The sequence below is a fragment of the Caballeronia calidae genome, assembly GCF_900044055.2.
Classification (GTDB): Bacteria; Pseudomonadota; Gammaproteobacteria; order Burkholderiales; family Burkholderiaceae; genus Caballeronia; species Caballeronia calidae.
This window is the reverse complement of the sequence record NZ_FCOX02000012.1, coordinates 1-57671: the sequence shown is the minus strand read 5'-3', so window position 1 is coordinate 57671 and position 57671 is coordinate 1. Positions and strand designations below refer to the sequence as shown.

General features: G+C 63.5%; 46 protein-coding genes and 1 pseudogene (1 of these 47 running past the window's edge). 19 read left to right on the top strand and 28 right to left on the bottom strand.

Going from position 1 to position 57671, the window contains the following annotated elements; genetic code table 11:
- The 6 genes from AWB78_RS13640 to AWB78_RS13615 all read left to right on the top strand — a co-directional run.
- Positions 1 to 82 carry the end of a GGDEF domain-containing protein gene (locus AWB78_RS13640; protein ID WP_062605123.1) on the top strand. The gene continues 860 nt to the left of window position 1, outside the view, so 82 of the gene's 942 nt are visible here — the last part of the coding sequence; its start codon lies off the left edge, out of view; its stop codon occupies positions 80 to 82.
- Positions 83 to 304: 222 nt separating this feature from the next.
- Entirely contained in the window at positions 305 to 1153 is an 849-nt protein-coding gene (hpnD, locus tag AWB78_RS13635) for a presqualene diphosphate synthase HpnD (RefSeq protein WP_062605122.1), read from the top strand.
- On the top strand, positions 1153 to 2427 hold the full coding sequence (gene hpnE, locus AWB78_RS13630) for a hydroxysqualene dehydroxylase HpnE (RefSeq protein ID WP_062605121.1): 1275 nt from the start codon (positions 1153 to 1155) through the stop codon (positions 2425 to 2427). Before hpnD ends, hpnE begins: the two co-directional genes overlap by 1 nt.
- Positions 2427 to 4406 (top strand): squalene--hopene cyclase, encoded by a 1980-nt coding sequence (gene shc / locus AWB78_RS13625; protein WP_062605120.1) that lies wholly within the window; start codon positions 2427 to 2429, stop codon positions 4404 to 4406. The genes hpnE and shc overlap by 1 nt, the downstream gene beginning before the upstream one ends.
- A gap of 26 nt (positions 4407 to 4432) precedes the next feature.
- Entirely contained in the window at positions 4433 to 5089 is a 657-nt protein-coding gene (locus AWB78_RS13620) for a phosphorylase (RefSeq protein WP_062605219.1), read from the top strand.
- 127 nt (positions 5090 to 5216) lie between these two features.
- On the top strand, positions 5217 to 5690 hold the full coding sequence (locus AWB78_RS13615) for an acyl-CoA thioesterase (protein ID WP_062605119.1): 474 nt from the start codon (positions 5217 to 5219) through the stop codon (positions 5688 to 5690).
- 43 nt (positions 5691 to 5733) lie between these two features.
- On the opposite strand, the gene AWB78_RS13610 is transcribed toward AWB78_RS13615, so the two are convergent.
- Both AWB78_RS13610 and hpnN read right to left on the bottom strand, forming a co-directional pair.
- Positions 5734 to 6708, bottom strand: coding sequence for an MlaA family lipoprotein (locus AWB78_RS13610; protein ID WP_232477702.1), 975 nt, complete (start codon positions 6706 to 6708; stop codon positions 5734 to 5736).
- A 17-nt stretch (positions 6709 to 6725) separates the two neighbouring features.
- A complete protein-coding gene (hpnN, locus tag AWB78_RS13605; protein WP_062605117.1) occupies positions 6726 to 9386 on the bottom strand; it encodes a hopanoid transporter HpnN in 2661 nt (886 codons plus the stop codon).
- A gap of 262 nt (positions 9387 to 9648) precedes the next feature.
- Between hpnN and AWB78_RS13600 the strand changes: the two genes are divergently transcribed.
- Complete coding sequence (locus tag AWB78_RS13600) at positions 9649 to 10266, top strand: MlaC/ttg2D family ABC transporter substrate-binding protein (RefSeq protein WP_062605116.1); 618 nt, start codon at positions 9649 to 9651, stop codon at positions 10264 to 10266.
- Between the two features lie 29 nt (positions 10267 to 10295).
- Here AWB78_RS13600 and AWB78_RS13595 read toward each other — a convergent pair whose 3' ends face one another.
- Complete coding sequence (locus AWB78_RS13595) at positions 10296 to 10934, bottom strand: response regulator (RefSeq protein ID WP_062605115.1); 639 nt, start codon at positions 10932 to 10934, stop codon at positions 10296 to 10298.
- Positions 10924 to 12351: a cache domain-containing protein gene (locus AWB78_RS13590; RefSeq protein WP_062605114.1), complete on the bottom strand. Its 1428-nt coding sequence runs from the start codon at positions 12349 to 12351 to the stop codon at positions 10924 to 10926. Before AWB78_RS13590 ends, AWB78_RS13595 begins: the two co-directional genes overlap by 11 nt.
- 170 nt (positions 12352 to 12521) lie before the next feature.
- On the opposite strand from AWB78_RS13590, the gene AWB78_RS13585 reads away from it, so the two are divergent.
- Positions 12522 to 14606, top strand: coding sequence for a carbon starvation CstA family protein (locus AWB78_RS13585; protein ID WP_062605113.1), 2085 nt, complete (start codon positions 12522 to 12524; stop codon positions 14604 to 14606).
- A gap of 11 nt (positions 14607 to 14617) precedes the next feature.
- Entirely contained in the window at positions 14618 to 14812 is a 195-nt protein-coding gene (locus AWB78_RS13580; RefSeq protein WP_008354281.1) for a YbdD/YjiX family protein, read from the top strand.
- A gap of 186 nt (positions 14813 to 14998) precedes the next feature.
- Here AWB78_RS13580 and hpnH read toward each other — a convergent pair whose 3' ends face one another.
- Both hpnH and ispH read right to left on the bottom strand, forming a co-directional pair.
- Entirely contained in the window at positions 14999 to 16153 is a 1155-nt protein-coding gene (gene hpnH, locus AWB78_RS13575) for an adenosyl-hopene transferase HpnH (RefSeq protein ID WP_062605112.1), read from the bottom strand.
- A 13-nt stretch (positions 16154 to 16166) separates the two neighbouring features.
- On the bottom strand, positions 16167 to 17129 hold the full coding sequence (ispH, locus tag AWB78_RS13570; protein WP_062605111.1) for a 4-hydroxy-3-methylbut-2-enyl diphosphate reductase: 963 nt from the start codon (positions 17127 to 17129) through the stop codon (positions 16167 to 16169).
- Positions 17130 to 17552: 423 nt separating this feature from the next.
- On the opposite strand from ispH, the gene AWB78_RS13565 reads away from it, so the two are divergent.
- Complete coding sequence (locus AWB78_RS13565) at positions 17553 to 18755, top strand: glycosyltransferase (protein WP_062605218.1); 1203 nt, start codon at positions 17553 to 17555, stop codon at positions 18753 to 18755.
- Positions 18756 to 18785: 30 nt separating this feature from the next.
- On the opposite strand, the gene AWB78_RS13560 is transcribed toward AWB78_RS13565, so the two are convergent.
- The 3 genes from AWB78_RS13560 to hpnA all read right to left on the bottom strand — a co-directional run bounded on the left by AWB78_RS13560 (position 18786) and on the right by hpnA (position 23065).
- Positions 18786 to 19328 carry a hypothetical protein gene (locus AWB78_RS13560; RefSeq protein ID WP_062605110.1) on the bottom strand — a complete coding sequence of 181 codons (543 nt, stop codon included), beginning with the start codon at positions 19326 to 19328 and terminating at the stop codon, positions 18786 to 18788.
- 234 nt (positions 19329 to 19562) lie between these two features.
- Entirely contained in the window at positions 19563 to 21809 is a 2247-nt protein-coding gene (locus tag AWB78_RS13555) for an NADP-dependent isocitrate dehydrogenase (protein ID WP_062605109.1), read from the bottom strand.
- Between the two features lie 245 nt (positions 21810 to 22054).
- A complete protein-coding gene (gene hpnA, locus AWB78_RS13550) occupies positions 22055 to 23065 on the bottom strand; it encodes a hopanoid-associated sugar epimerase (protein ID WP_062605108.1) in 1011 nt (336 codons plus the stop codon).
- Between the two features lie 172 nt (positions 23066 to 23237).
- Between hpnA and AWB78_RS13545 the strand changes: the two genes are divergently transcribed.
- Genes AWB78_RS13545 through AWB78_RS13525 form a run of 5 tightly spaced genes read left to right on the top strand, consistent with a single transcriptional unit; the run spans position 23238 to position 29345 of the window.
- A complete protein-coding gene (locus tag AWB78_RS13545; protein WP_062605107.1) occupies positions 23238 to 26384 on the top strand; it encodes a response regulator in 3147 nt (1048 codons plus the stop codon).
- A 17-nt stretch (positions 26385 to 26401) separates the two neighbouring features.
- Complete coding sequence (locus tag AWB78_RS13540) at positions 26402 to 27238, top strand: CheR family methyltransferase (RefSeq protein ID WP_062605106.1); 837 nt, start codon at positions 26402 to 26404, stop codon at positions 27236 to 27238.
- A gap of 2 nt (positions 27239 to 27240) precedes the next feature.
- A complete protein-coding gene (locus tag AWB78_RS13535; protein WP_062605105.1) occupies positions 27241 to 27837 on the top strand; it encodes a chemotaxis protein CheB in 597 nt (198 codons plus the stop codon).
- 22 nt (positions 27838 to 27859) lie between these two features.
- The gene (locus tag AWB78_RS13530; RefSeq protein WP_062605104.1) at positions 27860 to 28999 is read left to right on the top strand and encodes a hybrid sensor histidine kinase/response regulator; all 1140 of its coding nucleotides are present in this window, start codon (positions 27860 to 27862) and stop codon (positions 28997 to 28999) included.
- 49 nt (positions 29000 to 29048) lie between these two features.
- Positions 29049 to 29345 carry an acylphosphatase gene (locus AWB78_RS13525; protein ID WP_062605103.1) on the top strand — a complete coding sequence of 99 codons (297 nt, stop codon included), beginning with the start codon at positions 29049 to 29051 and terminating at the stop codon, positions 29343 to 29345.
- Between the two features lie 12 nt (positions 29346 to 29357).
- On the opposite strand, the gene egtD is transcribed toward AWB78_RS13525, so the two are convergent.
- Complete coding sequence (egtD, locus tag AWB78_RS13520) at positions 29358 to 30326, bottom strand: L-histidine N(alpha)-methyltransferase (protein ID WP_062605102.1); 969 nt, start codon at positions 30324 to 30326, stop codon at positions 29358 to 29360.
- Between the two features lie 371 nt (positions 30327 to 30697).
- Here egtD and rarD point away from each other — a divergent pair, with 371 nt between their 5' ends.
- Positions 30698 to 31675 (top strand): EamA family transporter RarD, encoded by a 978-nt coding sequence (gene rarD / locus AWB78_RS13515; RefSeq protein WP_062605101.1) that lies wholly within the window; start codon positions 30698 to 30700, stop codon positions 31673 to 31675.
- On the opposite strand, the gene AWB78_RS13510 is transcribed toward rarD, so the two are convergent.
- Together AWB78_RS13510 and AWB78_RS13505 are read right to left on the bottom strand one after the other, a co-directional pair.
- Entirely contained in the window at positions 31676 to 32179 is a 504-nt protein-coding gene (locus AWB78_RS13510; RefSeq protein ID WP_062605100.1) for an Mpo1 family 2-hydroxy fatty acid dioxygenase, read from the bottom strand.
- Positions 32180 to 32373: 194 nt separating this feature from the next.
- A complete protein-coding gene (locus AWB78_RS13505; protein ID WP_232477701.1) occupies positions 32374 to 33012 on the bottom strand; it encodes a hypothetical protein in 639 nt (212 codons plus the stop codon).
- 252 nt (positions 33013 to 33264) lie between these two features.
- Between AWB78_RS13505 and AWB78_RS13500 the strand changes: the two genes are divergently transcribed.
- Together AWB78_RS13500 and AWB78_RS13495 are read left to right on the top strand one after the other, a co-directional pair.
- Positions 33265 to 33582 carry a hypothetical protein gene (locus AWB78_RS13500; protein WP_062605098.1) on the top strand — a complete coding sequence of 106 codons (318 nt, stop codon included), beginning with the start codon at positions 33265 to 33267 and terminating at the stop codon, positions 33580 to 33582.
- Between the two features lie 103 nt (positions 33583 to 33685).
- Entirely contained in the window at positions 33686 to 34054 is a 369-nt protein-coding gene (locus AWB78_RS13495; RefSeq protein ID WP_062605097.1) for a hypothetical protein, read from the top strand.
- A gap of 130 nt (positions 34055 to 34184) precedes the next feature.
- Here AWB78_RS13495 and AWB78_RS13490 read toward each other — a convergent pair whose 3' ends face one another.
- The 15 genes and pseudogenes from AWB78_RS13490 to AWB78_RS13420 all read right to left on the bottom strand — a co-directional run bounded on the left by AWB78_RS13490 (position 34185) and on the right by AWB78_RS13420 (position 51902).
- Complete coding sequence (locus AWB78_RS13490; RefSeq protein WP_062605096.1) at positions 34185 to 34769, bottom strand: lytic transglycosylase domain-containing protein; 585 nt, start codon at positions 34767 to 34769, stop codon at positions 34185 to 34187.
- A 105-nt stretch (positions 34770 to 34874) separates the two neighbouring features.
- A complete protein-coding gene (locus AWB78_RS13485; RefSeq protein WP_062605095.1) occupies positions 34875 to 36284 on the bottom strand; it encodes a DHA2 family efflux MFS transporter permease subunit in 1410 nt (469 codons plus the stop codon).
- A 249-nt stretch (positions 36285 to 36533) separates the two neighbouring features.
- The gene (gene speB, locus AWB78_RS13480; RefSeq protein ID WP_062605094.1) at positions 36534 to 37475 is read right to left on the bottom strand and encodes an agmatinase; all 942 of its coding nucleotides are present in this window, start codon (positions 37473 to 37475) and stop codon (positions 36534 to 36536) included.
- Between the two features lie 379 nt (positions 37476 to 37854).
- Positions 37855 to 38958: an extracellular catalytic domain type 1 short-chain-length polyhydroxyalkanoate depolymerase gene (locus tag AWB78_RS13475; RefSeq protein WP_062605093.1), complete on the bottom strand. Its 1104-nt coding sequence runs from the start codon at positions 38956 to 38958 to the stop codon at positions 37855 to 37857.
- A gap of 33 nt (positions 38959 to 38991) precedes the next feature.
- Positions 38992 to 39408 carry a ribbon-helix-helix domain-containing protein gene (locus AWB78_RS13470; RefSeq protein ID WP_062605092.1) on the bottom strand — a complete coding sequence of 139 codons (417 nt, stop codon included), beginning with the start codon at positions 39406 to 39408 and terminating at the stop codon, positions 38992 to 38994.
- Between the two features lie 211 nt (positions 39409 to 39619).
- Entirely contained in the window at positions 39620 to 40324 is a 705-nt protein-coding gene (locus AWB78_RS13465) for a hypothetical protein (RefSeq protein ID WP_062605091.1), read from the bottom strand.
- Positions 40325 to 40522: 198 nt separating this feature from the next.
- Positions 40523 to 41758, bottom strand: a complete 1236-nt coding sequence (locus AWB78_RS13460; protein WP_062605090.1) for an MFS transporter — start codon at positions 41756 to 41758, stop codon at positions 40523 to 40525.
- Positions 41748 to 43013: an ATP-grasp domain-containing protein gene (locus tag AWB78_RS13455; RefSeq protein WP_062605089.1), complete on the bottom strand. Its 1266-nt coding sequence runs from the start codon at positions 43011 to 43013 to the stop codon at positions 41748 to 41750. Before AWB78_RS13455 ends, AWB78_RS13460 begins: the two co-directional genes overlap by 11 nt.
- Positions 43014 to 43187: 174 nt before the next feature.
- A complete protein-coding gene (locus AWB78_RS13450; protein ID WP_062605088.1) occupies positions 43188 to 44543 on the bottom strand; it encodes an ATP-grasp domain-containing protein in 1356 nt (451 codons plus the stop codon).
- The gene (locus AWB78_RS13445) at positions 44540 to 45883 is read right to left on the bottom strand and encodes an ATP-grasp domain-containing protein (protein WP_062605087.1); all 1344 of its coding nucleotides are present in this window, start codon (positions 45881 to 45883) and stop codon (positions 44540 to 44542) included. Before AWB78_RS13445 ends, AWB78_RS13450 begins: the two co-directional genes overlap by 4 nt.
- Before the next feature lie 12 nt (positions 45884 to 45895).
- Positions 45896 to 46651 (bottom strand): iron-containing redox enzyme family protein, encoded by a 756-nt coding sequence (locus AWB78_RS13440; RefSeq protein ID WP_062605086.1) that lies wholly within the window; start codon positions 46649 to 46651, stop codon positions 45896 to 45898.
- Between the two features lie 24 nt (positions 46652 to 46675).
- Positions 46676 to 46981, bottom strand: a complete 306-nt coding sequence (locus AWB78_RS43435) for a 2Fe-2S iron-sulfur cluster-binding protein (protein ID WP_074173439.1) — start codon at positions 46979 to 46981, stop codon at positions 46676 to 46678.
- 1606 nt (positions 46982 to 48587) lie between these two features.
- Positions 48588 to 50120 (bottom strand): annotated as a pseudogene (locus AWB78_RS13435) (hybrid sensor histidine kinase/response regulator); the annotation flags it as partial.
- Positions 50121 to 50477: 357 nt separating this feature from the next.
- Entirely contained in the window at positions 50478 to 50651 is a 174-nt protein-coding gene (locus tag AWB78_RS13430; RefSeq protein WP_198399266.1) for a hypothetical protein, read from the bottom strand.
- Between the two features lie 336 nt (positions 50652 to 50987).
- Entirely contained in the window at positions 50988 to 51902 is a 915-nt protein-coding gene (locus tag AWB78_RS13420) for an alpha/beta fold hydrolase (RefSeq protein ID WP_232477699.1), read from the bottom strand.
- Positions 51903 to 52059: 157 nt separating this feature from the next.
- On the opposite strand from AWB78_RS13420, the gene AWB78_RS13415 reads away from it, so the two are divergent.
- Positions 52060 to 52719 (top strand): GAF domain-containing protein, encoded by a 660-nt coding sequence (locus AWB78_RS13415; RefSeq protein WP_062605082.1) that lies wholly within the window; start codon positions 52060 to 52062, stop codon positions 52717 to 52719.
- A gap of 131 nt (positions 52720 to 52850) precedes the next feature.
- Here the strand turns inward: AWB78_RS13415 and AWB78_RS13410 are convergent, their stop codons facing one another.
- On the bottom strand, positions 52851 to 57512 hold the full coding sequence (locus AWB78_RS13410) for a non-ribosomal peptide synthetase (RefSeq protein ID WP_332460101.1): 4662 nt from the start codon (positions 57510 to 57512) through the stop codon (positions 52851 to 52853).
- Positions 57513 to 57671 lie beyond the last annotated feature (159 nt).

Genomic DNA, 57671 nt, shown 5'->3' with positions numbered 1-57671 from the left:
CGAGGCGCTCATCAACGAGGCCGATGCGGCGCTTTATACGGCCAAGCGCGAAGGGCGCAACCGGGCGGTGGGCTTCGCCTGACGGTCTTTTCGGGCGGCCCGGGCCGCGCCCCGCACCGGCGCAATTGCGCAAAGTATTGATATACTCTTTGCCGCTTCCGGCGCAGTCGCAGCCGGCTCGCGCCGGCTTTTCCCCTCGATCATTCCTACACAGCGCCAAGGTGGTTCCGCGCGCATCGGGCTGCATCGAGACCGGCGCCTGATCTCTTAATTTGCCCGTGGGGGCGCCACAGCGGAGTTCGTCTTGGCCGTTTCCAACATCATCGCCGACGATCCTGCTCCCGACGCCGCGAAAACGTCGTCGGGAAGCTCGTTCTATCTCGCGATGCGCATCCTTCCCGCCGCGCAGCGCGACGCGATGTACCAGATTTACGCGTTCTGCCGCGCGGTCGACGATATCGCCGACGAAGGCACGCTGCCGCGCCGTGAGCGCGCGCTCGCGCTCGACCAGTGGCGCGAGGACATCGACGCGTGCTACGCCGGCACGCCGAAGAAATCGCTCGAGGCGCTCGCGCGACACATCCAGACCTTCCGCCTTTCCCGCGACGACTTCCAGGCCGTGATCGACGGCATGGCGATGGACGCCGCCGGCGATATCGTCGCGCCCGACGAAGCCACGCTCGACCTTTACTGCGATCGCGTGGCGAGCGCCGTCGGACGGCTATCGGTGAGGATTTTCGGGATGCACGAGGACGCCGGACGGCGGCTCGCGCACCACCTCGGGCGCGCGCTGCAACTGACCAACATCCTGCGCGATATCGACGAAGACGCGGAAATCGGCCGGGTGTATCTGCCGCGCGAACTGCTCGCGCGCGAAGGCATTTCCACCAGCGATCCGGCCAGCATCGTCGCCGATGCGCGTCTGCCGCGCGTGTGCGCCGTGCTCGCCGAGCGCGCGAAGGGCCACTACGCCCAGTCCGGCGCGATCATGGCCGCGTCGCCGCGCGCTCAGGTGCGCGCGCCGCGCATCATGTCGGCGGCGTATTGCACCGTGCTCGACGCCAATCTCAAACGCGGCTTCGACCTGCCGCGCACGCGCGTACGCACGCCGCGTTCGCGCCTGCTGTGGATCGTGGCGCGCAATCTGATCTGATGTCCCGGCGGGTCTTCGTCGTCGGAGCGGGCATGGCCGGCCTCGCCGCCGCGGTGGAAGCGCAACGGCGCGGCGCGCGCGTCGTGCTGCACGAGGCGGCGCCTCACGCGGGCGGCCGCTGCCGCGCTTACTTCGATGCCAGACTCGGCGCTACGCTCGACAACGGCAATCATCTGCTGCTGTCGGGCAATCAATCGGCGACGGCCTATCTGCGCACGATCGGCGCGGCGGGCACGCTGATCGGTCCGACACTGCCCGAGTATCCCTTCTTCGATCTCGCGACCGCCGATACATGGACGATCCGCATGTCGTCCGGACGCCTGCCGCGCTGGATCTTTGACGCCGCCGCGCGCGTGCCCGGCACGCAGCCCGCCGATTACCTGCCGTTCCTGCCGCTCTTCTTCGCGAAGCCGGGCCGCACGGTGGAGGAATCGGTGCAGCGGAAGGATCGCGTGTGGAATGTGCTCGTGCGCCCGCTGTTGCGCGCGATGCTCAACGCCGATCCCGCCGAGGCGAGCGCGGCGCTCGCCGCCGGCCTGCTGCGCGAGACCGTGGCGCAGGGCGGTCAGGCGTGCCGTCCGCTCGTCGCGAAAAGCGGGCTGTCGCATGCGTTCGTCGAGCCGGCGCTGCGGCTTCTGCAGTACGGCGGCGCGGAAATCCGGCTCGGCTCGCGCGTCGCGGGCATCGGGGTTTCGGGCACGGATTCGAACGAGCGTGTAAGCTCGCTGGCTTTCGAGGGCGCGGAGCCGGTCGCGCTCGCACCGGGCGATGGCGTCGTACTCGCCGTGCCGCCCGATGCGGCCCGCGGTCTGGTGCCGGACCTGAGCGCGCCGGAGGAATGGCGCGCGATCATGACGGTGCATTTCGCCGTGGACGCGCCGGGCGCACTTGCCCCGCTGACGTGGCTCGTCAACGGCATGTCGGACCGGATTTTCGCGGTCGATGGGCGCTTGTCCGTCACGCTCGCGAATGCCGGCGCCTGGCTCGCGACGCCGCATGAGGAACTCGCGGCGCTGGTGTGGCAGGAAGCGGCGAAGGCCGTGCGCCTGCCCGCCATGCCGATGCCGCCCTGGCAAGTCGTCGCGGAGCCTCGCGCGACGTTTGCCGCCGTGCCCGCGCAGGAAGGCTTGCGGGCCGCCACGCGCACGCGCTGGCACAATCTCACGCTCGCGGGCGACTGGACGGCGACCGGTCTGCCCGCGACGATCGAAGGCGCGATCCGCTCAGGCCATAAGGCCGCGGACGTGCTGTTGAACCCATCGATGGAACGCTGATGAACGATTTATCCCTGTCGGCCGTGGGCGCGCAGGTGTCGGGCGCCTCGCTCGATTCCTCTGTCAACCGGGCCACCGACGCGCTGCTCGCGGCGCAGCATCCCGACGGCTACTGGCTTTACGAACTCGAAGCGGACGCAACCATTCCCGCTGAATACGTGCTGCTCGTCCACTATCTCGGCGAGACTGCCGATGAGAAGCTCGAAGCGAAGATCGGCCGCTATCTGCGGCGCATTCAACGCGAGGACGGCGGCTGGCCGCTCTTCGCCGACGGCGCGATGGACGTCTCAGCGACCGTGAAGGCGTACTTCGCGCTGAAGATGATCGGCGATTCGCCCGACGCCGAGCACATGCAGCGCGCCCGCCGCGCGATTCTCGCCGCGGGCGGCGCGGAGAAGGTGAACGTGTTCACGCGCATCCTGCTCGCGCTGTTCGGCGTGGTGTCGTGGCGCGCGGTGCCGATGATGCCCGTCGAGATCATGCGTCTGCCGATGTGGTTCCCGTTCCACCTGTCGAAGGTGTCGTACTGGGCGCGCACGGTGATCGTGCCGATGCTCGTGCTCAACGCGAAGCGCCCGCGCGCGCGCAATCCGCGCGGCGTGCGCATCGACGAAGTGTTCACGAATCCGCCGGTCAATACGGGCATGCCGTCGCGCTCGGGGCATCAGAGCCGCGGCTGGTTCGCGTTCTTCCGCGTGGTCGATGCGATCCTCCGCGTCGCCGATCCCTTGCTGCCGAACGCCGGCCGCGAGCGCGCGATCGACGAAGCCGTGCGCTTCGTCGACGAGCGTCTGAACGGCGAGGACGGCCTCGGCGCGATTTTCCCGGCGATGGCCAACTCGGTGATGATGTACGACGTGCTCGGCTATCCGCCCGAGCATCCGAACCGCGCGATCGCGCGCAAGTCGCTCGACAAGCTGCTCATCGTCGATGAAGCGGACGACGGCGAAGCGTATTGCCAGCCGTGTCTGTCGCCGGTGTGGGACACCTCGCTCGCGGCCCACGCGCTGCTCGAAACCGGCATGCCGAAGGCGCGTTCGGCGGTGACGCGCGGCCTCGAATGGCTGCTGCCGCTGCAGATTCTCGACGTGCGCGGCGACTGGATCTCGCGTCGCCCGAACGTGCGGCCGGGCGGCTGGGCGTTCCAGTTCGCGAATCCGCATTATCCCGACGTCGACGACACCGCCGTCGTCGCGATGGCGATGGAGCGCGCCGACCGCGAGAACGGCACCGCGATGTACGGCGAGTCGATCGCGCGGGCGCGCGAATGGGTCGTCGGCATGCAGAGCAGCGACGGCGGCTGGGGCGCGTTCGAGCCGGAGAACACGCAGTACTACCTCAACAACATTCCGTTCTCGGATCACGGCGCGCTGCTCGATCCGCCGACCGTCGATGTGTCCGCGCGCTGCCTGTCGATGCTCGCGCAGCTCGGCGAGACGTCGCTCAACAGCGAGCCGGCGCGCCGCGCGTTCGATTACATCGTGAAGGGCCAGGAACGCGACGGAAGCTGGTACGGCCGCTGGGGCATGAACTTCATCTACGGCACCTGGTCGGCGATGTCCGCGCTGAACGCGGCCGGCGTCGCGCCGACCGATCCGCGCATGCAGCGCGCGGCGGACTGGCTCGTCGGCATTCAGAACGCGGACGGCGGCTGGGGCGAGGACGGCGACAGCTACAAGCTCGACTATCGCGGTTACGAGCAGGCGCCGAGCACGTCGTCGCAGACCGCGTGGGCGCTGCTCGGGCTGATGGCGGCGGGGCTCGTCGAGCATCCGGCGGTCGCGCGCGGGGTCGATTATCTGATTCGCACGCAGCAGAAGCACGGCCTGTGGGACGAAACGCGTTTCACCGCCACCGGTTTTCCGCGCGTGTTCTATCTGCGTTACCACGGATACCGCAAGTTCTTCCCGCTGTGGGCGCTCGCGCGCTACCGCAATCTGACGCGCGACGGTCTTACGCGCGTGACGGCGGCGATGTGAACGCGCCCGTCGTCGCCGTGACCGGCATGGCGTTCGAGGCGAAGATCGTGCGCGGGCGCGGCGTCGATGTCGTGTTCGCGGCGCGCGCCGACTGGCTCGAGCGCGCGCTGTCCGACGCGATCGCGCGCGGCTGCTCGGGCATCGTCAGCTTCGGCACCGCGGGTGGGCTGGCGCCGGATCTCGCGCCGGGCGCGTTGATCGTTGCCGAGAGTGTGTGCGGGCCGTTCGGCGAGCTGCGCACCGATGCGGCGTGGTCGGCGCGCATCGTCGATGCGTTCGCGGGCACGCCCGTCGAGCGCGTGACGCGGCGCGGCAAGATGGCGGGCGTCACGGCGCCCGTCAAGAGCGAGGCGGAAAAGCGCTCGCTGCATTCGTCGACGGGCGCGCTCGCCGTCGATATGGAATCGCATATCGCCGGCGCTATCGCGACTGCGCGCGGCTTGCCGTTCGCGGTGTGCCGCGCCGTGGTGGATCCGGCGTGGCGGACCTTGCCGCCTGCCGCGACGGCGGGCCTGCGCGACGACGGCACGACCGCGATCGGTCCGATCCTGCGCGAATTGCTGCGCGATCCGGCGCAACTGGGCGCGCTGCTGCGACTCGCATCCGACGCCCGTGAGGCGCGAGCGACGCTCGTGCAGGCGCGGCATGCGATGGAAACGGCGCGGGCGTTGGTAGTTGGTTGAACTGCCTTCGGGTCTTGCTTTCTGCGGGTTAACCCTCACATCAGTATAATCAGGGAAAACCCTAATCAAACGCGCGTGTCCTGGCAGGTCTCAGGACGCCCGCAGCAAGGAAAGTGAGGTACCGCAAATGAATTTTCACACCCGCAAGTGGGTCAAGCCGGAAGATCTGAATCCGAACGGCACTTTGTTCGGCGGCAGCCTGCTGCGCTGGATCGACGAGGAAGCCGCGATCTACGCAATTTCGCAATTGGGCAACCAGCGCGTGGTCACCAAGTTCATGTCCGAGATCAACTTCGTGAGTTCGGCGCGTCAGGGCGACATCATCGAACTCGGCATCACCGCGACGCATTTCGGCCGTACATCGATCACGTTGCGCGCGGAAGTGCGGAACAAGATCACACGCAAGAGCATTCTGACCGTCGAGAAGATGGTGTTCGTGAACCTGAACGAGCAGGGCGAGCCCGAAGCGCATGGCCGCACGCAGATCCGCTACGCCGATGAGCTGTTCGAAGCGTATCGCCGCGATCAGCGCGCGGTGGAGGCGCCGAAGTGGTCGGAGGATGATCTCGTCGAGGAAGAGGTCGAGGAAGCGGCACACTAAAAACAAAACGGGCGCCGAGGCGCCCGTTTTCATTTGGAGACGTTCACTTCCCCGCAGGCTGCGCCGCGGGATCGTCATACTGCGGCAAGCCTTGCCCCTTGCTCGAACTCGGCGACGGCTGGCCCTTCGGCGCCTTCTCTTCGGGCGCGGGCGATTTCCCACCGACACCGCCCGCAGGCGATGCCGCCGCACCCGGATCGACATACGTCGGCAGGCCTTGCTCCTTGCTGCCGCCGCCGCTTTCGCCCGGCGCGCTCGCACCCTCCGGTGCACTCGCACCTTCGGGTGCCGTCGCGCCCTCGTCGCCGTAATCGGGCAGCGAGTCCGCGCCTCCGCCCGTCAGCAGATACTGACGACGCTGCGTGTACGCATCGCGCACGAACGCGTACTTGTCGAGCGCGGCGGCCGACAGCAGATCGGTGGCGCCGATGAGATCGGCGCGCGCGCTCACGAAGTTCAGGCCGAACAGCGGCCAGCGAATCTCCGCACCCGAATAGCTCAACGGATTCACGCGCCAGTCGACGAGCCAGGTCGTCGAATCGCGGAACGAGCTCGGCCCGAGCAGCGGCAGCACCAGATACGGTCCAGACGGCATGCCATAGTGCCCGAGCGTCAGGCCGAAATCCTGATGATGCTTCGGCAGGCCCGCCGGCGATGCGATATCGATCAGACCGCCGATGCCGAAAAACGAGTTCATCGCGATCCGCATCAAGTCCTGCGTCGCGTCGGTGATCTTCAGCTGCAGCAGGTTGTTGGCGAAGTTGGAGAAATCGCCGAGGTTCGAGAAGAAGTTGCTGACGGCCGTGCGGAACGGGCTCGGCGTGTAATCGACGTAAAACTGCGCGACCGGCTTCGCGATATACGTATCGAGCGTGTCGTTGAACGTGAAGATCTTGCGGTTCATCGGCTCGAGCGGGTCTTTCGGATTTCGGTCCGGGCCGGTCGCGCAGCCCGCGGTCGCGAGCGCGCCCGCGATCGCCAGACTCAATCCCAGGTTGCGCACTGCACGAGCGGTCATGCCCGTCGATCCCCACTTCATTCTTCAATTCCTCTTAGGTTGTCATGGCGTTGCGCCGCCCGCATCTTCGCCCGGTCGGCCGCGCGCACCTTGCGCGGCTTGCCCATCAGAACCGGCTGGAAGACCACCGCGCCGATCAGCGTGCAGAAGAGCGACAGCGCCAGCAGCCGTCCCATGCTGGACGTGCCCGGATGATGCGAGAACCACAGGCTGCCGAATGCCGTCGCGGTGGTGGCCGCGCTGAACATGACGGCGTGCGTGAGGCTCGACTGCAGGAGCCGCGTCTGGCCCGAGCGCCACGCCATCACGAAATAGATCTTGAACGCGACGCCGACGCCCAGCATGAGCGGCAGCGCGATGATGTTCGCGAAGTTGAGCGGCATTCTGAAGACGACGCACAACTCGAGCGTGACGATCGCGGAAACGAGCAACGGTACCAAAGTTCTCAGGACATCGCCAAAACGGCGCAGCGCGATCCACAGCAGCACCGCGATCGCGATGAGCGAATAGAGCGCGGCCTGCTCGAACGCCTTGATGATGGTCTCCGCCGAATGGCGCACGGAGATCGGCCCGCCGATCGCATCGGGCTCGGCCTTCTGCACGGCATCGGCGAAACGGGCGAGCAGCGTGTCGTCGTTCGGATCGACGCCCGGCGGCGTCTTCGGCGATACGTCGACGAGCGCCTGGCCCTGCGGCGTCACGAACGACGCGACCATCTGCGGCGGCAGCGTCGCGCGCGTGATCTCGGCCGGCGTGAGGAGCGCGCGCAGTTGCGCGAGCGCGAGGCGCAGCGGCTCGGCCATCGCGTGCTCGGCGCGGTCGCGCGCGGCGGCGTCGGCTTGCGCCAGCTTCGCGAGCGTCTGCGACAGATGCTTCGCTTCCTTCTCGCCCGGGCCGGGATGCTCGTCGGCGGCGAGCGAAAGCTGGCTCGACACGCGCTTCAACGCCGCGACGCGCACCGCGTCCGTCACGGGCGATGCCGTCGGCTGATCGAGCGCGGGCAGCAGTTGATCGGCGGCGGCCTTGATGAGCTCGAGCTTCTTCGGCTGATCGGCGGGAATGAGCGAGGAGAGCGTCGTCGCGCTTTCGACTTCCGGCAGCTTCGCAAGCTTCGCGGCGATGCGGTCCGCTTCCTCGAGCGAGGGCGCGAGCACGGCGACGTCGTTCACCGCGCCTTGCGGCGTATCCTTGAGCGCGAGGAGCGTGGCCATCGACTCGGTATGCGGGTCCTTCAGATGCAGCGGATTGAAGTCGAAGCGCAGATCGAAGAGCAGCGGCAGCGCGCCGATCACGACGACGAGCGTGCCGATCAGCACCGGCTTGCGATGTCTGTCGAGGAATTCATCGACGGGCGCGAGCACCGGAAAGCCCGGCGAATGCGCCTCGCCCGGCGGCGCGAACACCTTGATGAGCGCGGGCAGCAGCGTCATGTTGGTCAAGTAGGCGACGAACATGCCGACGCCCGCGATCAGCCCGAGCTCCGAGACGCCGCGATAAGCGGTCGGCAGGAACGAGAAGAAGCTCGCGGCGGTCGCGGCGGCGGCGAGCGTGAGCGGCACGGCGACATGGCGCGCGGTTTCCGCGAGCGACACATCGAGGCGCCTGTGCCGGTAGCGCTCCTCGCGATACTTCACGCCGAACTGAATGCCGAAGTCCACCCCGAGGCCGACGAACAGCACCATGAACGCGACCGAGATCATGTTGAGCGCGTGGACCATCATGAGGCCGAGCGCCGCGGTGATCGCGAGCCCGACGAACAGCGTGATGAACACCGCGAGGATCATGCGCTTCGAGCGCAGCGCGACCCAGAGGATCATCAGCACGACGAGGAAGGTCAGCACGCCGTTGAGCACGGCGCCGTCCTGGACGGACGCGAATTCTTCGTCGGCGAGCGGTTGCGCGCCGGTCAGATGCAGCGTCGCGCCGTATTTCTTGTCGAGGCCGAGTTCCGCGGCCTTCGCGCGAATCTCGTCCGATGTGCCCGCCGCCGCTTTCAGCGCATTGAAGTTCAGCTCCGGCAGGACGCTCACGAACGCGCGTCCGGGCGCATCGCTCTTGGATGAATTCGCGAGATTGCGCCACGAGAACGCAGCGGGCTGATTCGCGAGCACGCGGTCCAGCACGGTCGCGCTTTTGCCGAGGAGGCCGGCCATCTGGCCGAGATTGACCTGGCCGAGCGTCAACGGCAGATTGAGCGTGGTGTTGAGCGTCTGCGCGAGCCCGGTGAGCGTCGGGTCGTGCGCGAGCGTGTTGATGAGCGGGCGCGCCTGCACGAGCTGCTTCGTGATCTGCTCGACTTCGTCCGTCGGCGGATAGAGCAGGCCGTTGTGCTCGAAGAACGCGCCGCCCGCGGGCTGCGACACTGACTTGAAGCGGTCCGGCTCCTTCGCGAGCGCGGCGGCGAGCTCGCCGGCGGCGGCATCGGCGAATTCCTGCGCGGGCGCCTCGACGACGATCAGCAGTGTCGCGCCGCGCTGCGGAAATGCTTCATCGATGGCCTTGTTGCGCGCGGTCCACTCGGGCTCTTTTTCGATCAGCTGGCTGACGTCGGTGCTGATCCTGAAGTGATTGACGACATAAATCGTGGACAGCACGCCGAGCAACAGCGAAACGGCGATAATCCACGCCGGGCGGCGGATGGCGATGGTAACGAAGCGGGTAATGTTGGACGTCAGCATGAAGACGCTACCTGGTGTGTCCTGTTATGTTTGCGCGCGTTGGGCGCGCGAATTGCATGATGCCCACCGCCGGATTCCGAAACAGGTCCGCAAGACGACGCGGGGTGCCGCGCAAGTATACCGGGCGCGCTCCAACGCACTGCGCTTGAACTGTTGTACCGCCACGGTGTCGGTATACTGACCTTGCAGCCATCCGGTCGCCCTTGCATCGTCCGAAGGCCGCACGACCCGCGCCACCAAACCTGATCAGAGAACGGGTGCCATGAAACGCTATCTTTCTGTTTGCTTCGCTTTCCTTCTTGCCTCGATGTCCTTCACCGGCGAGGCGCTCGCGCAATCGACTCCCGATGCCGTGGTCAAGAACGCCGTCGAGGGCACCGTCAACGCAATGAAGGCCGATCCGCAGGCGCGCGGCGGCGACATGGCGAAGATCACGCAGCTCGTCGAAACGCGCTTCGTGCCCGCCACCGACTTCCAGCGCACGACGCGCATCGCGGTCGGCAAGGCGTGGGCGAGCGCCACACCCGAGCAGCAGAAGCAGCTTTACGACCAGTTCCAGACGCTTCTGGTCCGTACCTACGCGGCATCGCTTGCGCAACTGCGCGATCAGGACGTGAAGTTCAAGTTCGACGCCCCCAACATCGACGCCAATACGAAAGACACGGTCGTCGAATCGCACGTCATTTCCACGGGCGGCGACAATCCCGTGCGCTACCGCCTGCAAAAGACGCCGCAAGGCTGGAAAATCTACGACATCGACATGATGGGCGCATGGCTCATCCAGGTCTATCAGCAACAGTTCGCCGGCCAGTTGCAGAAAGGCGGCGTCGACGCCCTCATCAAGTTCCTTTCCGAGCACAACGCCCGTTCCGCGGGCTGACGCTTGCCAGTGATCGGGTCGGGCCGGCTTCATGTTCTGCGGTGCTCCACCGCGTATTTGATCAGCTCGGCCTGACCGTCGATATCCAGTTTGCGCTTCAAATTCAGCCGATGCGTTTCTACCGTGCGCACCGACAATCCGTGCTGCTGCGCAATCTGCTTGCTCGATAGTCCTTCGGCCAGCGCATCGAGAATTTCGAGCTCGCGCGGCGTCAGGCGTTCGCGCGGCGTCTGCAGCGACTGTGCCTGAATCATCCGCGCGGCGAGTCCCGCGCTGAAAAAGGTCTTGCCGGCGAGCACCGCGTCGATCGCCTGAATGATCTCGGCGGCGGGCGAATCCTTCAGCACATACCCGCCCGCGCCCGCGCGCACTGCCTGCTTCACATACTCCACGTTGTCGTGCATCGACAGCATCAGCACGCGGATGCCCGGAAAGCGCTCGTGAAAAAGCGCCGCGAGTTCGATGCCGCTCATGCCCGCCATGCCCACGTCCATCAATGCGAGATCGGGCGGGTTCGATTCGTCGGCGGCGAGCGCGAGCGCTTCTTTCGCGTTGCCCGCCTCGCCGATCACGCGCAGGTGCGGCACGGAGTCGAGGCGCGCGCGCAAGCCGTCGCGCACGAGCGGATGGTCGTCCACGAGAATGATGCGGGCGGATTCAGCGCTCATCGGAATGTCCTTCGAGATTCGGGGCGGCGAGCGGCAGCGGCACCGTCGCCGTGATCGACGTGCGGCCGAGCTGCGAGCTGACCGCGAGTTCACCGCCGAGCGTATCGAGCCGCTCGCGCATGTTGCGCAGGCCGACGCCGCACGCCGGATCGGAGAATGCGTTGTGGGCGTCGAAGCCGCGGCCGTTGTCGGTGATGTCGAGCGTGACGGCGTGCACCGCGAGATTCAGCGTGAGCGCCGCGCGCGATGCCTGCGCGTGCCGCGTGATGTTGGTCAGCGCTTCCTGCGCGATGCGAAAGAGCACGGTGTTGACGGGATCGGGCAGCGTCGCGCGTTGCGGCGCACAAGGCTTGCCGTCTTCCAGCGACTCGAAGCGCACTTCGATGCCGTCCTGGCCGTCGAGTTCGCGCGCGAGCTGATCGAGCGCGGCGGCGAGACCGAGATCGTCGAGCATCGCGGGGCGCAGCGCGTGCGAGATGCGGCGCACTTCGCGCAGCGTGCCGGAAAGCCGTCCGAGACTCGTCGCGAGCGCGGCTTCGGCGGTCGGTTCGCGTGCCGCGCCGCGTTCGAAGCGCGCGAGCGCCGATTCGAGCAGCAGCTTCACCGAGACGAGCATCTGGCTGATGCCGTCGTGCAGCTCGCGCGACAGCCGCGCGCGTTCCTGTTCCTGCGAGTCCACCACTTGCCGCGCGAGCAGCTTGAGCTTCGCGTCCGCGCTGCGATGCTCGCTGATGTTGAGCACCGCGCCGCACACGGCGATGATCGCGAGCCCGGCGAGCGCGATCGCGGCGATCCACATCAGCGTGCGGTCGATGTTCGCGGCCGCGCGCGAGTCGATGCGCGCGAGCGTCGTTTCGACATCCTCCAGATAGATGCCCGTGCCGATCATCCAGCCCCAGCGTTCGAGCGGCACGACGTAGCCGAGCTTCGGCGCGATCAGGCCGGTCGACGGCCGGCGCCACACGTAGCGCACATAGCCGCCGCCCTGCGACGCCTGCCTGATGAGCTCCTGGATGGTCAGCGCGCCGTTCGGATCGCGCATCAGCCAGAGATCGCGTCCGACGAGATCGGGCTGGCGCGGATGCATGAGCGACGTGCCGTGCATCGTGTAGACGAAAAAATAGCCGTCCTGGCCGAAGTCGAGCCGCTGCAGCGCGTCGAGCGCGAGGCGGCGGCGCTCCTCGTCGCTGCGCGGATCGCCGGCGGGGGCGTCGTAGTATGGCGCGATCGCGCTCTTCGCGATCTCGACGTAATGCCGCAGCTCGATTTCCTTGCTCGACATGTACGCGGCCTGCGTGGTCTCGTGCTGCGCCCGCGCGAGCGCCTCCGCTTGCTGGCGCACCCCGTATGTGATCCCGCCGATCGCGAGCGCGAACGGCACGATCGCCAGCAGAAAGATCTTTGCCTTGAGATTCATCGGCCCATGAAGCGATTCTTGCTACGTGATTCTACGTAGTTCGGTTACGTAGTTGTGCGCTTGTAAGCGCCTTGGCGAAGGCGAATACTACCGCCCAATGCGTCGTCGCGGCGCATTGAACGGCACCAAGGGCTTACCCCAAGGGCTAAACAATACTCAAAGGAGACGCCATGAATCGGGCTTCCGGATTCCTGGTCTGGATCGCGCTCGCGCTATTGGGCGCGTTCGCATTCGGCACCATCGCGCTCGCGCACGGCGAGCGTATCAGCGCACTATGGATCGTCATCGCGGCGGTCTGCGTCTATCTCATCGCTTACCGTTTCTACTCGCGCTTCATCGCGGGCAAGGTGCTGCAGCTCGACGGCCTGCGCATGACGCCGGCCGTGCGTCACAACGACGGCCTCGACTACGTGCCGACCAACAGGTTCGTGCTGTTCGGCCATCACTTCGCGGCGATCGCGGGCGCGGGTCCGCTCGTCGGCCCGGTGCTGGCCGCGCAGATGGGCTACACGCCCGGCATGCTGTGGATTCTCGCCGGCGTGGTGTTCGCGGGTGCGGTGCAGGATTTCATCATCCTGTTCATCTCGACGCGCCGCGACGGCCGCTCGCTCGGCGATCTCATCAAGATGGAGCTCGGCACCGTGCCGGGCGTGATCGCGCTCTTCGGCGCGTTCCTCATCATGGTGATCATTCTCGCGGTGCTCGCGCTGATCGTCGTGAAAGCGCTGACGAATTCGCCGTGGGGGACGTTCACCGTTGCCGCGACGATTCCTATCGCGCTGTTCATGGGCGTCTATACGCGCTACATCCGGCCGGGGCGTATCGGCGAGGTGTCGATCATCGGCTTCGTCGGCCTGATGCTCGCGATCGTCTACGGCGGGCATGTCGCCGAATCGGCGACGCTCGCGCCGTACTTCACGTTCACCGGCGTGCAGCTCGTGTGGATTCTGATCGGCTACGGCTTCGTCGCGTCCGTCCTGCCGGTGTGGCTGCTGCTCGCGCCGCGCGATTATCTGTCGACGTTCCTCAAGATCGGCACGATCCTCGGCCTCGCGATCGGCATTCTGATCGTCGCGCCGGAGCTGAAGATGCCGGCCTTCACGAAGTTCGTCGATGGCAGCGGCCCGGTGTGGTCGGGCAACCTGTTCCCGTTCCTCTTCATCACGATCGCGTGCGGCGCGGTATCGGGCTTCCACGCGCTGATCTCGTCGGGCACGACGCCGAAGATGGTCGATAACGAAGTCAACATGCGCTTCATCGGCTATGGCGCGATGCTGATGGAATCGTTCGTCGCGATGATGGCGCTCGTCGCCGCCTGCGTGATCGAGCCCGGCGTGTACTTCGCGATGAACAGCCCGGCCTCGCTGCTCGGCTCGACGCCCGAAGCGGTCGCGCAGACCGTGACGAGCTGGGGCTTCGTGCTGACGCCGGAGATGCTGACGGAGACCGCGAAGGCGGTCGGCGAGACGACCATCGTCGCGCGTGCCGGCGGCGCGCCGACGCTCGCGGTCGGCATGGCGCACATTCTGCATCAGGTGATCGGCGGCCCGGCGATGATGGCCTTCTGGTATCACTTCGCCATTCTGTTCGAGGCGCTCTTCATCCTGACGGCCGTCGATGCAGGCACGCGCGCCGGCCGCTTCATGCTGCAGGACTTGCTCGGCACGTTCCATCCGGCGCTGCGCCGCACGGAATCGCTGCCGGCCAACCTCGTCGCGACGGGTCTGTGCGTCGCCGCGTGGGGCTACTTCCTGTATCAGGGCGTGGTCGATCCGTTCGGCGGCATCAACACGCTGTGGCCGCTCTTCGGCATCTCGAACCAGATGCTCGCGGGCATCGCGCTGATGCTCGGCACCGTCGTGCTGTTCAAGATGAAGCGCGAGCGCTATGCGTGGGTCACGCTCGTGCCGACCATCTGGCTGCTGATCTGCACGTTGACGGCCGGCTGGCAGAAAATTTTCGATGCAAATCCGAAGGTCGGTTTCCTCGCGCACGCGGGCAAGCTGAAGGACGCCTACGACGCGGGCAAGGTGATGGCGCCGGCGAAGTCGCTCGCCGAGATGCAGCGCATCATCTTCAACGACTATGTCGATGCGGCACTCGCCGGGCTGTTCATCTTCGTGGTGGTGAGCATCGCGGTGTATGGCGTGCTGGCCGTGCTGCGCGCGCGCCGCGAAACGAAACCGACGGTGCGCGAGACACCGTTCGAAGCGATGCCCGCGGGCGCGAGCGCCGCGGTTCGTTCGGGACATTGAGGGACCTGACCATGTTCAGCGATCTTCGACAAGCAGGACGGTATCTCGGCCAGACGATGCGCCTGATGGTCGGGATGCCCGACTACGACGCGTACGTCACGCACATGCAGACGACGCATCCGGACAAGCCTGTGATGTCGTACGCGGAGTTTTTTCGCGAGCGGCAGGAGGCGAGGTATGGATCGGGGGCGGGCAAGTGCTGCTGAGTTGATGCTGCCCGGTGGCGGTCGATGAAAACGCGACGGTGATGAGCCGTCGCGTTTTTTTTTGATTGGAGGGGAGAGCACAGTTTTTGACGCGCCGGCGAGGCCAGCGACAAACAACAAAAAAGCAAAAGGGCGGATGACCAAAGCCACCCGCCCTTCACATCGCTACAGCGTCGATTCAACGATTCAATTCACCGCCGCCGCCGTCTTCGCGCCCTTGCTCTTCTGCGCGCGACCGATCTCCTCGAGCTTGATCTCCACATGCTTCGAGAACACGAACTCGGCCGGACGCTGCTTGTCGATCGGCAGGTCCTTCGCGAACGCGCCCGTCGTGCGCGGGCCCGACAGCGCGATCTTCGCGGCCTTCAGCGGATGCTTCACCGTGTCCATCACGGCGGTCGCCTCGAAGCCGCAGTGGACCATGCAGTCCGCGCACTTCTCGTACTTGCCCGTGCCGTACTTGTCCCACTCGGTGGTTTCCATCAGTTCCTTGAAGGTCTTCACGTAGCCTTCGCCGACCAGATAGCAGGGCTTTTGCCAGCCGAACACCGTGCGTGCCGGGTTGCCCCAGGGCGTGCACTGATACGTCTGGTTGCCCGCGAGAAAGTCGAGGAACAGCGTCGACTGGCTGAACGACCAGTTCTTGCCGTTGTTGCCGCGCTTGAAGATTTCCCGGAACAGGTTCTTGGTCTTGTCGCGGTTCAGGAAGTGCTGCTGATCCGGCGCGCGCTCATACGCGTAACCCGGCGACACCGTGATGCCATCGACGCCGATGGGCCCGAGCGTGTCGAAGAACTTCGCCACGCGCTCCGGTTCCGCGTCGTTGAACAGCGTGCAGTTGATGTTCACGCGAAAGCCGCGGCGCTTCGCTTCCTTGATGGCCGCGACGGCCTTGTCGTACGTGCCCGGCTGCGAAACCGAGTGATCGTGCGCTTCGCGGTCGCCGTCGAGGTGAACGGACCAGACGAAGTACGGGCTCGGCTCGTAATCGTCCATCTTCTTTTCCATGAGCAGCGCGTTCGTGCAGAGATACACGAACTTCTTGCGCGCCATGATGCCCTTCACGATCTGCGGCATTTCCTTGTGCAGCAACGGCTCGCCGCCCGCGATGGAAACGACCGGCGCGCCGCACTCGTCGACGGCGCCGAGGCACTCTTCGAGCGACAGACGCTGGTTCAGAATGGGATCCGGATAGTCGATCTTGCCGCAGCCGTTACAGGCGAGATTGCAGCGGAACAGCGGTTCCAGCATCAGCGCGAGCGGGTAACGCTTCGTGCCCGTGATGTGCTGCTTGAAGATGTAGGCGCCAACGCGCGCCTTCTGGAGCATCGGGATAGACAATTGCGTCCTCTCCTTATTCTTCGCGAATCGCCGCTGCCGCAACGGCGGCGACCGGCTGAGTGAGCTTCGCGGGGAGTTTGAATTCGACCTTTTCCTCGCGGCCGTTCATCGTCGTGACTTCGACGTTTCCGAACGCGCGCAGGGCATCGATCACATGTTTGACCATTTCCTCGGGCGCCGAAGCGCCCGCGGTGATGCCGACCGTCTGCACATTCGCAAACCATTCGGCCTTGATCTCCGAACCGTCCGCGACGAGGTAGCTCGGCACGCCGCTCTCGGCGCCGATCTCCCGCAGTCGATTCGAATTGGAACTATTGGTGGCGCCGACCACGAGCAGCACCTCCACCTGACCCGACAGCTCGCGCACGGCGGCCTGGCGGTTTTGCGTCGCGTAGCAGATATCGCGCGTGTCCGGGCCGACGATATCGGTGAAGCGGCGCTGCAACGCGTCGATGATGCCGCGCGTGTCATCGACCGAAAGCGTGGTCTGCGTGACGTAGGCAACGGGCGTGTCGGGCGCGAGCGTCATCTTCGCGACTTCGGCTTCGCTCTGCACCAGCACGACGGTGCCGGGAATCTGGCCGATGGTGCCTTCCACTTCGGGATGGCCCGCGTGGCCGATCAGAATCAGCGTGCGTCCCTGCGATACATACTGGCGACCCTGCACGTGAACCTTCGTGACGAGCGGACACGTGGCGTCCAGCACGTCGAGGCCGCGCGCCTCGGCATCCCGCTCGACGCTCTGCGCGACGCCGTGCGCGCTGAAGATCGCGACCGCACCGTGCGGAACTTCATCGAGCTCTTCGACGAAACGCGCGCCCTTGCTGCGCAGGTTGTCGACGACATGACGGTTGTGGACGATCTCGTGACGCACATAGACCGGCGCGCCATGCCGTTCGAGCGCGCGATCGACGATTTCGATCGCACGGACCACGCCCGCACAAAAGCCGCGGGGTTGAGCAAGGATGATACGCATATTCGAACGAACTCCGACTGACGCGGGTCTCGGGTTAGCCGGCGCGAAGCTCGCGCTTTCCCGATGACTCGACCACCATGACGCTCGGAGCGTCGGGAGGGCCGGGGAAAGCAGACCGGAAAAAAAGACACGGTAATGTCGGTCTGCGCGCCGAAGTTGACCGCGTATTCTAACGCGTTCCCTTTTTGGGTGCTCAATGCCTGCCTTGCCGGGCGAAACGCGCGATGCCCGTGAATACGTCGATTTTCAGAACCCAGTAAACTGTCGGGCGCCCGGACCGCGTGCCGGCGAGACGTTCCTTCGAACGTGCTCGTCTTGCGGCCTTCCGCCGATCCGCGCCGTGTGTTTTTCGCGCAACGCCCGGAGGCCGGACATCCCGCGCAAACCGCGGCCACCCAAATTCACAAGCTAATCGTTTATTTCATGCTACTGATCGCCTGGCTGTCATTTTTGATCTGGATCGTGCTGCTATTCACGCGTGGCGGATTCTGGCGCGCGGAGCCCGCGCCGGCACTGTCGCACACCACGGTGCACGCGGTCGGCAACGCGGAGATCGCGCGGCGCGGCGCGTGGCCCGCGCTCGTCGCGGTCGTTCCCGCGCGCAATGAGGCGGATGTCATCGGGCGCGCCGTCGGCTCGCTGCTGAAGCAGGACTATGCGGGCGCGTTCCATGTGATCGTCGTCGATGACCACAGCACCGACGGCACCGCCAACGTCGCGCTCGCCGCCGCCCGCGATCTCGGCCTCGAAGACCGCCTGACGGTGCTGACCGCGCAGCCGTTGCCGCCGGGCTGGTCGGGCAAGGTGTGGGCGCAGTCGCAGGGCATCGAGGCGATCGACAAGCTCGGCCTGCCCGCCGAATTCCTGCTGCTCACCGATGCCGACATCCACCATCCGGCCGATGCCGCGACGCAACTCGTTTCGCGCACGATTCTCGAAGACCGCGATCTGGTCTCGCTGATGGTTCGCCTGCGCTGCGACTCGCTCTGGGAGAAGGCGCTGATTCCCGCGTTCGTGTTCTTCTTCGCGAAGCTCTATCCGTTCGCCTGGGTGAACGACGTGAAGAAGCCGACGGCGGGCGCCGCGGGCGGCTGCATGCTCGTGCGCCGCTCGGCGCTCGTGGAGGCGGGCGGGATCGAGTCGATCCGTCAGGAACTCATCGACGATTGCAGTCTCGCCGCGCGCATCAAGCATCGCGCGGGCCGCAACGACGCGCGCCCGATCCGCCTCGATCTCGCCCAAAGCAGCGAATCGCTGCGCCCGTATGACAGCTGGCGCGATGTCTGGAACATGATCGCGCGCACGGCCTTCACGCAGTTGCGCTATTCGCCGCTCCTGCTCGCCGGGACGGTCGTCGCGATGGTGCTGATCTATCTCGTGCCGCCCGTCTTCGCGTTGACGTTCGGCGCGCGCGCGTGGCCCGCATGCGCGGCGTGGGCGTTCATGTGCATCGCCTATGGGCCGATGCTGCGCTACTACCGAAGGTCGCTGTTGTGGGCGCCGCTTTTGCCGCTCGTCGCGTTGTTCTATGTCAGCGCGACGATCGGCTCAGCCGTGCGTTACTGGAGCGGGAAGGGCGGGCAATGGAAGGCGCGCGTGCAGGCGCCGACTCAGGAAGGTTCGTGACAGCGCGGGCGGCTTCGGAACGAAGCCGCCTTACTTCTTCGTCAACATGGCGTACAGCTCGATCACCATGTTCGGCGAGAACGTGAACGGCACCCAGCCGTGCCCGCCGTGACGCAGCACCAGCAGACGGTCGCCATTGGGATATTTCTGCGTCGCCATGATCGGGTTTTTGGTCGCGGCGAAGCGCCAGCCCGGCGCAATGCCGGCAGGCTGTTCCACCGACATCGACGCGCGCACGTTCGACAATTCCTCGATCAGTTCCGACACGCCTTCCGGGCTCAGCTTGACGGTTTTACCGGCGATCGTCATTTCGATCGCGTTCTGCTCCGGGCGCGACACGACGAGCGTGGCCGGTTCGTTCAGTCCGGGCGGTTCGGCGGGCGCGGCGGAATCGTCCGGCTGGCGTGCGCCGCCCAGCGCGGGCGGTTCGTCAGGCGCGCCCGGCGCTTGGCGGGGCGCGGCTTCGGTCGCTTCGGCGGGTGATTGGTCGGATGCGCGTTCAGATGCGGCAGCGCCGTGGAGGAGCGTGTCGAGGCTCGACTCCAGCGCGCCGAGCTGGTCATGTAGATTCATGCGAGTGTGTCTGTGTCTTGCGAGCGGGCGGCGAGGCAACGATTCTACCCGCTCGGATTTGGCGAGGTCCGGCACAGGTTGTAACCAATTGCACCGAACGTGCGGATTTCACGACATTTTTTTCGATGCCGATGAAACACGTCGCGCGATGCGGCCGCGCAAAAACAAAACCGGCATCCCCGAAGAGATGCCGGTTCATCCGGGCGCGCGGGTGTTCGAGGCGCCCGCGCGACCTTACTTCGTGCTCACTTCCGCGAGCGCGGCGTTGAGCGTCTTGCTCGGACGCATCACCGCTTCGAGCTTCTTCTCGTCCGGCATGTAGTAGCCGCCAATATCCGCCGCATTGCCCTGCACGGCGGCGAGCTCGTCGACGATCTTCTGCTCGTTCTCGGCAAGCGTCTTCGCGAGCGGCGCGAACTGCTGTGCGAGCGCCTTGTCTTCCGACTGCGACGCGAGTTCCTGCGCCCAGTACATCGCGAGATAGAACTGGCTGCCGCGATTGTCGAGCTGTCCGGTCTTCGGCGACGGGCTCTTGTTGTTGTCGAGCAGCTTGCCGGTGGCCGAATCGAGCGCCTTCGCGACGAGCTTCGCACGTGCGTTGTCGTTCTTGATGCCGAGCTCTTCCAGCGACACGGCCAGCGCGAGGAACTCGCCGAGCGAATCCCAGCGCAGGTGGTTTTCCTGCACGAGCTGCTGCACGTGCTTCGGCGCCGAGCCGCCCGCGCCCGTTTCATACAGGCCGCCGCCCGCCATCAGCGGAACGATCGACAGCATCTTCGCGCTCGTGCCCAGTTCCATGATCGGGAAGAGGTCGGTGAGGTAATCGCGCAGGATGTTGCCGGTGGCCGAGATCGTGTCCATGCCGCGGATCACGCGCTCGAGCGTGTAACGCATCGCGCGCACTTGCGACATGATCTGGATGTCGAGGCCGGTCGTGTCGTAATCCTTCAGGTAGGTCTCGACCTTCTTGATGAGCTCGGCTTCGTGCGGACGATACGGGTCGAGCCAGAACACCGCCGGCGTGCCCGAGTTCTTCACGCGCGTGACGGCGAGCTTCACCCAGTCGCGGATCGGCGCGTCCTTCACGAGGCACATGCGCCAGATGTCGCCCTTCTCGACTTCCTGCGTGAGCCCTTCGAGGACTTCGTTCGTCGCGTTGTCGACGATGCGCGCCGAACCGTCTTCCGTGATCTCGAAGGTCTTGTCGTGCGAGCCGTACTCTTCGGCCTTCTGCGCCATCAGGCCGACGTTCGGCACCGTGCCCATGGTCTTGGGATCGAACGCGCCGTTGGTCTTGCAGAAGTTGATGATTTCCTGATAGATGCGCGCGAACGTGCTTTCCGGAATCAGGCACTTCGTGTCTTGCGGACGGCCATCGGCGCCCCACATCTTGCCGCCGGCGCGGATCATCGCGGGCATGGAAGCGTCGACGATCACGTCGTTCGGCGCGTGCAGGTTCGAGATGCCCTTGGCCGAATCGACCATGGCGAGCGCGGGGCGCTTCTCGTGGCATGCGTGCATGTCGCGGATGACTTCGTCGCGCTGCGATTCCGGCAGCGCTTCGATCTTCGTGTACAGATCGACGAGACCGTTGTTCACGTTCACGCCGAGCTCCTCGAAGAGCTTCGCGTGCTTGGCGAACGCGTCCTTGTAGAACACCTTCACGGCGTGGCCGAAGACGATCGGGTGCGAGACCTTCATCATGGTCGCCTTCACGTGCAGCGACAGCATGACGCCGGTGTCGAACGCATCCTGCATCTGGTCTTCGTAGAACTGCACGAGCGCCTTCTTGCTCATGAACATGCTGTCGACGATCTCGCCGTCCTGCAGCTTGACCTTCGGCTTCAGCACGATGGTTTCGCCGCGCTTCGTGACGAGTTCCATGCGGACTTCACGGGCTTTGTCATTCGTGATGGACTTTTCGCCGTGATAGAAGTCGCCGTGCTTCATGTGCGCGACGTGCGTGCGCGACGCCATGCTCCACTCGCCCATGCTGTGCGGATGCTTCTTCGCGTAGTTCTTGACGGCGAGCGGCGCGCGGCGGTCCGAGTTGCCTTCGCGCAGAACCGGATTCACGGCCGAGCCGAGGCACTTGCCATAGCGCGCGCGGATGGCTTTCTCTTCGTCGTTCTTCGGCTCTTCGGGGTAGTCGGGCAGCTTGTAGCCCTTCGACTGGAGCTCCTTGATCGCGCTGGTCAGCTGATGCAGCGACGCGCTGATGTTCGGCAGCTTGATGATGTTGGTGTCGGCGTCCTGCGTGAGTTCGCCGAGCTTCGCGAGGTTGTCGGGGACCTTTTGCGCGTCGGTCAGGTATTCAGGGAATTCGCCGAGGATACGGGCAGCGACGGAGATGTCGCTCGTCTCGACGTTGACGCCCGCCGGCGCGGTGAAGGCACGGATGATCGGCAGAAAGGCGCTGGTCGCGAGCAGCGGAGCTTCGTCGGTCAGGGTGTAGATGATGGTGGGTTGCTGATTACTCATCGCTTGTCTCGACATCCGAAAACAGGTTGGAAAAACCGCCGGCCTCAAACCACCCTTCCGGCAACAAACCGCTATTCTGCCTGATTTTGCGTGGCGCGCGTGTGAATTTCGGCTTGCCTGAACCGCAAAAAAGGCAATTTTTCCTGCAATATCATTGACTTAACTTTTTTCGAGTCTTATACAAGAGTTGCGATTTTCCAGCTTCGTTGCGGCGCCCGGAATGTTTCACGGACTGATCTCGCGCTTCACCCAGCGAGATAGCCGTTCGCGCGGAACCAGTCGAGCGCGTCCTTCAGCCCTTCCCGATACGGCCGCGCGCCGTATCCGAGCTCGCGTTCCGCCTTCGCCGACGTGAAATACATCTTGTTCTTCGACATCCGCAGGCCATCGACGGTCACGAACGGCTCCTTGCCGCTCACTTTCGCGAACAGTTCCGCGCCGACCGCGAGCGGATAAAGCGGCCCGCGCGGCAACTTGATGGTCGGCGGCTTGCGTCCGACGAATCCGGCGATGTCCGCGAGCATCTGCTGCAACGGCAGATTCTCGCCGCCGAGGATATAGCGCTCGCCGATCTTGCCGCGCTCCAGCGCGAGAAAATGCCCGTTCGCGACGTCATCCACGTGCACCAGGTTCAGGCCCGTATCGACGAACGCGGGAATCTTGCCCGTCGCCGCTTCCACGATGATGCGCCCGGTCGGCGTCGGGCGCACGTCGCGCGGGCCGATCGGTGTCGACGGATTGACGATCACCGCGGGCAGCGCGTCCCGCGCGACCATGCGCTCGACCGCGCGCTCGGCGAGCACCTTGCTGCGCTTGTACGCGCCGATCGTGCTCGCCGGGTCCGACGGCTTCGTCTCGTCGGCGATCGCGCCCGAGCTCGTCACCTTCAGCGTCGCGACACTGCTGGTATAGACGATGCGCTCGACGCCTTCGGCCAGCGCGGCGCGCATCGTCGCTTCGGTGCCTTGGAGATTCGCGCGCTCGATCTCGCCCGGGTCCGGCGCCCAGATGCGGTAATCGGCCGCGACGTGAAAGAGAAAGCGCACGCCCTTGAGCGCGGCGCGCATCGACGCCTCGTCGCGCATGTCGCCGACGACGATCTCCGCGTCGAGCGACTCGACGTTCTTGCGCGGGCTCGTCGCGCGCACGAGCACGCGCACGTCGAAACCACGCTCGATGGCGAGCCGCGCGACCGCGGACCCGACGAATCCCGAGGCGCCCGTGACGAGCACGCGAGAGCCGGAAAAATCAGTCATTCTTACCTCGTTGAAAATGCTGGCGCGGCCGTGTTTCGTAACAACTGCCGCGCAAAAAAGCATGCGCCGACCGCCTGCAAAGCCCGATGTGACAAGGCTGCGCGGCTCATGCTATGGTCCTCGCCTGCCGCCGGCCCGAGGCCGCGCAAAACATGAACAGAACCGGTGAACGATGCCCCAAGACAGTCGAAACCTCAGCTCCTGGATCACGCTCGCCATTGCGATCACGCTTGCCGTCGTGTTCGCCGTCGATGTGCTCACGCCGATGCGTGTCGCGATCTGGATCTTCTACCTGCTGCCGGTCGTGCTCTGCATCTGGGCCGACCGTCCCGCCGTGCCGCTCGTCACCGCCGGGGTATCGACGGTGCTGATGATCGCAGGTTACGGATTGTCGCCCATCGATCCGAACATGAGCCGCGACGTGCTGCAGGTCAACCGCGCGATGGGCATCGTCGTGCTGCTTGTCCTCGCGGCGGTGGCGCATCTGTATATCAAATCGCGGCTCGCCGTACAACGCACGACCTGGCTGCAGCAGGGCATCATGCAGCTCGGGCTCAAGCTGCGCGGCGAGCAGTCTCCGGCTTCGATCGGCGTGAGCATCCTGCGTTCGATCGTTCCGTATGTGGAAGCGAAGGTCGGCGTCGTCTACGCGCTCGAAGGCGATACGCTCATCCGTGTCGCGGCGTGGGCGCTGCCGGACGAGAACAGCGCGCCGCAGCGGATCGCGCGCGGCGAGGGGCTCGTCGGCCAGGCACTCGCCGATGAGCGCGTGCTCGTGCTCCGCGATGCCTCCGCGCACTATCTGAAAACCGGTTCCGCGCTCGGGTCGGCGGCGGCATCGCGCGTGGTGATCGCCCCGCTCTATGCCGATGGCGACGTCGCGGGCGCGATCGAGCTCGGCTTCGTCGGCAAGGAAGGCCATTTCGACGATGCCCGCGCGCTGCTCGAAATGGCCTCGGAGCCGATCGGCATGGCGTTGCGCTCGGCGCGCTATCGCGCGCGTCTCGTCGAATTGCTCGAAGAAACGCAACGTCAGAGCGAGGAATTGCAGGTGCAGCAGGAAGAGCTGCGCGTGTCGAACGAGGAACTGGAGGAGCGCGGCCGCGCGTTGCAGGATTCGCAGGCGCGGCTGGAGCAGCAGCAGGCCGAACTCGAACAGACCAATGTTCAGCTCGAAGAGCACACGCAGCATCTTGAGCGGCAGAAGGCGGAGCTTCTGCAGGCGCAGCAGGAACTCACCGCCAACGCGCTGGAAATGGAGCGCGCGAGCCAGTACAAGTCGGAGTTCCTCGCGAACATGTCGCACGAACTGCGCACGCCGCTCAACAGCTCGCTGATTCTCGCGAAGCTCTTGCAAGACAACAAGCACGGCAACCTGACCGACGAGCAGGTGCGCTATGCCGCGACGATCCATTCGTCGAACAGCGACCTGCTCGCGCTCATCAACGACATTCTCGATCTCTCGAAGGTCGAGGCGGGACAGATGGATGTGCAGTTCGCGCCGACCTCCGTCGATACGATTCTGCAGGCGTTGAAGCAGTCGTTCGCGCCCGTCGCGGGGAACAAGGGCCTCGAATTCGTCACCGAGCACGGCGACGACGTGCCACAGTATTTCGTCACCGACAGCCAGCGGCTTTTGCAGGTGCTGCGCAATCTGCTGTCGAACGCGTTCAAGTTCACCGAGCGCGGCCGCGTGACGGTCGCGGTCGAGCGGGCGAGCGACTCGGCGCTGCGTTTCGATGTGCGCGACACGGGCATCGGCATCGCGCGCGAGAAGCAGGACATGATCTTCCAGGCGTTCCAGCAGGCCGACGGCACCACGAGCCGCAAGTACGGCGGCAGCGGTCTCGGCCTGTCGATCTCGCGCGAGTTCTCGCGACTGCTCGGCGGCTCGGTGTCCGTGTCGAGCGAGCCGGGGCAGGGCAGCGTGTTTTCCGTGACGCTGCCCATCGCCGCGCGCGAAGGCACCGTCACCGCGAAGCTCGATACGATCGGCCATATGAGCGAGCCGGGGCCGTCCGCCGCGCGGGCGCCCGCTCCCGCTCCCGCGCCCGCGCCGGCACGGCCTGCGCCCGTTCAGCCGCCCGTCGCGATGCCCGAGCCGATGGGCATCGCCGATGACCGCGCCGACCGCAAGCGTCCCGATCGCGTGATTCTCGTCATCGAGGACGATCAGCCGTTCGCGCACATCCTCTACGATCTCGCGCACGAGCTGGACTTCGACTGCGTGCATGCGGCCACCGCCACGCAAGGCGTCGAGCTCGCGCGCTCGCTGCAGCCGAACGGCATCCTGCTCGACATCGGCTTGCCGGACCAGTCGGGTCTCACGGTGCTCGAATGGCTCAAGCACGATCCGCTCACGCGCCATATTCCGATTCACATCGTCTCCGCGACCGATCACGCCGATGTCGCGCTGCATCTCGGCGCGATCGGCTATACGCTGAAGCCGAGCGCGCGCGAGGAACTGGCTCACGCGATCCGCAAGCTCGAAGCACGCTCGGCGCAGGGCATGCGCCGCGTGCTCGTCGTCGAGGACGATCCGGCGCTGCGCCAGAGCATCCACGCGCTGCTCGCGAGCGAAACGGTCGGCATCGTGGAGGCGGGATCGATCGCGGAAGCCATCGAGGAAATGCAGCGCGCGCCGTTCGACTGCGTCGTGATGGATCTCGCGCTGCCCGACGGCTCGGGCTATGAACTGCTCGAACGCGTGTCGACGAGCGCGGGGCACGCGTCGCCGCCGGTGATCGTCTATACGGGACGATTGTTGTCGCAGGAAGAGGAGCAACGCCTGCGCCGTTACTCGAAATCGATCATCATCAAGGGAGCGAAGTCGCCGGAGCGTCTGCTCGACGAAGTGACGCTGTTCCTGCACAGCGTCGAGAGCGCCTTGCCGCCCGAGCAGCAGCGCATGCTGCGCGCGGCGCGTCAGCGCGACGACGTCTTCGAGGGCCGCACGATCCTGCTCGCGGAGGACGACGTGCGCAACATCTTCGCGCTGTCGCACGTGATCGAGCCGCTCGGCGCGACGCTCGAAATTGCGCGCAACGGCCGCGAGGCGCTCGACGCGCTGGCGCGCCGCGGCGACATCGACCTCGTGCTGATGGACATCATGATGCCCGAGATGGACGGCCTCACCGCGATGACCGAGATCCGCAAGCAGGCGGAGCACGCACGCCTGCCGATCATCGCGCTGACGGCGAAGGCGATGCCGAGCGACCGCCAGAAATGTCTCGAGGCGGGTGCGGACGATTACATATCCAAACCCATCGACGTGGATAAGCTCGTCTCGCTGTGCCGCGTGTGGCTGCGCCAGCGTTGACCGGACCGATCTCTCAGATGAACGAAAGCAGGCACGACGAAGACGCGACGTTCGACATCGAACTGAAGCTGATTCTGGAAGCGATCTACTTGCGATATCAGCACGACTTCCGGCATTACTCCGCGAGTTCGCTGAGAAGGCGGCTCTCGCAGGCGGTGCAGGATTTCGGCTTGCCGACGCTTTCGCATCTGCAGGAGCGCATTCTGCGCGACCCGGCGCTCTTCGCGCGGCTCTTCCAGTACCTCACGGTGCAGGTGAGCGAGATGTTCCGCGACCCGCAATATTTCCGCGCGATTCGCGAGCAGGTCGTGCCGATTCTGCAGACTTATCCGTCGATCAAGGTGTGGATCGCCGGATGCAGCAGCGGCGAGGAACTGTGGTCGCTCGCGGTGCTGTTCGCGGAAGAGAAGATCGCCGAGCGCACCGTGTTCTACGCGACCGACATCAACGCCGAAGCGCTGCGTCACGCGGAGAACGGCATCTATCCGCTGGAGCGCATGGCGGGCTTCAGCCAGAACTATCTGGCCGCGGGCGGCAAGCGCTCGCTCTCCGATTACTATCACGCGGCCTACGGCGCGGCGAAGTTCTCGCAGGCGCTCAAGTCGCGTGTGGTGTTCGCGGATCACAGTCTCGCGACCGACAGCGTGTTTCTCGAAGCGCATCTCGTGTCGTGCCGCAATGTGCTGATCTATTTCGATCGCGCGCTGCAGGATCGCGCGCTCGGGCTCTTCAGCGATTCGCTCGTGCGGCGCGGCTTTCTCGGTCTCGGCAGCAAGGAAAGCCTGCGCTTTTCGAAACACGCCGACCGCTTCGCGGACTTCAATCCGCGCGAACGGCTCTACCAGAAGGTGTGACGATGTTCGACGCGAATCGGATCGAGGCAGTGGTGATCGGCGCATCGGCGGGCGGCGTCGAGGCGCTCAACCATTTGCTGCCCGTGCTGCCGAAGACATTCGCGCCGCCCGTGCTCGTCGTCGTGCATGTGCGGCAGGGGCAGCCCAGCCTGCTGCCGGACCTGTTCTCGTCGCGCTGCGAGCTGGCCATCGAAGAGCCGTTCGACAAGGACATGATCGTGCCCGGCACCGTGTACTTCGCGCCGCCGGGCTATCACATGCTCGTGGAGGCGGAAGGCGGCGCGGCGCCGTCGATCGCGCTGTCGATCGATCCGCCCGTGCGCTTCTCGCGGCCATCGGTGGATGTGCTGTTCGAATCGGCGGCGCATGCGTATGGCGAGCGGCTGCTCGGCATCGTGCTCTCGGGCGCCAATGACGACGGCGCGCGCGGCGCACGCGTGATCTGCGACGCCGGCGGCACGTGCTGGGCGCAGGACCCCGAAACGGCCACGGCGCCCGCGATGCCGCTCGCGGCCATCGCGGAAGACGCGGTCCATGAAGTACTGACGCTGGACGAAATGGCGATGCGGCTCTCGCAATGCATCGCCCGCCAGCCATGAAAAGAAGGCAAGGAGTCACCAGATGACGCAACCCATCCACGTGCTGATCGTCGATGACATCCGCAACAACATCACCGCGCTCGAAGCATCGCTCGGGCGGCCGGATCTGTCGGTGCTGAAGGCGGAATCGGGGCCGGCCGCGCTCGAGCTTCTGCTCAAGCACGAAGTCGCGCTCGCGATCCTCGATGTCAACATGCCCGGCATGGACGGCTTCGAGCTCGCCGAGCTGATGCGCGGCAGCCCGCGCACGGCGCACGTGCCGATCATCTTTCTCACGGCGACGGCGCAGGACACGAGCCGCACGTTCCGCGGTTATGAAGCGGGCGCGGTGGATTTTCTCTACAAGCCGTTCGATGCGCGCATCCTCAATTCGAAAGTCGATGTGTTCATCCAGATGGAGCGGCAAAAGCAGCAACTCGCGACGCAGCTCGCGACCGTGCAGCAACTGCTCGATGCGAACGAAATGCTGATGGCCGTGCTCGGTCACGATCTGCGCACGCCTTTGAGCGCGGTGATCGCGTCGGCGGAATATCTCGCGCGCTTCGTGCCGGACGAGAACGTCGCGAACATCGGCACGCGCATCAAGTCGAGCGGCATGCGCATGGTGCGCATGGTCGATCAGCTGCTGAACCTCGCGCGCCTGCGCGGCGGGCGCGTCACGTTGCAGCCGCGCTCGGTCGAATTGATGACGCTCGCGAAAAATATCGTCGATGAATACGAGGCGCGCGTCGGCAAGGGACGCATCTTCGTGCTGCGCCAGGGCGACACGCTGCTGCAGGGCGACGGCGATCTGCTCTCGCAAGTGTTTTCGAATCTCATCGGCAACGCGCTGCAGCACGGCCTCGAAGGCTCGGCGATCCAGGTGCGGCTCGAAGGCAGCGCCGACGACGTGAACATCGCCGTGCAGAACGCAGGCGAGATTCCCGCCGAAGTCCTGCCGACGATCTTCGCGCCGTATCGTTCGGGACAACGCCAGCATGAATCGAGCGGACTGGGGCTCGGGCTCTACATTACGCGCGAGATCGCGCAGATGCACGGCGGCGATGTCCGGGTGCGCTCGACGGCCGAAGCGGGCACGGTGTTCGAAGTGAGGCTGCCGCGCACGCCGCAGCCGCGTTCGGGCGAGCGCGCGGACCTGGCTCAGCCGTTTCGCCTGAGTTGACGCGCGTGTCTACAATGCGGCCTATGAATATCGGAAAGGAGAAAGCACGATGCCAGGCCCGGATCTGGATACGCGAATCGAAACCTATTACGTGCGGGTGCGCGGCGTCGTGCAGGGCGTCGGCTTCCGCCATCACACGGTGCGCAAGGCGCATGCGCTCGGCGTGCGCGGCTGGGTCGCCAATCTCGACGACGGCTCCGTCGAAGCCATCGTCCAGGGCGCGGCCAATCAGGTCGATCTGATGCTCGAATGGCTGCGACGCGGGCCGCCGCTTGCCCGCGTCACCGAGTTTCACAGCGAAGAGCGCCACATCGAAAAGCGTTACGAGCGCTTCGAGCAGCACTGACGCAATACGCGGCTAGCGCGCGACCAGCAGGCTTTCCGCGAACTGCCATTCCTCGTCGCGCCACTGATGCGTGCACTCGAAGCCCGCATCGGCGGCGATCGGCGCGACTTCATCGGCCGCATATTTGTGGCTGCTTTCCGTCCAGATCGTCTCGCCCTCGCGGAACTCCGCGCGCAGGCCCGCGTCGCGCACGCGTACGGAAAGCGCGCGCTTCGCACGCAAATGCATTTCGATGCTGCGCGCATCCGGATTGAAGCGCGCGACATGCTCGAAGGCATCGAGCGGAAAATCGCCGCCCAGTTCGCGATTGATGCGCGCCAGAATGTTCAGATTGAACGCGGCCGTGACGCCGATCGGATCGTCATAGGCCGCGATCAGGACCGGCAGCGGCTTGATGAGATCGGTGCCGAGCAGCAGCGCGTCGCCGGGTTGCAGCATGCCGCGGATCGAGCGCAGGAATTTCGTCGCCGCGAGCCGCGCGAAATTGCCGATGGTGCTGCCGAGGAACAGTACGAGCAGCCTTTCGCCGTCCTTGCGCTTCGCACTCACTTCCGACAACCCCGCGAGGTAATCGCGTTCGTGCCCGACGATCGACACGCGTTCGATGTCGCTCAGCTCGCGCCGGCACAACTGCAAGGCGGTGCGAGAAATTTCAATCGGATGGTAGGCGGTGGGCTGCTTTTTACACAGCGCTTCCAGAATGCGGCGCGTCTTGCGGCCGCTGCCGCTGCCCAGTTCGGCGACCTGGATATCGCCCGGCATGGCCGCGACGATATCGGCGGCATGGTCCTTCAGCACGCGCTCTTCGGCGCGCGTCACGCCGTATTCGGGCAGCGCGGTGATCACTTCGAAGAGGGCGGAGCCGACTTCGTCATACAGATACATCGAGGGCAGTTCTTTTTGAGGACGCTTGCTGAGTCCTACGTAGACGGCCTCTGCGAAGGCGTTGGCGAAACGGGGCGACAAGGCGGGTTGAGTCATGACGTCTCCATCGATGCGGCGTTTTCTTCGCGTGCCATCCTCGGAAACGAAGGCACGGCGCGTGTTGCTGCGGATGCAATGACGTGAGCGGCGGATGTTCGTGCAGTGCCGCTCGGACTTCGGGACCGGACCGGCATCGCGCCGGACCGACAAGGGTCGCCGATCATCATGACCGGCTAAAGACAGTCGCGTGAGACGGCGTTCACGCGGCGAAGTTCACGCGGAAATGCGAAGCATCCAGGAAGCAAGAAGCGGGCACGCCGGGATATTTCGTTTGAAGCGGGTTTTGAAGAAGGCGTGCGCGCGGCGATTAGAATGCGCTCTTTCCGTTTCATTCGGCTTGCATTCACCTCAGGCGCACGCTTCTTCCGATGAATCAGCATGACCTCGCGCGCGGCATCGCGCTTTCCGTCGCCGCTTCCACGCTTTTCGCGCTCATGTCGGGCTACACGAAATGGCTGGCGCCGCTCGATGGGCTCGACATCTTCGCGTGGCGCATCGTGTGGACGCTGCCCGGCGCGCTCGCGCTCGTCGCGGTTCGAAAGCGCTGGCCGCAATTATGCGCGCTCGTCTGGAAGCTCGCCAAAACGCCGCCTTTGCTGCTGGCGTTCGCGGTCGTGGCCGCGCTGCTCGGCGTGCAGTTGTGGATCTTTTTGTGGGCGCCGCTGCACGGTCGCGCGCTCGAAGTATCGCTCGGCTATTTCCTTCTGCCTCTCGCGATGGTGCTGCTCGGCCGCTTCCACTACGGCGAGCGGCTCGACGGCTTTCAGTGGGCGGGCGTCGCCGCGGCGGCCGTGGGTGTCGCGCATGAGCTGATCGTCACGCATGCGTTCGCGTGGCCAACGCTCGTCGTCATGCTCGGTTATCCCCCGTATTTCGTGCTGCGTCGCAGGCTCAATGCTGATCCGCTGGTGTCGTTCGCGGTGGAAATCATGTTGATGGCGCCCGTCGCGGCCGTCATGCTGTTCGTGCGCGGCTCGTTCGCGGATGTAGCGGGCGAGCCGCATCTGTGGATGCTGCTTCTGCCCGGACTCGGCGCCTTGAGCACCATCGCCCTTGCATCGTATCTGCGTGCGAGCCGTCATTTGCCGCTCGCGCTCTTCGGCATCCTCGGATATGTGGAGCCGGTGCTGCTGGTCGGCGTCGCCGTGCTGTTGCTTGGCGAGCCGTTTTCGGCGCGGCAGCTCGGCACCTATGTGCCCATCTGGATCGCCGTGGTGCTGACGGGCGTGCATAGCGCGCGTCTTGTGATGCGCGAGCGCACGCAGAAGCAGGTATTGCCGATGAGCGAGCATCACGCGAGCGTCGAACATGAAACCGTCGCGGAGGAAGTCGAGCGCATCGACTGATTATCTTGCCGCGCGCGTCTCGATTGCGTCGCGCAGATCGCGCATGAGGCCGAGCCCGAACATCAGCTCGACGAGTATGAAGAGCGGGCCGATCAGAAGGCCGATGATGTCGTCGATGAAGGCCGGCTTGCGATGCTCGTAGCGCACGTGCCCGACGAACTGAAACACCCAGCCGACCACGAACATGCCGATGCCGATTGCGAGCCATATCGGCGTGGCTTGCAATGCGGCCCATTGCCCGAACGCCGCGCTCGACGCGGACACGATGCCCATGCCGATCCCGAGCGGCACATCGAGCCATAAGTAGTAGAGCGTGGCGAGCGCGAAGAGCACCCATGCCGGCGTGAGCAGAAACGCGCCCGATAACATGGGCCATGCGGGACGGCTCAACAACGCGGCAATCGCGAGCACGATGAGCGGAATGCCGACGAAATGCGTGGCGATATTGCGCCTGTCGCGATGATAAGCGGCGTATTGCGACAACTGATCGGTCAGCGTGCGCATGACGGCGTCTCCAATGCTTTTATGTCACGCATGATAAGCCGCGTGCCGAGATCGGCAAGTAGAGCATTTCCTTGGGTCGCTCGAAGTCTTTCGCGAGAAAAGTAAAAAGGCGGGCCCGAAGGCCCGCCTTGATCGAACGCACCGGATTGTTGATTTGCAATGCCCAGTGCGCAATGCGATGACGCCGCGCTCCCTTACTTCTTCGCTGCGTCCACCTTCGCATCGGCGGCCGACTTGTTAGCGTCGCTTTGTGCCTCGACTTTTTCCTTGTCGGCCTTCGCTTGCGCCACGTTGGCATCTTTCGCTGCGTCCTGCTTCTTCTTGTCGGCCTTGCTCTGTGCAGCGTGCTTCTTCTTGTCGGCTTTCGCCTGTGCCTTGGCGGCATCACCGCGTGCGTCGGAAGCTTGTTCCGGCGTGGTCGCCTGCGCTACCTTCGCGGCTTCCTTGTTGGCGTCGGCTTGCGCCGATGCCTTGTCCTCGTTCGCCGATGCCTGCGCCTTCGCTGCATCGTGCTGCGCTTCCGCCTTCTTCTTGTTGGCGGTTGCCTGAGCTTCAGCCTTCTCGCTGTTTGCCTTCAGTTGCGCTTTGCCGGTATCGGTCGCGGCGGTTTGCGCGAATACGGTGGTGACGAGCATTGCGGATGCGAGAGCAGCGACGATCTTCTTCATGGTTTGAAACTCCCTTGATCTTTTCTTTGAGGACGCGTGGCACGCAGTGCGCCGCGCTGACGGTGAAAACGCCGCGTCTTTCGATATCGTTGACGTTCTTCTGGTGACAAACAGTAACCAGTGGCGAGCAAATGAAACGGCGTGCGGTAAAAGCGGCCGGGTCAAGTGCGCTAGGCTATTCGCGTTACCGGACCGGTTCGAAAAGTTGTTACGCTTTAGCGAATTCAATTCGATTTGTAACGCCGCTTATAGCCATTCGGAATCCGAACGAAATTGGCTCGGTGAGAATTCTCCAACGCTGCATTCGCCTATTTGTAATCGTTGAAATGCACGGTTACCAACTGCAGCAGTTATTTCTTAGCCGTCTGCTTAAGATGCTGCCCATGAACCCGGCCAAACGGGAAATTGGAGAAGCTCATGAAACGCGCAGCACTTGTCTTGTTGATGATCGGCAGTTTGACGGCGGCGGGCCAGGCGTCGGCGCATGGGCATGGCGGCGGTTATCACGGCGGCGGCGATGGTGGTGCGATCGTCGGCGCGCTGATCGGCGGCGCGGTGCTCGGTGCGCTGGTGTCGTCGGTCGCGAATGCACAGCCGGTTTATGCGCAGCCCGTCTATCAACAACCCGCGTACGCGCAACCGGTGTATGCACAGCCGGAGTATGCGCAACCCGCGCAGCCGCAGGGTTATTGCTACGACAACTACCGTGGCGGCTATGTGCCGTGCGGCTACTGATGGCGTAGCTAAAAAGGCGCGGCACGTCCCTTGCGCTGATGCGAACACGGTCGTTGCATCCGATGCGTTGCCCCGACCGATACGCACATTTTGGAGACTTGCAATGAACGCGACTACGAAAAAGCTGGTCATCTCGGCGCTCGTGCTGGGCCTGTCGGGCGGTGTCTATGCGCAGGCGGGCGGCGGTGGCGGCGCGGCGGCGGGCGGATCGATGGGCGCAGGCGGTAACGGTTCAGCGGGCGCCGGCTCGGCGGCCGGAGGCAAGGGCGGCGGCGTCGGCATGGGCGGCACCGGCATGGGCGGCGCGCCGGACAGCACGATGGGCACCGGTGCGAAGAGCGGCATGGGCAACGACGCCACCAACGGCATGAGCCAGGATCAAGGCACGGTGCAACGCAGCGCGCCGAACAACGGCAACATGAATTCGGGCGGCATGAAGTCGGATGGTACCGGCACGAAGAAGGCTTATTGATGTGATGCCGGCGCGCATGCAGGTGCGATCGCTGCGGCGTCGTCATGACGCATTTGCGGCATCCGCCTGATGGCGGCGCGCTGTTGAAGCGTCGCGCCATGACCGGCGCGAGCGTGACTGAGGATGAGTGTTACTGACCGCTGGCGGAAGCCGCCTCCGCCGATGCAGCGGGTTCGAACGTCTTCGCGCGCAAGCTGACCTTCTCGGCGTAGGCGCGCGAGCCGCCGTAGCTTTTCAGCGCGGCGTCGACATCGCCTTGAGCGGATTTCACATAGCCGTGCAGGATCGCCGAGCCGGTTTCGATGTTGTCCTCGGGGTCCGTCAGATCCACGTTGCGCACGAGCTTCCTGTGCGCCGAGGGCACCACCTGCATCAGCCCCGTTGCGTTGTTCGGCCCTTTGGCCGTTTCCTTGAAGCGCGATTCGATCGAGATGATGGCGAGCAACAGCGCCGGCGGAAGCGAATATTTCGATGCCGACGACATGACCGCCGCTGCGATGGTCTGCGCCTTTTCCTTCGCCACGCCGAATTTGCGCGTGAGCACTTCCGAAATCTTGCGACTCGCCTGCTGCGCCTTCGGGTCTTGCTGAGCGGCGGACTGCGCGATGGCGTCGCTGGCGGCGAGCGCGCTGTCGGGCGCTTCCTGCGCGAGCGCGATATGCGCGGAGCTCAGTGAGAAGGCAAGGGCGGCAGTGATGACGAGAAAACGGCGCATCGGATGGGCAGATCAAAGCGGAATCGCATTATAGCCACATAAAAAACCCTTGTGGATCATGTACTTGTCTTAAATCTGATGTTTTGTTTCGGGAAACGGCATGTTTTACGTGCGTTCCGCGCGCTTCGCGGAGGGCGCCGAAATGCCCTCGCCGGCGTCGTGGGCGAGCCGCGCGAACATCGGTAGCGATGCCAGAACGACGAACGCCGTCACGATGAACCCGCACGCGAGCTGCCAGCGTTCGGTGTGCGTGCTGCCTGAAACGAGCATCGTCGCCTGGATGGTGCCGGAGGCGACCGTTACGCCCACCGCTTTCATCAACTGCTGCGCGGTGCCCTGGAACGACGTGGCGGCGGCGAGGCGCGGCTTGGGCACGTCGGCGAAGGCGAGAGCGCCCATCGTCGCGAAACTCAGCGAGCGGCCGAGTCCGCCGAGCAGCAGCAACAGGAAGATCGCGCCGGCGGGCCAGGCCTGCGACATCGTCGAGCAGACGAGCAGCACGGCCGCAAACACCACGCTGCCCGCGCACAGGACGGTCCGGACCGTGAAGCGCCGCAGCGCGAGCGCCGTCATCGGCCGCATGCAGAACGAGCCGAGCGCGCTGGCGAACGTGATGAGGCCGCTTGCCGTCGCGCTATAGCCGAAGCCCGTCTGCAGCGTCAGCGGCACCAGAAACGGCAGCGCGCCGGCGCCCGCGCGGAACAGGCTGCCCGCGACGGTCGCCGCATGGAACGTGGGAATCGAGAGCAGCGAGAAGTCGATGGCCGGATTCGGCGCGCGCCGGCAATGCAGCACGGTCGCGCGGAACAGCAGCAGGCCGGCCGCCGCGCAGATCCACGGCGCGCCCACGGGCAGCACGCCGCGCCCGGCGCTCTCGATGCCGAGCATGAACAGGCTCAGCGACGCGCCCGAGAGCAGCATGCCGCGCAGGTCGGGCGGCGTGCGGTTCTCGGGCGGCGAGGGCGGCAGCAGCTTCCAGGTGAGCAAGAGTCCGGCGATTCCCACCGGCACGTTCACCCAGAAGATGCTGCGCCAGTTGAGCGCGTCCGTCAGAAAGCCGCCGAGCGGAGGGCCGAGCAAGGGACCGACGAGCGCGGGCACCGTGAGCCAGGTGGTCGCCTGCAGCAGTTCCTCGCGCTTGACGCCGCGAAACAGAATCAGGCGGCCGACGGGCACCATCATCGCGCCGCCGAGGCCTTGCACGATGCGCGCGGCGAGCAGTTGCGGCAGGTTCATCGCGGCGGCGCACGCGACGGACGCGAGCGTGAAGGTCGCGATCGCCCACATGAACACGCGGCGCGCGCCGAAGCGGTCGGCGACCCAGCCGCTCGCGGGAATGAAGACCGTCAGCGCGACGAGATAGGCGGTGATGGCGCTGGAAAGATGAACGGGATCGACGTTGAGATCGCGCGCCATGGTCGGGATGGCGGTCGCGACGATCGTGCCGTCCATGTTCTGCATGAAGAGCGCGCTGGCCACGACGGCGGCGGTGATGCGAAAGTTGCCGCCTTTCACGATGCGGCGCGTGCCTGCCCGCTGAAGGCTTGCCGCAAGGCGTGCTGGAATGGGAACGGTTGCATGGCGCACAGTCTAGCGCGATATGCGAACGGGCGTTTTTGAGTGAAGCGGCCGCCGCCGTGTGGGCTGCAAGTAGTTTGGCTGAGTGATTGTGTGACCGCTCGGCTGGATGGCGGGGTGACTTGCACCCGAACCCCGCGCCAGCCGTGGTCTCGAGCCAATGCCCCGGCAAACCTGCTGCCAGAACTAGGATGCGTGGCCCTTCGCGAACAGACACAGCATCTCGTACATCATCGTTGCCGCAACGAGCGCGGTGTTGCCACTCGGATCGTAGGGCGGCGAAACCTCGACGACATCGCCGCCGACCCAGTTCAGCCCGTCGAGTCCGCGCAGCAGTGCAAGTGTTTCGCGCGTCGTCAATCCGCCAATTTCCGGTGTGCCCGTGCCCGGCGTGAATACGGGATCGAGCCCGTCCACATCGAGTGAAAGATACACGGGTGCATCCCCGACGACGCGCCGTGCTTCTTCAGCAATCGCGGCGGGACCGCGTTCATCGAACTCTTCCATGAAGACCACGCGCATGCCGTGATCCAGCGAGTAGCGCCAGCCTTCGTCGCTGTTTTGTGCGCCGCGAATGCCGATCTGAATCGTGCGCGTCGGGTCGAGCAGGCCCGCTTCGACCGCACGTCTGAACGGCGCGCCATGCGTGAATTTGGAGCCTTTGAATGCGTCCCAGGTGTCGGTGTGCGCATCGATGTGCACGAGCGCGAGCGGCTTCTTCGGCGCCATAGCCTGGAAAATCGGATACGTGATCGAGTGATCGCCGCCCGCAGTCAGCGCGATCTTTCCCGCCTGAAACACCGGCTCGAAGAAACGACGGATATCGCCGTGCGCGGCTTCGAGATCGTAGAGATGATCGAAAGGCACGTCTCCGATATCCGCTACGCGGCATACTTCGAACGGATTGAAGCGTGTAACGTGGTGGATCGCGCGCGTCATGGTCGACATGTTGCGGATTTCGCGGGGCCCAAAGCGCGCGCCGGGCCGCGCCGTCACGCCGCCGTCGAATGGCACGCCCGCCAGCGCGATATCGAGCGCGGCCAGATCACGCTCGAACGGAACGCGCATGAACGTCGGGATGCCCGAGAAGCGGGGCATCTGCATCTGCGAGAGATCGGTGCTTGTCATGAGGAACTCGAAGGCGAGAGTGTCGGTGACTTGCTCACACCGAGCAAGCGATGGAATCGTCAAAGATGGCGGTTTCTTCGCGAATCCGCCCGAGCTACGTCTGCAGAGTTCGCTCGCTTCCGATCTTCTACGACGATCGATAACCAGCGTTCCAGCGTATGACGCGCATGGTTCGCCGCGCCAGTGACCGCTCTATTTCAGCAAAGGACCGCGGGCGGCACAAGGGCCGGGCGGCAGCAGTTCGCCCGCGATAGCGTCAAAGACTGCGAAGAGCGCCATCGATTCTTCCAGGACGACGCCCCGCACGGCGGCGCCGATGTAGCAGCCTTCCGCGTGATGGTCGACGCAGGACTGAGCAGCAGCGCAGCGCGCGGGACGCTCAGTGACGACGCGGATGCTCGAGAAAAAATCGCACCATCTCGGCACTGGCGTCGGGGCCGGATGGATCGGTATGGCTTCCGCTCGAAGAGCCTCCAGCCCACGCATGGGGCGCGCCGTGGATGATCCAGAGTTCGGCGTCTACCCCGGCTTGCGACGTCATGTGTCGGACCGTGTGCTTCCTCGCTCTGCTATCGCCGCTCGATGCACGAACGGGTATTGCTTCACGCGCGGAAAACTCGCGTACCAATTCGTTGGCGTTGGCAGGATGCACGGTTGTATCGGCATCGCCGTGAAAAACGATGAGCGGGCACTGCGACGCCTGCGCGTAGTGAATGTCCGCTCGGCCAGGTTTGCGCGCTTTGGATCTGGCCTTGCCTCCGCGCATGGCTGCCAGCGCGGATGGCAGGTCGTGCGCGCATCCGACGGGCAGACCCGAATGGACACCTGCTGCTGCGTACAGATCGGGGTAGGTCTGCGCCACGATCGCCGCCATCGCCCCGCCGGCCGAAAGACCGGCCACGAAGACGCGTTTCGGATCGACGTTGTAATCTGCCATGACCTCTCGGGTGATGCCCGCGATCAGCGACGGCTCGCCCTGGTCGCGCTGCTGATCGGCAGGCCTGAACCAGTTCCAGCATTTCGATCTGTTCGCGCCCTGCGGCTGGGTCGGATAAGCGACGATAAAGCCCTGCTTTTCGGCGAGCGCGTTCATCCGCGTGCCGGCTGCGAAATCGTCGGCGTCCTGGGTGCAGCCGTGCAGCATGACGATCAGAGGCAGGGGTTCGCTGCGGTCATGACCAGGAACGTAGACCTTGTAATTGCGCTGACCAGCGGCGTTGGCGAAGCGCCGCGTGCTGAAGTGCCCGCAATCCTGCACGTCCACTTCGGGTTGCGTCTTATGGACGTGACGCCGGGGTTGCAGGAGGTCGGCGAAGCGCGTCGTCGTCGTGCCGTCATGCGGGTCTGCACGCGCGGTTGCCGCGTCCGCCGGTTCGCCACGCATGGCGCGCTTGACGATCTCTGCTGCCCCAGCGGGATCGTTGCTGCGAAAGAGTGCGAATGCCTCTTTCATCGAGTCCAGAAATCCTTCGTTGAGTTTCATGTTTGTTCCGTTAGCGGGAAAGAGTCAGGAGCGTCAGCGGATTCGATCCGCCAACGCGGCCTTGACCGCCGGTGATGCGTGGAGCGCGCCTCGAACCAGAATCGAGTCGATCGCTGCCAGCGCAAGTTCGGGTGAGACGTCCGCGGCAATGCTCGCCAATCCCAGCACCTGAATTCTCAGACGCTGATTGGCCGCGCACGCCGCCTCGAGATCGTGTTTCGAAAAATGCTGAAGGCCCAGGACGAGTTCGCGGCGCGTTACTGTGTCTTTTACGGCCGGAGCATGAATCGACAGCTGATTGCGGATGGCTGTGCGGATCAGATCCGTGCGGTTCGAGTAAAAGCCCTCTTCGACGAGCAGATCGATCTGGCCCAGGTCGATTGGGCCGAGATTGATTGTGATCTTTTCGGTTTCGCTGCCTCGTGAGCGATCCGGCACTTCTTTTGCCATCTTTCAAAACCCTCTCGTTACCATCCATATGGATGGTTATAGGATTATTTCAAGAGGGCGTCAATGCGGATTGCTGCATTCGGACCGTGTGCGGGCCATTCAGGAGGTCGCGGGCGATGCGGGTATGCCTCGAGCCGACGCGAGGACGAGACGGGTTGCGAGCCGCTTACTTCACGTTCCGGTGCCACGGCCTTGTGCGCGGCGCCGATAGCTAGTCGAGGCGCAGCCAGCGACCCGATTCCGGGCACACGACGGCTGGTGAGCCGTTCAACCAGACTTGCTCTTCCTTGAGTTGCAGCGACGTCGAGCGGTCGATATCGAAGACGACCTTCAGCGCACGCGCAATATTGGCGTCTTCGATGGGAAGTTCCCACGTCAGGAAAATCTGGGTGAAGTCCTGATCCGGGGCGAAGTCGGCCGGAGAAAAACTGTCGCTGCCGCGCCGTATGACGCCGTGGGGTTGGACCGTGTCGAAAATAACGGCTGTTCCCCGCTCAAGGGGAATGCGTTGTCCCGTAGAGGGAAAGTGCAAGTCCAGACCCTTGTCTTCGCTCAGGAAGAGATTGCAAAAGACGGCACCGCCGTATTGCTCGCCATCATGGTGATACCTCGCTCCACGACAGGCCATCAGCGCCATGTTGCTATCGGCAAGCACCGCGGGCAGTCCGAGGGCGTCTGTCCAGTCGGACACGGCCTGCACGCAGCGCTTGTAGTCCGGCCAGCGCACTTGCGTGCGCGCCAGATGCATTGCCTCGACATCCCCGGGTTCCAGGGCGAGCCGCGCCGCTATCTCTCTTTGCCAATCCGCAAGCATGGGCGCAGAAGGTGCAGGCACATCGAGCGTGCCGGATAAAACGATGTCGCTTACGCGTCGACTGCGGATGGTGTCGCCGCTCAGGAAAAAGGAAGTCAGCATATCTCGCATTCGACGCTGTCGAAGGGAACTCGTCGAGGCATTTTAGCGACTCAGCCTCGTCATCCCGGCGGAGATCGGCCATGAAGCGCCGAGCCTAGAGGCGCCATCCGAACGAGGCGAGCGGGACAGATCAGAACGAGAGCATCGCATCCCGATCGGGAACGCTACGGCAATGCGCTGCGACGCCGGGTCCGTGCGTCATTCGACTTTGACAACCATCATGCGAAGCGAATCAGCCGTGCGTGAATTGCGTTGCAGGTAGCGCCACAATGCTGCGTAAGTCAGAAGTCCGAGCATGCTGACCGCGATGAAAATCGGTTGAACACCGAGGCGGCCGCCGAATGTGGCCACAATCAAGCCGGCCACGGGCAGGCTCAGTTGATTCAGCAATACGATCAGGCTCAGAACCCTGCCCAGTTGATCCCGGGGAATCCAGTGCGCGCGCTCCGTGCGGATATAAACATTGAATAGACCGCAAGACGCAAAACTCAGTGCATAGCCCAGCACAAACACCGGAAATGACGATGCCATGCCCATAAGAAGCCCTCCTGCGACGATCATTCCGAACGCGACGACACCAATCCAGTAGACGGATAGGCGCCGTGTCAGATAAGGAACGGCCAGAAAGCTGGCGAGCGCAACGACGCCGACGATGGTCTGGAGGAATCCGAACAGACTGTTCGACAGCCCGAACCGGCCAGTGGTGATCGCCGCACCGGTGGCCAGCGCGACACCGACAATCAGGTTCACCCCCATGCTCAATGCGATCAGTGCCCAGAGAACGGGCTTGTCACGTAACACTCCGACGGCCCCGACTACGCCAGCATTGAAACCCTCTCGGTCTTCCGTACGTCGCGGCTCGGCGCGATGCAGGTCGTTTCGCAATGACCATACCGACAACGCACTGAGGCCGAACACCGAAGCTGCGACCCACAATAAGCCGCTCGGCGGAAATCGCGCGGCGAGCAGCGCGGCCAAGGCTGGCCCCGCAATACTGGCGGTCTGATCGATGGCTTGCAGAAGTGCCTGCGCCTTGGGCATGTGCTCCGGCATCACGAGCCTCGGAACGGTCGATTCGAGCGCGATGAACGCCTGTGCATAGAAAAATGCGCATACCGCGCTCAAGCCCGCAATGATGGGAAACGAGTTCGACGGCGTCGCCAAAGCCAGCCAGGCAACACATGCGCAGCTTATCGCGCGCGCCGTGTCGGCGAAGCCGTACACGCGCCAACTGTCCAGCCGGTCGCACAGATTACCGGCGATCGGCAATGAACAGATTCGCGGCAGCCATTCGATAAAAAACGCCAGGCCTGACATGGCGACACTTCCCGTGCTGCGGTACACGATCAACGGCACCGCGAACATGAGGAACTGATCTCCGAGCGAAGAGGCCGCCCGCGATAACAAGAACCGGAGGATTGCACTACGCTGCATGACGTTCTCCCCAGGCGGCCGCGTCCAGTGGCAGGGATTCGATCCGCACCGACGCAAAGAGGTCCTCGAGCAACTGTTCAAGCTCCTGGGTGGACGGGCCTGCGACGACGCCGGCAGCCGGCGCTTCGGTCGCCTGATAGGTAATGTGCCGGGGCAGCGGTTGACCTTGCGCGAGCTGATTCCAGCGAGCCATCCAGGGATGCGAGACGAACCCTTGCGATCCGTGAAGGTGGCACCCTCCGCGAGGCATGTGATGGCCTGGCAACACGAACCAGCCGTAGCGGACGCCGGAATCAGGCGTGGTGTGCAGCTCAACGTCTTCACCGATGAGCAACTTCAGTTCGCATGATGGCAGGTGTATGCCTGTTCGCATCCTGAAAGTGTCTACCACGTCGGCGCCCCCGACGCGGTTGGCTATCTCCAGAAAGACCAGAGAACCGGCATGATCGATGGCTTCGAGATGGAAGCTGCCGTCACGGATCTCAACGGCTGACACCACCTTCTGGACCCAATCGCGTGCAACCGGATGGTCGTCGATCTGCACCGATCCCAGAGGCATGCCCGACGCGTAGTCGAGGCAAGTGCCCACGTAGCGGCTGCCGACGACGACCGCGACCCGGCTGTCTTTGACGAGTCCGTCGAAATGCAGAATGGGGCCGGTAACGAATTCTTCGATCTCGAAGCGCGCGGTGGCCGAGGCGCGAGTTGCATGGTCGAGGCTATATACGCCGGTTCGGTGGTCCTTTAGCGCCGTGATCAGCGCAGACGGTGAGTCGAAGACCACGACGTCTTCGCTCGACGCACCGTCGAGCGGTTTGAGGACGGTCCTGCCGGTCCAGTCGGCGATGCGGGGGTTCTCTTCATACTCCGCCAGTGCGATGGCGCGTGGAACGCGCAGGCCAGCTTGCGCGACCAGACGTTTCATCAGCAACTTGTCGCGCACCTTTTCGACTTTCGCGACTCCCGGTCCGCTTACGCCGAGTGCTTCGCGCACCCGCGCGGCATCCAGCAATTCATATTCGGACAGTGAGAGTACCCGGTCGAACGTGATGTCGAGCGATTTAACAATGGCAATGACTTCGTCGCTCGCGCGATCGATACCAGGGCGAAGCAGTTGCTTGCACGGAAGCGAAGCGGGAATCGTTGCAAGACTCTTCTCCGTGCCGATGTAGTAGACGTCATGGCGATCATGATCGATGCCGAGGTGATAATCGATCTTGTGATAGGGAATACGATGCAGAATAAGAATTCTCACGACAGCAGACCTCGCTGATAAATGCGTTAATCGCCTTAGGCCGAGATGGAACTCGACAAGCTCGTCTTTTAAAAGCTTTGATCAGGGGTTCACGGTGCGCTAGTCGATACCGCATGCGCTGCCTTCCGAACCGGCTCTCATCACACGCCACGACAGCTTTCGGCCCCCGATTCGCTAGCCGTTGCATTGAGCGACATCGACCACCTGACCGATGCATGAGCGGCGCACATATCGATGAAACGACGCCTTCCACGCTGTTTGCAGATCGGCCGCCAGATCCCGGATGTCGATGTCCTCGCGTGTCGTCGTCAGGCAAACCTGTGCGATGAAATCAGCGTTGTCGCGGGGAACGGCGTGAATCCGCCGAGCTTGCGCCGGCAACCAGCCAAACTCATGCAATTCCAGGTCACCGTTTCGCAGAGATGGAAAGCGGCCTTGCAGCGACGGCAAAACGACGTGATCGAGCAATACGCTGGCGTCAGCGCCCATCGCCGGGAGGACGTCGGTGTCCTCCGCGACACCAAGCATCACCGTCGCCGCCTGGCGGCTGGCTTGCGGCAATTCGCGCGGAATTTCGCCGCCGAATGCCTGATCGACCCACAGGTGGTAAAGATTGATCCGATAGACCAGCGACGCAATCGTCCAGATTTTCATGCCCGCCGGCCGGCGATTCGGTTCGACAACGGCTGCGCGATGGCCGTCGTCGCTAAGTTTGATTTCATTGTGAAACGGTCCATTGCGCTGGCCGACCAACAAGTTGGCCATGCGTCCGGCCACCGTTATCGTATTGCGTTCGTGAAGTGTGATTCGCGCTGGCAAGACTTGTCCGAGTTCGACTGGGTATCGGCCGGTCGCGCTGATCTTTTCAGTGATAAAGGACAGGCTGCCAATTCCATCGAATGAAAATTCACGGCGATAGGGAATGAATTCTTCGCAAATTACACCGTCAGGGAGATATGTTGAGACCTCCTTCAGAACGGCAGCGAGGTCGTCTCCCTGGCGCATGGTTACCACGCCGCGATTGTTTCCTTCACAGCTCGGCTTGATGACGAATCCCCCGGGATGCCGGACGGCAAATTCACGTAGATCGGCCAGATGTCGAATCGGTGCGCAGTCCGGCACCATGATTCCCTGGGGCCCGAAGATATCCCGATGTCGCTGCTCGAGCGACCGATACGCGTGTTTGCTGAATGCCCCTTCGGCGAGGGTGCCGGAATCTACCGCTAGCCCAAGTGCCTCGAGAAGCAAGGCCCCGCTTTGCACAGCGTTGTCCGAAAACACCAACCCGGCTGCAAGTCGTGAGCGGTATGGTGCGAGTGCCACGAAGGCTTTTTCAACAAAGTCATCGTCGCGCGGATTGAGGTCGATGACGTCGTCGCAGATCGCTCGGTCGACATCGGTGGGCGCAGGGCGGATGAGTAGCGACTGCGCACCGTAACGGGTCTTCGCATAGCAGGCCATCTGCCTTACGTCTGCGACTCGCGAAAGATTGTAATCAACGACGAGCAGGATTGGTTGGGCGCGTATCATCGTGCTCGCTCCTTCGCATAATGGACAGTGACTGCGCTGTTGGAATTCCGAACGATTACCGGCAATAGCGTGTCACGTTCGGCTAACTCGAAGTGCCATAGCAATTGGCCCAGGAAAACCTCGCGAGAACTCGCCTGTACGTCGTCTCCTTCCTTTAGAAAAATCTGCGAAACAACGGGCTTGGGCAAGTAATCCTCGATAACCACATGTTCGATCCTGCCCGGTTCGGCGAAATAGACACGAAAAAAGGTACTCGTCGCATGACTCTGCGTGCCGTCCATGTCGAATGCCAGTGCCTTTAGCTTGTCGCGCTGAGCGTTCAGTGCGGACTGACCAAGCGACGCGTCGATCAACAGATCCAACCAGAGATCCAGCATGCTGTGCTGACCATTCAGCGACTTTACGCTCGCCGATATGAGACTCCCGCCCACCCGCGGATTGATCTCAATCAAATCCCAGCGACCGTTATCGAAACGTGCCTCGATATGGAAGCAGCCCCATTTGCAACCCAGTCGAGTAAAAATCTCGTCGATCCAGCGCTGGCCGCGCGCGATCGCATCCGCATCGATGCTGCAGGGCGGACACACACAACTGTTCTCGAGCACGGTCGTGGCGTTCTCGGTCAGCTCGCACTTTTCGTGTACGGCGAGTACGCTGACGTCGCCGTTGCTCAAGATAACTTCAAAACTGAACTCCCGGCCAGGAACGTAGTCCTCCGCTAGAAATTCGAGTTGGTTTCCGAATGCCGATTGGTAAATGACATCGTCGGACGCTTCCTCCGCAACTTTGGTGAGATCCTCCCAGGTGGTCTCCGCGCGCAAGGAAAACGCGCCGTAAGAGGCAATTCCACAAACTGGCTTGACGAAAAGTTTTCGACCGCTCGCTTTCAGTTCATCGAGCGTTTCCGGAGTCAACCGGTGAGCGCGGGCACGCGTGAGACCGAAAGCCTCCAGTGTGTTGCGCAATTCGCGCTTGTTGCGAAGCATGCCGACCTGGTCTGCCGTAAGATCCGGCACACCGAGATTCCGGTTCGCCAGCGCCATGAGTTCCCGGTAGCCTTCCCACACGCAGATACAGCAGAGCGGGGTCTCTCCATCAGCTTGCAAGGCTCTGAGCGTGGTTTCGACATCCTCGGCAGTCAAGGCATGGGATTGCGTTGTTATCAGCCGGTCCGCTTTCTGTTCGAGTTCCACGAGGCGCTTCGCCTCGGCTTCGGGCAGTGGCCGTGACGATAGAACGATGCCGCGGAAGCCTCGGGCCTTGACCGATTCCAAGAGATCCTCCATAAAGGAAAATCCGCAATGGCTTAGCAGTAGAACGCCATTCCTTTCTTTGGTCATCACCTTCTCCTCTTACGCCGCTGCCTTCCGGAGCTTTGGTTCCATCACGTCTTCGTACAACTCGTTGAAATAGAGTCCCAGCACCTTTTGATGCTCGCCGAGGTATCGCTTCAAATGCTCGATGTCTTCGTCGCTTCTGAGCAGGTGACGAATCACATCCCAGACTTCACCTGGGTGGTCGTCGTGGATATCCGTGTGGGAATGCGCGACCTGGCCCGATATGTTGTCTTCGCCGACGGATTGCTTGAGAGCATCGATCTTTCTGGGCTCGAGCTTGACATTGACGTATTCCACCAGGTACGAATACGCCACCACCCCCAGAGGATCTTCGTGATCGAGCAAATAAGAGAAAAAGCCGGAAAGCAATTTCGTCGACAAATATGGCTCGGTCGCCAAAAATTCTTCACGGCTGACCCCCGCTTTCGCAAGGTCCTGGATAAAAAGCTGGTCGTGAAGCATCTCTTCCCGCTCGTAATTGGCCCATATCTGCGCGGCTCGCGGACTACGCTTGGCGATTTCAGCAAGGGCCTTCGACTCGACGACGCGCAATAGACGAATTCTCCAGGCGGTCTCGATCAAGTGGCGGCGATAGTAATCCGGATCGACTACTTCACCTTCAAGGTGAGCGGCATATGGAACCGTTTGATACCAGTGTTCGACTTGCCGGTCGATGATCTTGTCGATTTCTTTTCTCAACATCACCGATTCGCTCGTGTTGATAAAAGGCGAAGAATGCTGAAAGCCGACATTGTGGACTCGATTTGACATGATATTTTCCGTGATTTGCCTGGTTTAAAAATGGGGTTCCAGATTTTCGGTATTGATGGTGGCGGCGCCATTAATTCTGCATTGACAGGCCAATCTGAATCGTCCGTCGCCGTAACCTAGAAAAGTCAGAAGCTCGAGTTCCCGTTCGGTTGGCTCGCTGAGACAGCCAAATCCTTTGAGCACTTCGATGACGCAGGCGCCGCATGCTCCTGCCCGGCAACCAGCAGGTATGACGTCTCTATCCTTCAGTTCAAACTCCAGATCGCTCAAAGGAGCCGACTCGGCTAAATGAACCGTCACGTTAAGCGGCAAAATATGTAAAAGTGCCATACGAGTTAGTTGGTTTGGGTGAATTCAAAAGTCTTGCTGCCCTGTTTAATCAAAATGATCCTGACTCCAGAAGGGGATTCGCGTCGCTGCGCGATCCGCTCGGGTCGATAAACGGGACGATGGTTTCTCGATAACTTTCACGATCCCATTCATTCGGGCTCGCGGACTTGTTATCAGGGTCATTTATCACGTCGAGTGACAATAGAGGCGAGAGTGGCACGACTCCTCCTATTATGAAAAACGTCCCGAATGGGACTGAAAACGGACGCGGATCGCGCGCCCGCATAAAACCGGACTCAGAGATTTTTATTAAAAAGGTATTTCGGACGAAGCTGTTCACCAATATTGTCTGGTGCGAGTATTTAAAGACGTCGACCTTCAGGCCTTATATCGCCGGTTTTGACGCTTATCCGATGCGCGGCTCCATGGGTGCAGTTATCCCACGACGACATTGGTTTCACATCCCCACAGAAGTGTGTATGCCAAGGTAGAAGACGAGCGCTCGAAAAGCGGCACGACTGTGTTGTGATAACGGTCATTCACATGACCCCGCCTGATGAGCCAAAGCGGTGCGCGATGACCGGAGGCGTTTTCGCTTCTCGCTCGTTGCTGAAGTTGCAGAGTTGAACTGAGAGATCGATAGGATGCCTGACGTCATGAAGCTTCTCTGAATTATTCGAGCGTCTGGCATTCACCGTGCCGGTCTAATCGTGGCAGGCAGACGCAAACCTTTAGCATCGCGTGTCGAGCGCTGCTTCTTATCGGTTATTGCGTCTGATTGGAGGGATATGAGCGGCGTGCATCGCTGCGCGCGTGTTTGCGGCCGGTCAAGGTCGGGCAGAGACTGTTGGTAGAGCAAACAGTTCTCGTGCGTCAGCGACGAAAGCGCCTTGCCGAGCATCGCGACAGACCGGAGCAGGAACCGCTCGGCTTCCTGAGATAGCCTTCAGATGGTCTTAACTCAATAACTCAATAGCGGATAGTGAGCGGTTCCGGATAAAACTGCGTGATGGGGTAACTGCTCTCAGGCATGAACGCTGAAGGTATCGTCGCGGAGTAGGGGGTGCACTCACTCAAGTTCGGATTTTGTCGAATCGAAGCGGCTACGGTCGGCGCGGACCATGCATCGGCTGCGACGTACACGACGACATCGGTGCCCTGTCTGACGGCCATCGACGGGCGAGGTCCGTCGTAATACACAATGATGGGTGAGCCGCTACAATTCGCGCCGGTGTACGGTATGAACCCCGTATCTGACCATTGGAATTGCGAGGCAGAATACTGGCTATAGTCAGCGCTGGATTGGCGGCGCACCGGTACGAAAGTCAAGGCACCGTTAATCGAAAGATACACTCCCGGTTCGTTTCGAAACGATTCGGGCCGCCATGCGCTTCGGTCCCGCCCGCGATCAGAACCAAGGTTCCGACATCGCCGCTGGTCTATGGCCTCGATCTATTCCGCCACGCCGCTCAGTTTCTCGATGTCCGTTTCGATTCGTCCGCGCGCCTCCAGCGTGGCGTCATCGAAGTTCGTTGAAGCCAACGGAAACACGAGGCCGGTACCCTTTGAACGGAAATTTTCACCCGGGACTGTGCCCGCGTACTTTTCTGGTCGAGCGTGGCAAATAAACCTTCACGGTCGTCCCCTGACCCATTTCGCTCCGGATCCTGATTTGGCCATGGCTTTGCTTGACGAAACCGTACGCCTCGCTCAGCCCGAGGCCCGTGCGATGAACAGCAGCGTTGTTTGTGAAGAACGGCTCGAACGCTCGGTCGACCGCGTTCGCCGGCATACCGGTGCCGGTGTCCGTGACGGTGAGAAGCACATATTGCCCGGTTGCGACGTCGGACTCGGTCTCGTCGGAATTGTTGTCGAGCAAGGCGTTGGACAGTCCGATTGTGAGTTTGCCGCCCTGAGGCATGGCATCCCTTGCGTTGATAGCGAGATTCAGGATGACTTTCTCGAGCTGGTGCAGGTCGACCAGCGTGCTCCACAGCCCAGCCGCGACGACCGTCTCGACGTGTATCGTCGCGTCCAGTGCGCGGCGGATATGATCGGCCACACCATGTAGCGCCGCGGAGAGATCGATAACCGCTGGATGCAATGGATGCTGACGGCCGAATGCGAGGTGTTGTGATGACAGCTCCGATCCTTGCTCGACGGCGTCCGTCCCGCCGGCGATCCGGGCGCGCGTCCACGCATCGCCGTAGTGGCGTTCGCCGAGCATGTCGAGATCGTCGCGCAGCACTTTCAGTAAATTGTTTAAATTGTGCGTCACGCCGCCCGTCAGTTCGCGGAGGGCTTCCAACTTCTGCAATTGAAAGAGCGCCTTGCGCGTTTCTTCCCGGATGCTGCTCGCGTCCTTCTGCTCGGTAATGTCCCGGGTGACCTTTGCGAAACCGGCAAGCGCGCCGTGCCTATCGCGGATCGCGTCGATCACCACGTGCGCCCAGAAGCGCTCGCCGTTTTTGCGCACACGCCATCCCTGGGCTTCGAAGCGTCCCTCCTGTGCAGCGAGGGCAAGCCCGCGCTGCGGCAGTCGGGACGCTGCATCCTCAGGCGTGTAAAAGCGTGAGAAATGAGAGCCGATGATTTCCTCCGCGCTATACCCGCTGATGCGGCGCGCACCAGCGTTCCAATTCCTCACGAAACCGCCGGGCGATAGCAGGAAAATCGCAAAATCCGTGACGCCGTCCACCAGCGTGCGAAACCGCTGTTCGCTTTCGACGAGCGCATCGTACGCGCGTCGTTGCTCCGTCATGTCCCGAACCACCTTTCCGAAGCCGAGAGCGTGCCCTTCCCGATCCTTAAGGAGCGTGGTCACGACACTTGCCCAGAATCGCGAGCCGTCTTTCCGGATCCGCCAGCCTTCCGCCTCTGCGTGACCCGTTCGTCGCGCCGTGTCGAGTTCCGCGGCCAGGACGTTTGTTTCTCGCTCCTCCAGTGTGTGGAGTTGTTCAAGAGATTGGCCGATGACTTCCTCGCCTTTGAAGCCGTAACTGGTCTCAGCGCCGACATTCCAAGTCTCGATCGTGCCATTGGCCGATAGGCCAATTACCGCGTAGTCTCGAACGGTGCTCACCCATAGCCGGCTCCAGTCGTCGGGAAGCGAGTACTCGTTTTGCTGATTGGCTTGCATGCTTCCTCCGGGATTGGGCCGCAACGCGTCGGCCAGCTTCGAACCCCTTACGATGCATTCCGCATGCCCAAATTTCGTCCAAGGCCAGGCCGCCTTTGCTGCTCAAGAATCGAGGCAGCGTGTCGACGAGCTGTCGCCGGTGTTCCGCGAAGCACAAGGCGAGAAGCCTCTGGAAAATGCGCCCAAATTCATCGACGCGCCAGCGACGGCGCGCAGACGCATGCTTTGCTGCGGGCGCAACGGGGTTTCGATATTAACCAGGTGGCTGCTGAGTACCCGGCCCTGCGTGCAGTGTGTTGCGTTCCTGGATGGACGCCCTCACTCATGCCGTCTTTGTCGCCTCGTATCCGTGGCGATTCAACCACCATGCCCTCGCGCCACTTTCACCTTCTTCTCGAGCCGGCTCGCAATGACCAGAATAGTTACCCCGATAACGGTGCATATCGCGAGTCCGTCCAGCGCGCCACTTTGACTGAAAAGACCGCAAATCATCACGACGAACGCGATCAGGCAGAGAGCGAGAATCAACATGCGCATAGGGCCTCCGTCAGGTAACGGACTCCAGTCCATCCCAGCGCCCCGGGCAGAGGGACGCTACGTGTAAGCCTGATCTCGCGTTCGAGTTCGAGCTTGTGAGGATAGTGGGCCGCTTGCTTTGCAAGCTGCGTCCGATCCTGGTACAGCGCTTCATCGAACCGATGAAAGTCACGATAACGAGGCCGCGTGTATCGACCTGGCCTGCGGCGACGTCCCTGGTCACTCGCGCGATTTCTCCGCTGCACAGCGCGCCCGCGAATCCGGCGATGAGGGCGATCACGAGACGCGGCACCGATTGACGGCGAATCTGCGAAGGAATGGTCGGGATCATCACTGAGCTGCGCTCGTGGCATGCGGCAGCGAAGCAAGGAACGTCTTGATGGTGCGGTTGAATTCCTCGGGGTTATCGGTCATCACTGCGTGGCCTGCGCGCGATATCGTCGCGAGGCGTCCTTTCGGCAATGCGTGGTGCGCCATGCGCAAGGCGACCTGCGGTTTGAGGACCGCGGAGCCGACGCCTCTCACGACGAGGCTGGGGCATTGCACGGATCTGAGCATCTGCCAGCATTGCTCTTCGCGCGGTTCCTGGCTCAGCGGCGTATCATCGGCCACGTGGCGGTCGAGCTTCGGCTCGTATGCGCCCATTTGGGTGCGGCGCAAAGCGTGCAACGCGAGATTGCGAAGCGCACGTCCGTCCGCGAGCGGACGGCGATCGAGCAGCCATGACACGTATTCATCGATCGATGCGAAGCGTGACGGCGTATCGCGTATCTCGGAGCGGACCTTTTGTGAAACCGTCACGTCGGATTCCGGTCCAAAATCGACCAGCACCAGCCCGGACGTGAACTGTTCGAGCATGCCGGTGAGTTGCAATGCCACACTGCCGCCGAGTGAATGACCGATCAGCACGGGCTTTCTTATGTTCAGCGCCAGCAAGACTTCCAGTACATCGCCCGCCAGCGTCCGCGAGCCGTAATCGCCGCTCGGATCCCAACTCGAGTCGCCGTGGCCGCGAAGGTCGATGGACAGGAAACGGTGGTCTGCCGATGCATCTTCTGTCAAGGCGCGCCACACGCCGCTGCACTCGCCGCGGCCGTGCAGCAGGACACAGGGGGTGCCGATGCTGCCCGAATCTTCGACAGAAATCTCGAAGCGGCCATTGCGAACCCTGACGTTGCGCCGCTGCATGAATAAGGGTCGTTTCATCGTCATCACCTGTATGAAGTGGCAGGACTCGAACTGCACTGCGACTAGCTTGGCGCCCGAAAGTTAGAAAGCAATGAGGGCTCGGGTCGAACGACTATCGTCATATGTCAGACCTGGCAGGCACGAATCGAGCTAACAGGCTGCTAACTTTCGACGCATAACCTCACGCACACTCGAACCTTCCGGTGGAGCGCATATGAACAGGTCTGAACATGCTTTCGAAGAGCAGGATTTTCAGCCGGCTGAACTTGCGGACACCCTCGATGCCGCCGGTTTGCCGGAGGAACCCGCGACGATGGTCGCGGAGGCGCTTCGAGTGAAGCGATGTGTCGTTTCGATACCCGTCGACGAGCGCGTCGCCGAGGTCTGCTCCGGGCACACCGCGGCATTCGGCGAAGTGCATATCGGAGAGAAGACGGCCATCGTCGAATACTCGGACACACGCGACAAGATGTTCGCGGTCCTCGCGCTGAACGGCAAGGTGATCGGTGTCCTGCAGGTTTCGGGGCCGCAAGACAGGCGGCATTTCGATGAACATGATCTGAAGTTGCTCCGCATTCTCGGTACATTCGTCACGCGCGCCATCGAGGCCGACAGACTGAGGACGCTCGTCGCCTCGCCCTTCACGCGAATGACGCTCGCGCGCGCGTCGGATCAGACGATCGGAGACATGGTCGCTCAATCGGTACAGAACCCCAGTCAACTCTCGAAGATGCTTGCACGATCCTTCTATCGGGAGATGACGCGCGCAGGATTCGACTTCAGTCAGATCATCGGTTCGGCTACCGAGATCATCTCCGAACTCGCCAGCAACGTGCGCAAGCACAGCGACCGCAATCAGCGGCGCGAAGGCTAGGCGTTTCATTCGCGTCGTGATGCGTCCTCGACGGCGTCATGTCGACGGATACGGCCCGCTTATCCTCTTTCCCCCTTTATTGCGTTAGAGCACATCGCCACCGGCATTTCAGCCAGTGGCGATGTGCACGACTACGCCGGCCGTTCGACTGCTGCAACGGAGGCGGGGCTCGCCGGTTGACTGCCCGAACCATTCATCGCTATGGAACCGATGCTGGCGAGCGACTGCGTCGAACACATGTCGGCGTGTCCACAATCGATATCGTGGTTGTGTATCTGTCCGCTGATGTGAGGCAGCCACTGGAGGTGCGGCTGCCGGTTCGCGTGTGCGCGCGCGGCGGTGAAATACAGCAGGTCGCCGCTGTACTGGCCAGGGATGAAGGTAGGCAGAAGCCGGACGTGTTGCCGAGTTGCTTCGAACAGGCTCATGACGTGCTGGTCCTCGACATATGAGGGGATCAAGCCCTGGTCACGCAGCAGGCGGATTCGCCCGGACAAAGTCGGGGCATCCCTGAGCGCGTCGGTGAGGCTTTCGGAGATGCCGGGAAAGCACATCATGAGGAACGCCACCTCATCGGGGACTTCCGGCTCGCGCGCCTGCCCCGGCAGTTGCGCATCCATGATGATCAGTTGCTCCACCGACTGGCCGTCGCGTTGAAGCTGCGTCGCCATCGCGAACGCGAGCAGGCCGCCGAAAGACCAGCCCAGCAGGCGATAAGGTCCGAGCGGCTGGACCTGGCGGATCCGGGCCACATAATGGCTCGCGATTTCTTCGATGCTCGCAGGCGCATAGCCGGCTTGTGACAGCACAGGGGTCTGCAGGCCATAGATCGGATGGTCGGGCCCGATCACGTTGGCCAAACCGGAATAGCTCCAGGCCAGACCGCCTACCGGATGCACGCAAAAGAGCGCAGGCCGGGTGCCCGAGGTCCGGAAGGGCAGGATCATCTCGAACTCGGTGGACGGAAGACTCGTGTTCATGCGGGCAGCCAGCGCAGCGACCGTGGGTGCCTCGAACAGGCTCCGGACGGAAATGGACTGACCGAGACTGCGCTGGATGTGAGCCGCCAGCCGTACCGCGAGCAGCGAGTGGCCGCCCAGCGAGAAGAAGTTGTCCGATACACCGACGCGTTCGAGACCCAGCACGCTGGCAAAGGACTGGGCGAGCGCGTGCTCGAGCGGGGTGCGGGGCGCGACGTATGCACTCGGATCCTGCCACTGCGGCGCGGGCAGCGCGCGGCGGTCGAGCTTGCCGTTAGGCGTGAGCGGGAGTGCATCGAGCACGACGAAGGCGGCCGGGACCATGTAGTCGGGCAGGCGTTCGGTCAGATGGGTGCGCAACGCGTCCGCCATGCCGGCAGCATCGGCGCCGGGGGTGAGCGTGACGTAGGCGACCAGGTGCTTGTCGCCCGCATGGTTGTTACCGCTGTCGTCGCGGGCGATGACCACCGCTTCGCGCACCGCAGGATGGCTGATGAGCTGCGCCTCGATCTCCCCGAGTTCGATACGGAAGCCGCGAATCTTGACCTGATGATCGTTGCGGCCGAGGAATTCGAGATTGCCGTCGGGCAGCCAGCGGGCGAGGTCGCCGGTGCGGTACATGCGCGCATCGGGCTTGCCGCTGAACGGATCGTCGAGGAAACGTTCAGCGGTGAGATCGGCACGATTCAGATAACCGCGCGCGACGCCAGTGCCGCCGATATAAAGCTCGCCGATGGCGCCCGGAGGGACCAGTTCGCCGTGCACATCGAGCAGGTAGATCAGCGTGTTGGCGATCGGGCGGCCGATGGGAGCGGTGGCGCCCGCCGGCATGCCTGTTGCGGCATCGAGCGGGCAACTGGTGGACCATACCGTGGTCTCGGTGGGACCGTACAGATTGCACAGCGATCCGACCTTGGCGGCGAGGCGGGTTGCCAGCTCACCGGGCAGCGCTTCGCTGCCGCACAGGGCAGTGAGGCCAGGGCGGCCCTGCCACTGCGCGTCCAGCAGCATGCGCCACGTCGAAGGCGCGGCCTGCATGATGCTGATGTCGAGTTCCTCGACCATCGATTGCAGCGCGGCCGGATCTCTCGCATCACTGCGTTGGATCAGGACGAGCGCGGCGCCTGTGACGAGCGGCAGATAAAGCTCGGGTACAGCCATGTCAAAGGCGACGGTCGTGAGGCAGAGCATGCGGTCGCGTTGGGTAATGGCTGTGATGTCGGTCATCGACCCCAGGAGGTTGAGCACCGAGCCGTGTTCGATCATGACGCCCTTGGGCTTGCCGGTGGACCCGGAGGTGTAGATCACATAGGCGAGGTGGCGGGGGTTCAGACCCGGCACGGTCGGATCGTGCTCCTTTTGGGTCGCGGCATCATTGAAGGACACCGGATCGAAGACCGGCAGGTCTCCGGTGTGACGAAGGGCTGCCTGCCCGTGGGCATCGGCGACGAGCAGCGCGGGTTCGACATCGTCGAGAATCTGGGCGAGCCGCTCGCCCGGATAGGCCGGATCGAGCGGCACATAGGCGCCGCCCGCCTTGAGGATGGCCAGCAGCGCGGCGATCAGCTCCGCGCTGCGAGCCATGCACAGGGCCACACGGGTCTCGGGACGCACGCCCAGACCGATCAGGTGATGCGCAAGCCTGTTGGCACGCGCATTGAGTTGCGCATAGGTGAGTGACTCGCCTTCGAAGACGAGCGCGGTTGCCTCGGGCGTGCGTCGGACCTGCTGTTCGAACAATTGATGGATGCACAGATGTTCGGGGTAAGGTGCAGCCGTGTCGTTCCAGCGTTCGAGCAGCGCGTGCTCTTCAGGCAGCATGAATTCGAGTGCATGCAACGGTGCATCGGGCTGATCGAGCGCTTGCTCCAGCAAACGCGTGAAGCGTTCGCCCAGCCGGGCGACGGTGGCTTCGTCGAACAAATCGGTGGCATAGCCGAAGCTGCCGGCCAGCCCGTCCTGGGCAGTCTGAGCCAGGCTGAGGGTGAGATCGACCTTGGCGCCGGCCTCGCCCGCAGGCAGCAGCTCCAGCGTCAGGCCGGGCAGGGCGAGCGCGTCCATCGGCGCGTTCTGCAACAGGAACATGACCTGGAACAGCGGGGTGCGGCTGGTGTCGCGAACCGGTGCGAGGGCCTCGACGAGCTTCTCGAAGGGCAGATCCTGATGGGCGTAGGCGGCCAACGCGGTATCACGCACCTGAGCGAGCAGGCTGCGCAGCGTCGGGGTGCCCGAGAGATCGGCGCGCAGCACCAGCGTATTGACGAACAGGCCGAGCAACGCCTCGGTGCTGGCATGGGTGCGCCCGGCGATGGGCGAGCCCACGGCGACATCGGTCTGGCCGGAAAGGCGTGCGAGCAGCGTCTGGAATACGGCGAGCAGCAGCATGAAGGGCGTGACGCCTTCCTGATTCGCGAGCGCGTTCAGGCGTTCGGACAGCTCGGGGCTCAGCGCGAAGGGCAAGGTCGCACCGCGTCCGCTGATCTGCGCGGGGCGTGGGCGGTCGGTGGGCAGGTCCAGCGGCGCGAGGTCGGCGAGCTGGTTGCGCCAGTATTGCGTCTGGCGTTCGAGTTCGGCGCCGGTGAGCCAGCCGCGTTGCCACAGCGTGTAGTCGACGTACTGCACGGGCAGCGGCGGCAAGGCGAGCGCTTCGTTGCGCAGAAAAGCCGTATAGCAAGCGCCGAGTTCGCGCACCAGCACGCCTGCGGACCAGCCATCGGAGATCAGGTGATGCATCGTGAAGAGCAGAACGTGCTCTTCAGGTGCGAGGCGCAGCAGTTGGGCGCGCAACAGCGGACCGTGTTCGAGATCGAAGGGCTGCTGTGCTTCGGCCTGGGCGCGGCGCTGTAATTCAACGTTGCGCTCGTCGGGTACCAAATGAGCCAGAGTGGTAACGGGCAGCGCCAGTTGCAGTTGCGCGGCAATGCGCTGTTCGGGCCGCCCGTTATTGCTGACCAGACAGGTGCGCAGGCTCTCATGACGCGCGACGATGGCGTTCAGGGCGCAATGGAACGCCGGAACATCGAGCGAGCCGTTCAGCCGCATGGCCACCGGGATGTGATAGGTGGACTGGCCCGGGGCAAGCTGCTCGAGGAACCACAGCCGCTCCTGCGCGAAGGACAACGGCAGATGCGACGGACGAGGCTGGGCCAGCAACGGCGGGCGCGCGTGCGCGACGCCAGGCCCGGCATCGTCTTCGATGGTCTGGGCCAGCGCGGCGACCGTGGGCGCGTCGAACAGTAGGCGCAGGGGCAGCTCCCTGTCCAGCACGGTGCGCAGTTGCGAGATGAGGCGGGTGGCGAGCAGCGAATGACCGCCCAGCGAGAAGAAGCTCTCGGACACGCCGACGCGTTCGAGACCCAGCACACTGGCAAAGGACTGGGCGAGCGTGTGTTCGAGCGGGGTGCGCGGAGCGACGTATGCACTCAGGTCCTGCCACTGCGGGTCGGGCAGCGCACGGCGGTCGAGCTTGCCGTTGGGCGTGAGCGGCAGCGCATCGAGCACGACGAAGGCCGCCGGGACCATGTAGTCGGGCAGGCGTTCGGTCAGATGGATGCGCAACGTCTCGACCAGACCCGCGGCATCGGCGGTGAGCGTGACATAGGCGACCAGGCGCTTATCGGCCGAACGGTTGCTCCCGCTGTCGTCGCGGGCGATGATCACCGCTTCACGCACGGCAGGATGACTGGCGAGTTGCGCCTCGATCTCCCCGAGTTCGATACGGAAGCCGCGAATCTTGACCTGATGATCGTTACGGCCGAGGAATTCGAGATTGCCGTCGGGCAGCCAGCGGGCGAGGTCGCCGGTGCGGTACATGCGCGCACCGGGCTCGTGGCTGAACGGATCGTCGAGGAAGCGTTCAGCGGTGAGATCGGCACGATTCAGATAACCGCGTGCGACGCCGGCACCGCCGATATAAAGCTCGCCGGTCGTGCCCGGAGGCACCAGTTGGCCGTGCGCATCGAGCAGGTAGAT

What these genes read in the sequence shown, in the direction of transcription:
- AWB78_RS13495 (WP_062605097.1), top strand. Translation starts at nt 33,686, where the DNA reads ATGAACGCGACTACGAAAAAGCTGGTCATCTCGGCGCTCGTGCTGGGC.
- AWB78_RS13500 (WP_062605098.1), top strand. Translation starts at nt 33,265, where the DNA reads ATGAAACGCGCAGCACTTGTCTTGTTGATGATCGGCAGTTTGACGGCG.
- AWB78_RS13620 (WP_062605219.1), top strand. Translation starts at nt 4,433, where the DNA reads ATGGCGTTCGAGGCGAAGATCGTGCGCGGGCGCGGCGTCGATGTCGTG.
- AWB78_RS13530 (WP_062605104.1), top strand. Translation starts at nt 27,860, where the DNA reads ATGACGCAACCCATCCACGTGCTGATCGTCGATGACATCCGCAACAAC.
- hpnA (WP_062605108.1), bottom strand. Translation starts at nt 23,065, where the DNA reads ATGACTGATTTTTCCGGCTCTCGCGTGCTCGTCACGGGCGCCTCGGGA.
- rarD (WP_062605101.1), top strand. Translation starts at nt 30,698, where the DNA reads ATGAATCAGCATGACCTCGCGCGCGGCATCGCGCTTTCCGTCGCCGCT.
- speB (WP_062605094.1), bottom strand. Translation starts at nt 37,475, where the DNA reads ATGACAAGCACCGATCTCTCGCAGATGCAGATGCCCCGCTTCTCGGGC.
- AWB78_RS13585 (WP_062605113.1), top strand. Translation starts at nt 12,522, where the DNA reads ATGAATCGGGCTTCCGGATTCCTGGTCTGGATCGCGCTCGCGCTATTG.
- AWB78_RS13430 (WP_198399266.1), bottom strand. Translation starts at nt 50,651, where the DNA reads ATGTTGATTCTCGCTCTCTGCCTGATCGCGTTCGTCGTGATGATTTGC.
- AWB78_RS13560 (WP_062605110.1), bottom strand. Translation starts at nt 19,328, where the DNA reads ATGAATCTACATGACCAGCTCGGCGCGCTGGAGTCGAGCCTCGACACG.
- AWB78_RS13590 (WP_062605114.1), bottom strand. Translation starts at nt 12,351, where the DNA reads ATGAATCTCAAGGCAAAGATCTTTCTGCTGGCGATCGTGCCGTTCGCG.
- shc (WP_062605120.1), top strand. Translation starts at nt 2,427, where the DNA reads ATGAACGATTTATCCCTGTCGGCCGTGGGCGCGCAGGTGTCGGGCGCC.
- AWB78_RS13555 (WP_062605109.1), bottom strand. Translation starts at nt 21,809, where the DNA reads ATGAGTAATCAGCAACCCACCATCATCTACACCCTGACCGACGAAGCT.
- AWB78_RS13460 (WP_062605090.1), bottom strand. Translation starts at nt 41,758, where the DNA reads ATGCAGCGTAGTGCAATCCTCCGGTTCTTGTTATCGCGGGCGGCCTCT.
- AWB78_RS13540 (WP_062605106.1), top strand. Translation starts at nt 26,402, where the DNA reads ATGAACGAAAGCAGGCACGACGAAGACGCGACGTTCGACATCGAACTG.
- AWB78_RS13475 (WP_062605093.1), bottom strand. Translation starts at nt 38,958, where the DNA reads ATGAAACTCAACGAAGGATTTCTGGACTCGATGAAAGAGGCATTCGCA.
- AWB78_RS13465 (WP_062605091.1), bottom strand. Translation starts at nt 40,324, where the DNA reads ATGCTGACTTCCTTTTTCCTGAGCGGCGACACCATCCGCAGTCGACGC.
- AWB78_RS13545 (WP_062605107.1), top strand. Translation starts at nt 23,238, where the DNA reads ATGCCCCAAGACAGTCGAAACCTCAGCTCCTGGATCACGCTCGCCATT.
- hpnN (WP_062605117.1), bottom strand. Translation starts at nt 9,386, where the DNA reads ATGCTGACGTCCAACATTACCCGCTTCGTTACCATCGCCATCCGCCGC.
- ispH (WP_062605111.1), bottom strand. Translation starts at nt 17,129, where the DNA reads ATGCGTATCATCCTTGCTCAACCCCGCGGCTTTTGTGCGGGCGTGGTC.
- AWB78_RS13610 (WP_232477702.1), bottom strand. Translation starts at nt 6,708, where the DNA reads ATGACCGCTCGTGCAGTGCGCAACCTGGGATTGAGTCTGGCGATCGCG.
- egtD (WP_062605102.1), bottom strand. Translation starts at nt 30,326, where the DNA reads ATGACTCAACCCGCCTTGTCGCCCCGTTTCGCCAACGCCTTCGCAGAG.
- AWB78_RS13410 (WP_332460101.1), bottom strand. Translation starts at nt 57,512, where the DNA reads ATGTACCGCACCGGCGACCTCGCCCGCTGGCTGCCCGACGGCAATCTC.
- AWB78_RS13450 (WP_062605088.1), bottom strand. Translation starts at nt 44,543, where the DNA reads ATGATACGCGCCCAACCAATCCTGCTCGTCGTTGATTACAATCTTTCG.
- AWB78_RS13415 (WP_062605082.1), top strand. Translation starts at nt 52,060, where the DNA reads ATGAACAGGTCTGAACATGCTTTCGAAGAGCAGGATTTTCAGCCGGCT.
- AWB78_RS13490 (WP_062605096.1), bottom strand. Translation starts at nt 34,769, where the DNA reads ATGCGCCGTTTTCTCGTCATCACTGCCGCCCTTGCCTTCTCACTGAGC.
- AWB78_RS13470 (WP_062605092.1), bottom strand. Translation starts at nt 39,408, where the DNA reads ATGGCAAAAGAAGTGCCGGATCGCTCACGAGGCAGCGAAACCGAAAAG.
- AWB78_RS13595 (WP_062605115.1), bottom strand. Translation starts at nt 10,934, where the DNA reads ATGAGCGCTGAATCCGCCCGCATCATTCTCGTGGACGACCATCCGCTC.
- AWB78_RS13535 (WP_062605105.1), top strand. Translation starts at nt 27,241, where the DNA reads ATGTTCGACGCGAATCGGATCGAGGCAGTGGTGATCGGCGCATCGGCG.
- AWB78_RS13580 (WP_008354281.1), top strand. Translation starts at nt 14,618, where the DNA reads ATGTTCAGCGATCTTCGACAAGCAGGACGGTATCTCGGCCAGACGATG.
- AWB78_RS13445 (WP_062605087.1), bottom strand. Translation starts at nt 45,883, where the DNA reads ATGACCAAAGAAAGGAATGGCGTTCTACTGCTAAGCCATTGCGGATTT.
- AWB78_RS13510 (WP_062605100.1), bottom strand. Translation starts at nt 32,179, where the DNA reads ATGCGCACGCTGACCGATCAGTTGTCGCAATACGCCGCTTATCATCGC.
- AWB78_RS13565 (WP_062605218.1), top strand. Translation starts at nt 17,553, where the DNA reads ATGCTACTGATCGCCTGGCTGTCATTTTTGATCTGGATCGTGCTGCTA.
- AWB78_RS13615 (WP_062605119.1), top strand. Translation starts at nt 5,217, where the DNA reads ATGAATTTTCACACCCGCAAGTGGGTCAAGCCGGAAGATCTGAATCCG.
- hpnE (WP_062605121.1), top strand. Translation starts at nt 1,153, where the DNA reads ATGTCCCGGCGGGTCTTCGTCGTCGGAGCGGGCATGGCCGGCCTCGCC.
- AWB78_RS13525 (WP_062605103.1), top strand. Translation starts at nt 29,049, where the DNA reads ATGCCAGGCCCGGATCTGGATACGCGAATCGAAACCTATTACGTGCGG.
- AWB78_RS43435 (WP_074173439.1), bottom strand. Translation starts at nt 46,981, where the DNA reads ATGGCACTTTTACATATTTTGCCGCTTAACGTGACGGTTCATTTAGCC.
- AWB78_RS13600 (WP_062605116.1), top strand. Translation starts at nt 9,649, where the DNA reads ATGAAACGCTATCTTTCTGTTTGCTTCGCTTTCCTTCTTGCCTCGATG.
- AWB78_RS13440 (WP_062605086.1), bottom strand. Translation starts at nt 46,651, where the DNA reads ATGTCAAATCGAGTCCACAATGTCGGCTTTCAGCATTCTTCGCCTTTT.